Origin of the sequence: Dyadobacter sp. CY326 (genome assembly GCF_021390515.1) — a bacterium.
Lineage (GTDB): Bacteria > Bacteroidota > Bacteroidia > Cytophagales > Spirosomataceae > Dyadobacter.
This window is the reverse complement of record NZ_JAJUXI010000011.1, coordinates 114,746-172,416: the sequence shown is the minus strand read 5'-3', so window position 1 is coordinate 172,416 and position 57,671 is coordinate 114,746. Positions and strand designations below refer to the sequence as shown.

Annotated in this window: 55 protein-coding genes (2 of these 55 running past the window's edge); 22 read left to right on the top strand and 33 right to left on the bottom strand. The window is 44.3% G+C overall.

Translation table 11 applies throughout. The features are described 5' to 3' along the window. The 5 genes from LZG73_RS25600 to mutY all read right to left on the bottom strand — a co-directional run. Window positions 1–556, bottom strand: partial view of a transporter associated domain-containing protein gene (locus tag LZG73_RS25600; protein ID WP_233854436.1) — the 5' portion only. 761 nt of this gene lie to the left of the window's left edge; the window shows 556 of its 1,317 coding nt (coding positions 1–556); the start codon lies at window positions 554–556; its stop codon lies off the left edge, out of view. A gap of 138 nt (window positions 557–694) precedes the next feature. Beyond that, on the bottom strand, window positions 695–1,174 hold the full coding sequence (locus tag LZG73_RS21530) for a single-stranded DNA-binding protein (RefSeq protein WP_233854435.1): 480 nt from the start codon (window positions 1,172–1,174) through the stop codon (window positions 695–697). Window positions 1,175–1,231: 57 nt separating this feature from the next. Next, complete coding sequence (locus LZG73_RS21525; protein ID WP_233854434.1) at window positions 1,232–2,437, bottom strand: Gfo/Idh/MocA family protein; 1,206 nt, start codon at window positions 2,435–2,437, stop codon at window positions 1,232–1,234. 48 nt (window positions 2,438–2,485) lie between these two features. Continuing rightward, window positions 2,486–3,343 carry a phytanoyl-CoA dioxygenase family protein gene (locus tag LZG73_RS21520; RefSeq protein WP_233854433.1) on the bottom strand — a complete coding sequence of 286 codons (858 nt, stop codon included), beginning with the start codon at window positions 3,341–3,343 and terminating at the stop codon, window positions 2,486–2,488. Between the two features lie 104 nt (window positions 3,344–3,447). Continuing rightward, on the bottom strand, window positions 3,448–4,527 hold the full coding sequence (gene mutY / locus LZG73_RS21515) for an A/G-specific adenine glycosylase (RefSeq protein ID WP_233854432.1): 1,080 nt from the start codon (window positions 4,525–4,527) through the stop codon (window positions 3,448–3,450). Window positions 4,528–4,686: 159 nt separating this feature from the next. Between mutY and LZG73_RS21510 the strand changes: the two genes are divergently transcribed. From LZG73_RS21510 to LZG73_RS21500, 3 genes are all read left to right on the top strand, one after another. Further along, on the top strand, window positions 4,687–4,992 hold the full coding sequence (locus tag LZG73_RS21510) for an HU family DNA-binding protein (protein WP_026631310.1): 306 nt from the start codon (window positions 4,687–4,689) through the stop codon (window positions 4,990–4,992). 33 nt (window positions 4,993–5,025) lie between these two features. Further along, window positions 5,026–5,874 carry a tetratricopeptide repeat protein gene (locus tag LZG73_RS21505; protein ID WP_233854431.1) on the top strand — a complete coding sequence of 283 codons (849 nt, stop codon included), beginning with the start codon at window positions 5,026–5,028 and terminating at the stop codon, window positions 5,872–5,874. A 260-nt stretch (window positions 5,875–6,134) separates the two neighbouring features. Continuing rightward, window positions 6,135–7,697, top strand: a complete 1,563-nt coding sequence (locus LZG73_RS21500; RefSeq protein ID WP_233854430.1) for an Rne/Rng family ribonuclease — start codon at window positions 6,135–6,137, stop codon at window positions 7,695–7,697. Window positions 7,698–7,722: 25 nt separating this feature from the next. On the opposite strand, the gene LZG73_RS21495 is transcribed toward LZG73_RS21500, so the two are convergent. From LZG73_RS21495 to aat, 5 genes are all read right to left on the bottom strand, one after another. Next, a complete protein-coding gene (locus tag LZG73_RS21495; protein WP_233854429.1) occupies window positions 7,723–8,550 on the bottom strand; it encodes an enoyl-CoA hydratase-related protein in 828 nt (275 codons plus the stop codon). Between the two features lie 42 nt (window positions 8,551–8,592). Continuing rightward, entirely contained in the window at window positions 8,593–9,678 is a 1,086-nt protein-coding gene (locus tag LZG73_RS21490; RefSeq protein WP_233854428.1) for a M20 family metallo-hydrolase, read from the bottom strand. Then, window positions 9,672–10,922, bottom strand: a complete 1,251-nt coding sequence (locus LZG73_RS21485; protein WP_233854427.1) for a glutamate-5-semialdehyde dehydrogenase — start codon at window positions 10,920–10,922, stop codon at window positions 9,672–9,674. The genes LZG73_RS21490 and LZG73_RS21485 overlap by 7 nt, the downstream gene beginning before the upstream one ends. Further along, window positions 10,922–11,953 (bottom strand): glutamate 5-kinase, encoded by a 1,032-nt coding sequence (gene proB, locus LZG73_RS21480; protein ID WP_233854426.1) that lies wholly within the window; start codon window positions 11,951–11,953, stop codon window positions 10,922–10,924. The genes LZG73_RS21485 and proB overlap by 1 nt, the downstream gene beginning before the upstream one ends. A 113-nt stretch (window positions 11,954–12,066) precedes the next feature. After that, window positions 12,067–12,678, bottom strand: coding sequence for a leucyl/phenylalanyl-tRNA--protein transferase (gene aat / locus LZG73_RS21475; RefSeq protein WP_233854425.1), 612 nt, complete (start codon window positions 12,676–12,678; stop codon window positions 12,067–12,069). Between the two features lie 372 nt (window positions 12,679–13,050). On the opposite strand from aat, the gene LZG73_RS21470 reads away from it, so the two are divergent. The 10 genes from LZG73_RS21470 (at window position 13,051) to hemH (ending at window position 20,592) form a co-directional block, all read left to right on the top strand. Continuing rightward, entirely contained in the window at window positions 13,051–13,776 is a 726-nt protein-coding gene (locus LZG73_RS21470; protein WP_233854423.1) for a GNAT family N-acetyltransferase, read from the top strand. A 132-nt stretch (window positions 13,777–13,908) separates the two neighbouring features. Then, on the top strand, window positions 13,909–15,111 hold the full coding sequence (gene argG, locus LZG73_RS21465; protein ID WP_233854422.1) for an argininosuccinate synthase: 1,203 nt from the start codon (window positions 13,909–13,911) through the stop codon (window positions 15,109–15,111). A gap of 26 nt (window positions 15,112–15,137) precedes the next feature. Then, window positions 15,138–15,374 (top strand): DUF2281 domain-containing protein, encoded by a 237-nt coding sequence (locus LZG73_RS21460; RefSeq protein ID WP_233854420.1) that lies wholly within the window; start codon window positions 15,138–15,140, stop codon window positions 15,372–15,374. After that, window positions 15,371–15,775 carry a type II toxin-antitoxin system VapC family toxin gene (locus LZG73_RS21455; protein ID WP_233854418.1) on the top strand — a complete coding sequence of 135 codons (405 nt, stop codon included), beginning with the start codon at window positions 15,371–15,373 and terminating at the stop codon, window positions 15,773–15,775. The genes LZG73_RS21460 and LZG73_RS21455 overlap by 4 nt, the downstream gene beginning before the upstream one ends. Then, the gene (gene argC, locus LZG73_RS21450) at window positions 15,772–16,755 is read left to right on the top strand and encodes an N-acetyl-gamma-glutamyl-phosphate reductase (RefSeq protein WP_233854416.1); all 984 of its coding nucleotides are present in this window, start codon (window positions 15,772–15,774) and stop codon (window positions 16,753–16,755) included. The genes LZG73_RS21455 and argC overlap by 4 nt, the downstream gene beginning before the upstream one ends. A 33-nt stretch (window positions 16,756–16,788) precedes the next feature. After that, window positions 16,789–17,016: a hypothetical protein gene (locus LZG73_RS21445; RefSeq protein WP_233854414.1), complete on the top strand. Its 228-nt coding sequence runs from the start codon at window positions 16,789–16,791 to the stop codon at window positions 17,014–17,016. After that, on the top strand, window positions 16,995–17,381 hold the full coding sequence (locus tag LZG73_RS21440; protein WP_233854412.1) for a type II toxin-antitoxin system VapC family toxin: 387 nt from the start codon (window positions 16,995–16,997) through the stop codon (window positions 17,379–17,381). The genes LZG73_RS21445 and LZG73_RS21440 overlap by 22 nt, the downstream gene beginning before the upstream one ends. 15 nt (window positions 17,382–17,396) lie before the next feature. After that, window positions 17,397–18,533 carry an aspartate aminotransferase family protein gene (locus LZG73_RS21435; protein WP_233854410.1) on the top strand — a complete coding sequence of 379 codons (1,137 nt, stop codon included), beginning with the start codon at window positions 17,397–17,399 and terminating at the stop codon, window positions 18,531–18,533. Between the two features lie 33 nt (window positions 18,534–18,566). Continuing rightward, complete coding sequence (locus tag LZG73_RS21430; RefSeq protein WP_233854408.1) at window positions 18,567–19,514, top strand: N-acetylornithine carbamoyltransferase; 948 nt, start codon at window positions 18,567–18,569, stop codon at window positions 19,512–19,514. A gap of 10 nt (window positions 19,515–19,524) precedes the next feature. Then, window positions 19,525–20,592: a ferrochelatase gene (gene hemH, locus LZG73_RS21425; protein ID WP_233854406.1), complete on the top strand. Its 1,068-nt coding sequence runs from the start codon at window positions 19,525–19,527 to the stop codon at window positions 20,590–20,592. An 11-nt stretch (window positions 20,593–20,603) separates the two neighbouring features. Here hemH and LZG73_RS21420 read toward each other — a convergent pair whose 3' ends face one another. The 4 genes from LZG73_RS21420 to LZG73_RS21405 all read right to left on the bottom strand — a co-directional run bounded on the left by LZG73_RS21420 (window position 20,604) and on the right by LZG73_RS21405 (window position 25,231). Further along, the gene (locus LZG73_RS21420) at window positions 20,604–21,755 is read right to left on the bottom strand and encodes a cysteine desulfurase family protein (protein WP_233854405.1); all 1,152 of its coding nucleotides are present in this window, start codon (window positions 21,753–21,755) and stop codon (window positions 20,604–20,606) included. Further along, window positions 21,752–23,164 (bottom strand): phosphoglucosamine mutase, encoded by a 1,413-nt coding sequence (gene glmM, locus LZG73_RS21415; protein ID WP_233854404.1) that lies wholly within the window; start codon window positions 23,162–23,164, stop codon window positions 21,752–21,754. The genes LZG73_RS21420 and glmM overlap by 4 nt, the downstream gene beginning before the upstream one ends. A gap of 102 nt (window positions 23,165–23,266) precedes the next feature. After that, window positions 23,267–24,115, bottom strand: a complete 849-nt coding sequence (locus tag LZG73_RS21410) for a transglutaminase family protein (protein ID WP_233854403.1) — start codon at window positions 24,113–24,115, stop codon at window positions 23,267–23,269. A gap of 75 nt (window positions 24,116–24,190) precedes the next feature. Beyond that, entirely contained in the window at window positions 24,191–25,231 is a 1,041-nt protein-coding gene (locus LZG73_RS21405; protein ID WP_233854402.1) for an alpha-E domain-containing protein, read from the bottom strand. Between the two features lie 220 nt (window positions 25,232–25,451). Between LZG73_RS21405 and LZG73_RS21400 the strand changes: the two genes are divergently transcribed. After that, window positions 25,452–27,008, top strand: coding sequence for a helicase HerA-like domain-containing protein (locus LZG73_RS21400; RefSeq protein WP_233854401.1), 1,557 nt, complete (start codon window positions 25,452–25,454; stop codon window positions 27,006–27,008). Here LZG73_RS21400 and LZG73_RS21395 read toward each other — a convergent pair. The 5 genes from LZG73_RS21395 to LZG73_RS21375 form a co-directional block, all read right to left on the bottom strand. After that, on the bottom strand, window positions 27,005–27,418 hold the full coding sequence (locus tag LZG73_RS21395) for a DUF2141 domain-containing protein (protein ID WP_233854400.1): 414 nt from the start codon (window positions 27,416–27,418) through the stop codon (window positions 27,005–27,007). The two genes, LZG73_RS21400 and LZG73_RS21395, sit on opposite strands and share 4 nt — an antisense overlap. 5 nt (window positions 27,419–27,423) lie before the next feature. Then, window positions 27,424–27,981, bottom strand: a complete 558-nt coding sequence (locus tag LZG73_RS21390) for an acyl-CoA thioesterase (protein WP_233854544.1) — start codon at window positions 27,979–27,981, stop codon at window positions 27,424–27,426. Window positions 27,982–28,002: 21 nt separating this feature from the next. Beyond that, window positions 28,003–29,088 carry a Gfo/Idh/MocA family protein gene (locus LZG73_RS21385; RefSeq protein WP_233854398.1) on the bottom strand — a complete coding sequence of 362 codons (1,086 nt, stop codon included), beginning with the start codon at window positions 29,086–29,088 and terminating at the stop codon, window positions 28,003–28,005. A 13-nt stretch (window positions 29,089–29,101) separates the two neighbouring features. After that, window positions 29,102–30,454 (bottom strand): neutral/alkaline non-lysosomal ceramidase N-terminal domain-containing protein, encoded by a 1,353-nt coding sequence (locus tag LZG73_RS21380; protein ID WP_233854397.1) that lies wholly within the window; start codon window positions 30,452–30,454, stop codon window positions 29,102–29,104. A gap of 140 nt (window positions 30,455–30,594) precedes the next feature. Further along, window positions 30,595–31,128, bottom strand: coding sequence for a YceI family protein (locus LZG73_RS21375; RefSeq protein WP_233854395.1), 534 nt, complete (start codon window positions 31,126–31,128; stop codon window positions 30,595–30,597). Window positions 31,129–31,316: 188 nt separating this feature from the next. On the opposite strand from LZG73_RS21375, the gene LZG73_RS21370 reads away from it, so the two are divergent. Further along, window positions 31,317–32,123 carry a transglutaminase family protein gene (locus tag LZG73_RS21370; protein WP_233854394.1) on the top strand — a complete coding sequence of 269 codons (807 nt, stop codon included), beginning with the start codon at window positions 31,317–31,319 and terminating at the stop codon, window positions 32,121–32,123. 92 nt (window positions 32,124–32,215) lie between these two features. Here the strand turns inward: LZG73_RS21370 and kbl are convergent, their stop codons facing one another. Further along, window positions 32,216–33,400: a glycine C-acetyltransferase gene (gene kbl / locus LZG73_RS21365; RefSeq protein WP_233854393.1), complete on the bottom strand. Its 1,185-nt coding sequence runs from the start codon at window positions 33,398–33,400 to the stop codon at window positions 32,216–32,218. 36 nt (window positions 33,401–33,436) lie between these two features. Next, window positions 33,437–34,390: an NAD-dependent epimerase/dehydratase family protein gene (locus LZG73_RS21360; RefSeq protein ID WP_233854392.1), complete on the bottom strand. Its 954-nt coding sequence runs from the start codon at window positions 34,388–34,390 to the stop codon at window positions 33,437–33,439. Window positions 34,391–34,562: 172 nt separating this feature from the next. On the opposite strand from LZG73_RS21360, the gene LZG73_RS21355 reads away from it, so the two are divergent. Continuing rightward, entirely contained in the window at window positions 34,563–35,024 is a 462-nt protein-coding gene (locus LZG73_RS21355; protein WP_233854391.1) for an Lrp/AsnC family transcriptional regulator, read from the top strand. On the opposite strand, the gene LZG73_RS21350 is transcribed toward LZG73_RS21355, so the two are convergent. The 4 genes from LZG73_RS21350 to LZG73_RS21335 are packed head-to-tail and all read right to left on the bottom strand — an operon-like array spanning window position 35,025 to window position 42,067. Continuing rightward, window positions 35,025–37,424: a hypothetical protein gene (locus tag LZG73_RS21350; RefSeq protein WP_233854390.1), complete on the bottom strand. Its 2,400-nt coding sequence runs from the start codon at window positions 37,422–37,424 to the stop codon at window positions 35,025–35,027. 24 nt (window positions 37,425–37,448) lie between these two features. Then, window positions 37,449–38,567: a DUF4249 domain-containing protein gene (locus LZG73_RS21345; protein ID WP_233854389.1), complete on the bottom strand. Its 1,119-nt coding sequence runs from the start codon at window positions 38,565–38,567 to the stop codon at window positions 37,449–37,451. Between the two features lie 12 nt (window positions 38,568–38,579). Then, window positions 38,580–41,348 carry a TonB-dependent receptor domain-containing protein gene (locus LZG73_RS21340; protein ID WP_233854387.1) on the bottom strand — a complete coding sequence of 923 codons (2,769 nt, stop codon included), beginning with the start codon at window positions 41,346–41,348 and terminating at the stop codon, window positions 38,580–38,582. Continuing rightward, window positions 41,345–42,067: a hypothetical protein gene (locus tag LZG73_RS21335; protein WP_233854385.1), complete on the bottom strand. Its 723-nt coding sequence runs from the start codon at window positions 42,065–42,067 to the stop codon at window positions 41,345–41,347. The genes LZG73_RS21340 and LZG73_RS21335 overlap by 4 nt, the downstream gene beginning before the upstream one ends. Before the next feature lie 251 nt (window positions 42,068–42,318). Here LZG73_RS21335 and LZG73_RS21330 point away from each other — a divergent pair, with 251 nt between their 5' ends. Both LZG73_RS21330 and LZG73_RS21325 read left to right on the top strand, forming a co-directional pair. Then, window positions 42,319–43,380, top strand: coding sequence for an NAD-dependent epimerase/dehydratase family protein (locus LZG73_RS21330; protein ID WP_233854383.1), 1,062 nt, complete (start codon window positions 42,319–42,321; stop codon window positions 43,378–43,380). Between the two features lie 236 nt (window positions 43,381–43,616). Continuing rightward, window positions 43,617–44,459, top strand: coding sequence for a hydroxymethylglutaryl-CoA lyase (locus LZG73_RS21325; RefSeq protein ID WP_233854382.1), 843 nt, complete (start codon window positions 43,617–43,619; stop codon window positions 44,457–44,459). A gap of 9 nt (window positions 44,460–44,468) precedes the next feature. On the opposite strand, the gene LZG73_RS21320 is transcribed toward LZG73_RS21325, so the two are convergent. Beyond that, complete coding sequence (locus LZG73_RS21320; protein WP_233854381.1) at window positions 44,469–45,587, bottom strand: hypothetical protein; 1,119 nt, start codon at window positions 45,585–45,587, stop codon at window positions 44,469–44,471. Window positions 45,588–45,688: 101 nt separating this feature from the next. Here LZG73_RS21320 and LZG73_RS21315 point away from each other — a divergent pair, with 101 nt between their 5' ends. Both LZG73_RS21315 and LZG73_RS21310 read left to right on the top strand, forming a co-directional pair. Next, entirely contained in the window at window positions 45,689–46,276 is a 588-nt protein-coding gene (locus LZG73_RS21315; RefSeq protein ID WP_233854380.1) for a thymidine kinase, read from the top strand. Beyond that, on the top strand, window positions 46,273–46,914 hold the full coding sequence (locus LZG73_RS21310; protein ID WP_233854379.1) for a GDSL-type esterase/lipase family protein: 642 nt from the start codon (window positions 46,273–46,275) through the stop codon (window positions 46,912–46,914). The genes LZG73_RS21315 and LZG73_RS21310 overlap by 4 nt, the downstream gene beginning before the upstream one ends. 68 nt (window positions 46,915–46,982) lie before the next feature. On the opposite strand, the gene LZG73_RS21305 is transcribed toward LZG73_RS21310, so the two are convergent. After that, on the bottom strand, window positions 46,983–48,077 hold the full coding sequence (locus tag LZG73_RS21305) for a chorismate mutase (RefSeq protein ID WP_233854378.1): 1,095 nt from the start codon (window positions 48,075–48,077) through the stop codon (window positions 46,983–46,985). 185 nt (window positions 48,078–48,262) lie between these two features. On the opposite strand from LZG73_RS21305, the gene LZG73_RS21300 reads away from it, so the two are divergent. Together LZG73_RS21300 and LZG73_RS21295 are read left to right on the top strand one after the other, a co-directional pair. Next, a complete protein-coding gene (locus LZG73_RS21300; RefSeq protein WP_233854377.1) occupies window positions 48,263–49,465 on the top strand; it encodes a proline dehydrogenase family protein in 1,203 nt (400 codons plus the stop codon). Window positions 49,466–49,516: 51 nt separating this feature from the next. After that, window positions 49,517–50,254, top strand: a complete 738-nt coding sequence (locus LZG73_RS21295; protein WP_233854376.1) for a lipoprotein signal peptidase — start codon at window positions 49,517–49,519, stop codon at window positions 50,252–50,254. Window positions 50,255–50,287: 33 nt separating this feature from the next. Here LZG73_RS21295 and LZG73_RS21290 read toward each other — a convergent pair whose 3' ends face one another. The 6 genes from LZG73_RS21290 to LZG73_RS21265 all read right to left on the bottom strand — a co-directional run. Beyond that, window positions 50,288–51,886, bottom strand: coding sequence for a hypothetical protein (locus tag LZG73_RS21290; RefSeq protein WP_233854375.1), 1,599 nt, complete (start codon window positions 51,884–51,886; stop codon window positions 50,288–50,290). Window positions 51,887–52,148: 262 nt separating this feature from the next. Continuing rightward, entirely contained in the window at window positions 52,149–52,799 is a 651-nt protein-coding gene (locus LZG73_RS21285; RefSeq protein ID WP_233854373.1) for an OmpH family outer membrane protein, read from the bottom strand. A 7-nt stretch (window positions 52,800–52,806) separates the two neighbouring features. Further along, window positions 52,807–53,430 (bottom strand): OmpH family outer membrane protein, encoded by a 624-nt coding sequence (locus LZG73_RS21280; RefSeq protein ID WP_233854371.1) that lies wholly within the window; start codon window positions 53,428–53,430, stop codon window positions 52,807–52,809. 52 nt (window positions 53,431–53,482) lie between these two features. Then, a complete protein-coding gene (gene bamA / locus LZG73_RS21275) occupies window positions 53,483–56,017 on the bottom strand; it encodes an outer membrane protein assembly factor BamA (protein WP_409014349.1) in 2,535 nt (844 codons plus the stop codon). Between the two features lie 66 nt (window positions 56,018–56,083). Next, entirely contained in the window at window positions 56,084–56,836 is a 753-nt protein-coding gene (locus tag LZG73_RS21270; RefSeq protein WP_233854367.1) for an isoprenyl transferase, read from the bottom strand. Between the two features lie 320 nt (window positions 56,837–57,156). Then, window positions 57,157–57,671 carry the 3' portion of a LytTR family DNA-binding domain-containing protein gene (locus LZG73_RS21265; RefSeq protein ID WP_233854365.1) on the bottom strand. 268 nt of this gene lie beyond the right edge of the window, so 515 of the gene's 783 nt are visible here — the last part of the coding sequence; its start codon lies off the right edge, out of view — the gene reads right to left on this strand; the stop codon is at window positions 57,157–57,159.

The following is a 57,671-nucleotide window of genomic DNA, read 5'->3' as shown; positions in this document are numbered from 1 at the left end:
TAAGCACGCCAAAAGAATAACCCAGCTTCATAATGGGCTGCGCAAGCGGCTGGCATATTTTGATCAGAAAATTGGTAACACCCGAAATTCTTGGTATGAATTCTAGCGCGCGACGGGCACTATTGTAACGCACCATTGCATCCAGCCAGATCCATAATGCGAGACAAAGAATTGCAATCCATCTGTAAATGTTGTTGGGATCGTCCTGAATGTGAATCCACGCGATTCTTGCCGCTAGCAACAATGCTAGCATGGTTATCCCACGCTGGATGAGCGAGAGGGCAAGCTGCTGAATGCGGTTAGGAAGGGTGCTTTCGGTGTCACTTTTGCGTTCCCAGGGATTTTCCATAGCACCGGAAGCGGCATATGCGGCACGGACACCGGACAGGAACAGGGAAATCAGAAAAAGAAAAATTACGAGGATCAGGTCGTAAGGAGCCAGGAAATCAGTGGGTATGATGACTCCTGCAAATATGGTTTGCGTACATCTTTGGGGGATGGAAATCCCCGTACGCGTTCGGACAAGGGGATCGTCGCTGTCAGCTGTTTCTTTCACAAATGGTCTGGAAAAGTCTGTAATAAACTTTCGTCTAAATAAATGTAGCAATTCTGCTCACAAATATTATTCCAAAACGGGCTTAACCCTGAAATAAATAGCGCTGAACAGAAATGCTACGGAATTAATAAGAAGTCATCAGAATGGCAGATCGTCATCGTCGCTTCCTGCTGCGAGCGACGGCGGAATGGGATCATTGGATCGTGGAGCCTGATTTCTTGCAGGAGCTTGCTGCGCGTAACCGCCTCCATTGCCGCCGCCATCACCGCCGGAACCAGATCCGGAAGGACCGCCCAATAATGTCATGCTGTTTGCCCGAATAGTTACACCCGTTTTTTGCTGACCTTCTTTATCCGTCCAGCTATCCGTGCGAATGCGGCCTTCAATGTAAACCTGATTGCCTTTTTTCAGATATTTTTCGGCCACTTTCGCCAAACCTTCCCAAAGTTCAATGCGGTGCCATTCCGTGTTATCGACGCGTTCGCCGCTTTTGTTGGTGTAAGACTCTGTTGTTGCAATGTTAAACTTGGCCACCGCCGAGCCGCTTTCCAGATATCTGACTTCCGGATCGCTTCCCAGGTTACCGATCAATATTACTTTGTTAACACTTCCTGCCATGATTTCTATTTGTGATGATTGAAAACTTAATTTAAAGATACAGATGTAAAAGCTTATTTAAATGTCCTGTTCGCTGATTTTGCCCGTTATTTTGTGTTTTAAAATCAGCTTATTGCGGCCATCGTGCGTCATTTCCTGTTTGATCAAATAATACTCTTCATTGTAAGACGTGTAATTGGATGGCTTGGTCACGCCTTCTTTGCCTCGCCAAACAGGAAGCTCGACTTTTTCCCAAAGTTTCGTTTTCGCTGACTTATAAGCTGCGTCGATGACCGCGTTCACAATATAACCGTCATAAAATGTTTCGGCAGGCTCAATGCCATTTTCCACGGCATTGAACATGTCCGTAAACATGTGATTGTAACCCAGATCATTCACTTCATCGCCCACGGGAAACAGCCAACCGGTGTTGCTTTCGGCTTTTTCTGCCACATAATCCTCTCCTTTTCCTTCCGCATTCTGTCCGGTTGTAAACATTTCAAAACCCGTTCTCAGGAAATTATTGATCCAGATTGTTCCCTCAGTGCCCATAACTTCGTCGCGCAGATCCATGCCGCCGCGGAAGGTCCAGCTAACTTCAAATTGCCCGATTGCGCCGTTTTCGTATTTTACCAATGCAATGGCATGATCCTCAGCATCAATGGGTTTTACTTGCGTGTCCGCCCAGCACATTACTTCAACGGGCTTAATGTCTTTGCCAATAAAGTTGCGTGAAATTTCAATGCAATGGCATCCCAGATCGAGAATGCAGCCGCCTCCGGCCTGCTCAATGTCCCAGAACCATTCGCTATGCGGCCCGGGATGCGCTTCGCGCGATTTTGCCCAGATAATTCTTCCTAGCGAGCCATTTTTGACGCTTTCTATTGATTTTAAAAACTTGGGCGTGTAGCACAGGTCTTCCAGATAACCTGCAAAAATCCCTGCTTCCTCCGCTGCCTTCATCATGCGCAATGCTTCTGCGCCGTTTCGACCAAGCGGTTTTGTGGAAACCACTGCTTTTTTATGCTTTGCACACAGCATAACAGCTTCTTCATGAATGTTGTTAGGCAATGCAATGCAAACCATATTCACATCGGGATGCGCAATGACTTCTTCCATATTTGAAGACCAAAAATCGCATCCGTAATCATTCGCGAACTTTTGGGCACTTTCTTCACGCCGCGCATAAATTGCAACAACCTTATCCCGGCCTCGCTGACCATGAATCGACTCAGCGTAAAAACGTCCGATAAAACCGGAACCCAACATGGCAATTTTTTGCATAAAATGATATTTCAGTTAGCGTTATAGGATAGTCGTAAAAAGGCATTATTAACTTGTTTTCACTTCACTTTCCCACCCGGTTGTTTTGAGCGCCGGATCATTTTCCTTTTTCAGAAAATCGGCATTTCCAAAAGAAGAAGCTTCCCATTCCAGCAAAGCGCGATCCGGAACAATGGAAACCGGCACGCGCCAGGAAGTGGAAGTTTCGGCGTAAGCGATGTTGGACTGCGAATTATAACATGAAATCAGCGACCATCTCGGATGATCCGACAAATTGGCTTCCGACCTGTGCAAGAGGTTACTATGGAAAAACAATGCATCGCCTGGCTCAATTTCGCAATAAACCAGTTCCATTGTTTTCAAAGCATGATTTACCATTTCCATATCAGCACCCACTTGCTCCCCTGCAAAGCCGTGATTGACCCGGCCCATTTTATGCGAACCCTTAATGACTTGCAAACAGCCGTTTTCTTTATTTGCGGGCGTTAGGGCAATCATCACGCTCATTAACTGGTCAGGATAAATGAACTGATTTTTATACCAATATCCATAATCCTGATGCCATTCCCATGCACCGCCCACTTTCGGTTCTTTCTGCATAAGCTTGGTGTGAAAATGGCAGACAGCGCTTTCCACGCCCAATAATTGCCAAACCGAATTGACCATTCTTTCGCTCCGGATCAAATAACCAAAAACATCGTCACCAGGCGTGAACCAGAGTGAAAGTTTCGTTTTTTTTCCGGACTGGTCGTTCAGGTCCATCGCATTCTTTTGCATAACTGAATTTTCCAATGCAGTGTGATACAATTTATCTGTTTCTTCCTGCGAAAAAAGCCCTTTTGCGACCAGATAACCATCTTCTTCAAATGCCTTGATCTGATTTGTAGTTAAATTAAAACCCGTCATAGCTCATCAGTTTACATGTTAAGTACAAAAATATATTACTTAAAATACAATTCCTTGCACATCATGCATATAAAAGTGATTTAGACGGCGACGTTTTCAATTGGTCACAAATATTTTTCTTCTTTTAATAAAGTGTCAATCAGAATGGGTTTCGGAAGCGTTTCGATTTCGTTTTTTGAGAAGAATTTCAAACCGATGGGCAAATCAACGGATTCCTCATCCCGGATTTTTATCCACCAAAATTGCACGTGCAGCTTTTGATGTGTCAATAAATGAATGTAGGATTTCGGCACTTCACGAAGGTTGCCTTTCATCAAGAAGGTTTGCAAAGTTTGGTTTTCCGGCAATTCGTCCGGCGACTCAACCGGGCCAGCAGATTCGATAAGATAAAAATCATAAAGGCCTTTCCAAATGTCCTTTGTTTTGCGCTCCTGCATTGCCAGATCCTGACCCTGCTGAATAACGAAATAATTGAGAAACCGCTTTTTTACAGCCATTTTCTTAGATTTAACCGGAAGCGCATTTTGCACATTAAATGCGAAGGCGTAGCAAATGTCATTGAAAGGACAAATGGCACAATTGGGCGAAACAGGCACACATTGAATCGCACCAAACTCGATCATTGCCTGGTTATAAGTGGCAGGATCTTCGTGCGAAACCAGTTCTTTCGCAATAGCCGCAAATTCCTTTTTCCCCTCATTACTAAGCATATCCGACTTAATTCCGAAGATCCGCGCCATCACACGATACACATTCCCGTCAATGGCTGCAACAGCTTCGCCGAAAGCAAAGGAGGCAATGGCAGCGGCCGTGTAATGACCAAGGCCTTTCAACTTTGATAATGCTGCAGCGGTTTCAGGAAATTTTCCACCGAAGTCATTTACGATCTGTCGGGCAGTGAAGTGCATGTTCCTGGCGCGGGAATAATAACCCAATCCCTGCCAAAGCCGCAGCACATCGCGTTCGTCCGCATTGGCAAGGTCAAAAACGGTTGGATAATTATCCAGAAACTTCTGATAATAAGGCGTTCCCTGCGCCACACGTGTTTGTTGCAAAATGATTTCGGATAACCATATTTTATACGGGTCCGTCGTTTGTCTCCAAAGTAGAGGTCTGTGGTTTTTAAGATACCAGGATTTAAGTTTTTTATTAAAATCAATTGCCCGTAAATGCTCGGATATCATATAATTTGTCCTTATGTACGCTGTTATTTAACCAATTAGAAAAAAAATGAAAACGCTTTACTTTTAAATCTTGGTAAAATTAGCGTACCTTTGTGTTCCCAAAATTTAGAGGAGTAAGTAAATAAATGAAATAATATCCACTTAAAGTAAACAATCAAAGTGACTAAGGCAGACGTAATCGCACAGATTTCTGAGAAAACAGGTGTAGACAAGGGCGATGTTCAGCAAACGCTAGAATCGTTTTTCACCGTGGTAAAGGACTCTCTTTCTGAGGGTGAGAATCTTTATGTAAGAGGTTTTGGTAGTTTCATCAATAAAAAACGTGCGCGTAAAGTTGCCCGTAATATCTCGAAGGGAACTTCGATGATCATTGACGAGCACTTTGTACCAAGCTTCAAACCTGCAAAAGTATTTGTAGAGCAGGTTAAAGAAAGTGACAAATTGAAAGCTGTCGCTGAAAAGTAATTTACCTGAAAAGGTCTGGGTTATACGATTATTATGAAAAAGTCTATTCTTCTTTCTTGTGTGCTTGCAGTTGCGCTTGTTGGAACGCTTTTTAGCCTACCAAAAGTTGTTGTAAACACAAAAGGCAAGGAAGTAGGCAAGGAACGAAGCCAATCCGAAGCAGCTGCTACAACGACTGCTGCTCCGGAAGCTTCTCCAAAATCGCAGCATGACGCAGCCACGCTCTCACCTGATCAGCAAAAAATTGTAGATCAGCTCAGAAATGGTTTCAATAATGCCAGCGAAAAAGAAAAAGCAGTCGCAGGTTTGAAATTATCCGACGAGTTCGCGAAACTTCAAAAATTCGACAGCTCAGCGTTTTACGCTGAAAAAGTGGCACTTTTATCTCCAAGCATTGAAAATCTTGTCAGAACTGGGGATCGTTATTACGAAGCTTATGGTTTTGCAATAGATGAGGCGAAAGCGAAGAACCTTGGAGTTAAAACCCGCGAATATTACCAAAAAGCACTTGACCAGAATCCTGGATTGTTGGCTGTCAAGGCTAATATGGCAATGACTTACGTTAACACAGAAAACCCGATGCAGGGAATTTTGATGTTGCGCGAAGTGATTGACACCGATCCTACCAATGAGTTGGCATTGTTCAACCTGGGGATTTTATCCATGAGGTCTAACCAATATTCAAAAGCTGCCGACAGGTTCAGACAAATTTTGACCAATAATCCGGCTAACACAAAAGCTAAGTTCTATTTGGGATTGACGCTGGTGGAGCTGGGAAACAAGGAAGAGGCCCGCAAGGTACTCGCCGAAGTTAAAAAGGAAGAAAAAGACCCGGTTATCCAACAAGCTATAGGTGAATTGGAAGACCGTCTGACCAACTAAGCGGAAATTAAGAAAATCAATTTTTTATTACAAAACGACATAAACATGCCTTGCGGAAAAAAAAGAAAGAGACATAAGATTTCCACTCACAAGAGAAAGAAAAGACTTAGAAAGAACAGACATAAGAAGAAATAATATACCATGACCGGATTTTGTAAAAAAGTCCGGTCATGCCTTCTTCCCCTCGTATGTATTGCCCCTTTCAATCTGAAAGCGGAGGTTAAGTATCAACATTATATAGCCATTTAGTTGGTTGAACATTGAGTAACGAATTATTAATCAATTCTACTCAAAAGGGAGAACGTATAGCCCTTTTGCAGGATAAACGTCTTTTAGAATACCACGTCGAAACACCGGATCAAAGCTTTACCGTAGGCGACATTTACCTCGGGACGGTCAGAAAGCTGGTAGCGGGGCTTAATGCTGCGTTTGTTGATGTCGGTTTTGAAAAGGATGCGTTCCTGCATTATCTTGATTTGGGGCCAAATATCAATTCTCTCAACAAATTAACGAAAGACGTTATATCCAAGCGTCAGACTTCCGGGAAGTTGAACAACTTCAAAATGGAGCCTGAAATTGAAAAGCTTGGTAAAATTGATAAGGTTCTTTCGAAAAACCAGCCAATCCTTGTTCAGATCGTTAAGGAGCCTATTTCTACAAAAGGCCCGCGATTGTCCTGCGACATTTCTATTGCCGGACGTTACATTGTTCTGGTTCCGTTTTCCAATTCTGTAAACCTTTCTAAAAAGATTACGGACAAGCAGGAGAGAAATCGTCTGCAACGTCTGATGTCGTCCATTAAGCCTGCCAATTTTGGTGTAATTATTCGCACCGTTGCCACGGGTAAAGATGTGGATGAGCTTAATAAAGATTTGCAGGATTGCCTTGATAAGTGGGAAAATGGCATCAAGATGCTGCGTGACGCCAAACCACGTGACCGCGTTATTGGTGAAATGAACCGCGCTTCTTCGATCATCCGGGATATGCTGAATGAATCATTTGACAGCATTACGGTTGATTCCAAGGAAGTTTACGACGACATTAAGGCTTACATTCACAACATTGCGCCGGACAGGGAGAACATCCTTAAACTGCATAATGGGAAAAATAAGCTGTTTGAACAATTTGGTTTAGAAAAACAGATCAAATCATTGTTCGGTCGATCTGTTAGTTTGCCAAATGGCGGTTATCTGATCATTGAACACACTGAGGCGTTGCACGTTATTGATGTAAATAGCGGTAATAAGTCCAATTCCGAAGAAGATCAGGAAGCCACTGCACTAAGCGTTAACCTCGAAGCAGCGAAGGAAATTGCCCGTCAATTACGCCTACGCGATATGGGCGGAATCATCGTCGTCGATTTTATCGACATGAAGAAAGCGGACAACAAACGCGTTCTCTTCGATACAATGCGCGATGAAATGAAAGGCGACCGTTCAAAATACACGATCCTGCCCCTTTCGAAATTTGGTCTACTGCAAATCACCCGTCAGCGTGTAAGACCTGAAATGAACATTGTGACCCGCGAAACATGCCCTACTTGCGGCGGAACGGGGACCATTCAGGCGAGTATTCTGGTTTCAGATGTGATTGCTAATAATCTCGATTACATTCTTACCAAGCAAAATGAACGTGGAATCACCATTTCACTTCATCCATTCCTGCATTCTTATTTTACCAAAGGATTAATTTCCGAGCAGGTCAAATGGCTTTTCCATTATAAAACTTGGGTAAAACTCATTAAAGACACTTCACTAGGCGTTGTAGATTTTAAATTCCACAACCGTTACGGAGAAGAAATCGAGATCGTTCCCGGAAATTAATTGATTGTTTGCTGGATTAAACTGCTTACTTGGCTTTCCAGTTAGGGCTTCTTTTTTCTTTGAAAGCCTGCATTCCTTCTTTTGCGTCCTCCGATTCCAATAACAGATCCAATTGCTGTTTCAGGAAAGCGTGCCTTTCATTCTCCGAAATCGCATTCAATTGATGCAATGCGCTCATTCCAGATTGTATGGCAAGCGGGGCGTTCGCGGAAATTTTCTTAGCGAATTGATTTACATCATTTGCAATGTCTTCTTTTTTAGAAACGTGGGTCACAAGTCCAAGTTCGAGCGCCTCGCCGGCATTGTAAGTATCCCCGGTTATACACATTTCCAATATTTTTCTGGGAGGGATCATTGAACTTAGTGAGGCCATAACCTGCATCGGCCAAATGCCGCGTTTCACTTCGGGGAGACTGAATGTGGCCTCACTGACACTGAATACAAATGTGCAGCCGCAAATGATCAGAAAGCCTCCTGCCAAAACTGGCCCCTCAACCTGGGCAATGCTGGGTTTCAAAAGATCAGCAAATGCATCCCCCAGTCTGACTTCTTCGCGGATAACCGGCAATGCTGGATTTCTTCGGTCAGCAGAGGCGTCATGAAACGCATTCAAATCTGCACCAGCACAAAAAACAGGCCCTTCTGCATTGATCACCACACATCTAATTTCATGATTAAAATGTGCATATGCCAGTGCAAAAGTGATTTCTTCGGCCATGGTCGGGGTAAAAGCATTGCGCTTTTCAGGCCGATTCAGGGTGATTGTAAAAGTGTGCGCTGACAAGGAAGTTTTGATAAACAAAAACTCCACCGATCGAAAGGCCTGCACATCTTCAACTGTATAAAACCGCATGGGCAAGCTCGATTTACATTTGGCTGAGACTAGGAAGACAGATCAAGACTTGGTGACCACAGTTTCCAGCATCTTGATATATTGTTTAATTCCTGCCTCAATTTCGTATAAATAAATGAATTCATCAGCACTATGCGAGCGCGCAGAATGCCCGGGGCCCATTTTCAGCGAGGGACAATCCAGCAAAGCCTGATCCGAAGTCGTCGGCGAGCCATATGCAGTGCGGCCCAATTTCAACCCTTCTAAAACGATTGGATGATCCATTGGAATGCTCGAAGGCCTTAACCTGATCGAACGAGCGGAAACCTCGGAGTTAATATTGGTCTGAATCACCTCAATGACCTCTTCCAAAGAATATTGATCCGTCACCCGAACGTCAATTGTAAAATGACAGGCATCCGGAACCACATTATGCTGCGTGCCCGCACTGATCATTGTGACCGACATTTTAATCGGACCCAATGTGGGTGAAACCTTGGGAAACTTGTATTCCCGAATCCAGGCAATGTCCTTTAATGCTTTGTAGATTGCATTATCACCTTCTTCCCTGGCTGCATGACCGGAAATTCCCTTCGCTGTGCAGTCCAGGACAAGCAAGCCTTTTTCTGCGACTGCGAGTTGCATTTCAGTTGGTTCACCGACAATGGCAAATGCGATTTCGGGCAATTCGGGAACAACGATTTCAAGACCTTCTTTTCCTGAAATTTCTTCCTCCGCGGTTGTGGCAATGACAATGTTATAAGCAAGATCCTGTCTGTCAAAAAAATGGCAGAATGTTGCAATTAATGACACCAAACATCCGCCGGCATCATTGCTGCCTAGTCCAAATAATTTATTTCCATCAACAATGGCCTTAAAAGGATCCAACGTCCAGGATTTGTTTGGCTTGACCGTATCGTGGTGTGAGTTTAAAAGTAAAGTCGGTTTACTTTTATCGAAATGACGGTTATATGCCCACAGATTATTCTTTTTTTGCTGAAAAGGAATATTTCGTTCATCAAAATAGTTAGCGATCAACTTCGCTGTATTAGCCTCTTCCTTACTGAACGACGGCGTTTCAATCAGACTTTTCAGCAATTCAATCGCTCCGCTTGTAAGCACTTGAATATTTTCGCTTGTGTTTACCATCTTACTTGTCCGTCACCTTTCACAATCCACTTTTCAGTCACAAGTTTTTCCAATGCAAAAGGTCCGCGCGCATGTAGTTTTTGCGTTGATATGCCAATTTCTGCACCCAAAGCAAAGACAGCACCATCCGTAAAACGCGTTGACGCATTGGCATAAACGGCAGCAGCGTCCACTTCTCGCAGGAAACGCTCAATTTGCGCTTCATCTTTTGAAATAATCGCTTCCGAATGTCTTGACGAATGTGCTCTGATATGCTCCAAAGCTTCGTCCAACCCATTTACGACTTTCACAGAACACTTATAATCTAAAAATTCTCGACCAAAATCTTCTTCCTGAGCATGCTGTAAAAACGGATAACCGGCATTTTCTAAGATCGCATATGAGTCATCATCAGCGAAAACCTCTACATTCCATTTGATGAAATCTTCTTTTAATTTCGGTAAAAGCGCACTCGCCACTTCCTTGTCCACCAAAACCGTATCCAATGAATTGCAGACCGATGGCCGCGAAACCTTGGCATTAACCACTATTTGAGCAGCCTTTTCCAAGTCGCCTGTCTTTTCGATGTAAGTGTGACAAACGCCCGCTCCCGTTTCAATGGTTGGAACCAAAGAATTTTCACGAACAAACTTGATCAAACCTTCCGAACCTCTCGGAATGATGATGTCCACAAATCTCGTCGCAGTAAGCAGTTCCGAAACAAACTTACGGTCTGTGGGCAAGAGCATTACAGCAGCAGGATCAATGTTGAATTTGCGCAGGCTTTCATGGATTAATCTCACCAAAAACAGATTTGAAAAATTTGCTTCCTTCCCTCCTTTCAACACACACGCATTTCCCGAGCGCAGGCATAGCGAAGCCACATCCAATGTAACATTGGGCCTTGATTCATAAATAACACCCACAACGCCCAACGGAACCGCGATTTTGGTCAGCGATAATCCTTGCTCAATCGTGCGCTCCAACAACACTTCACCGCTCGGATCGGGCAATGCAGCCACATCGCGTAGACTTTGCGCCAGGTCTTTTATTCTTTTTTCATTTAACAGTAACCGGTCCTTTTTTGGATCGGCATCGTCCATTGCATCAAGATCTTTCTGATTTTCTGCAATAATGTTTGCCGAGTTTTCCAGCACTTTATTGGCTAAATCGAGCAAAAGATCGGCGCGCTGCTTGTCGGACAAGTTGCGGACAGACGCGGAGGCCTTTTGTGTTTTTTCTAAAAGAGGTAAAATGGATTCCATTATAATAATACGATATCGTTGGCATGCGCCACTTCAAAATTCACTGTTTTCAGGTTTTCACGAATGGCTGACGACGTTTCCCGCGCCCTAGCAACCGCGATCATTTGTTCGGAGGAATCATATATTTCAATAATTTCACCCGATTCGAATTCCCCGGTTACTTCGACGACGCCCACGGCCAGCAAGCTTTTTCGTTTCAATAAAGCTTTGGAAGCGCCTTCGTCAATTTGCAAGCTTCCTGAAACCAGCCCGCCGCTTCCAAGCCATCTGTTTCTTGCTGAAAGTGTGCTTTTTCCTGCATTAATCACGGTTCCTGCCTTTCCTTCAAGCGCTTCGAGCAACTCATCCTGACCATTCATTCCAAAAATCACTACGCGTATTGCCATGCGTGCGGCCAGTTTGGCGAAAGTCAGCTTAGAAGCCATTCCACCGAGACCGAGAAATGATTTGTCCGTTCTTACGAATTTAAAAACCTCATTGACATTGGATACGTTCCGAAGAATGTTGCCGCTTTCGTCGAGCAGTCCACCGACGGATGTACAGAACATCAAAGTTTCAGCGCCAAATCCAACAGCCAGCAATGTCGCGAGCTCATCATTATCCGAAAATTTCAGCTCACGGTCACTAACAACGTCATTTTCATTTACAATGGGAATGATGTTGTTTTCCCAAAGTTCTTCAAACGTCTCTTTCAGTTGCAAAAACTTGTTACGATTTGCAAAATGCTGCCTTTCACAAAGACTTTGGGCAATGTATATTTTATTAGGAGCAAAATGAGCGGCATAAAGTCCAACCAGCAGCGGATTCCCAACCGAGGCTGCGGCCTTGCGCTGCGTCATCGTGCCCTTATAATCCTGAATATATGCCTTTCCAGCACCCACCGCGCCAGATGAAACAATGATAATCCGATATTGATCGTGAATGACCGAAACCTGCCGCGCTATTTCGGAAATGATCCTGATGTCAGGCTCACCCGATGGCAAGGTTATGGATGCAGTTCCAAATTTAATTACAAGAATAGGTTTCGACACTTTGAATTGGCTTGAAAAGAACGGCGACCAGATTGCCCGTTCGCGGGTTCTGATTTGAGGCTAAAAGTAGAAAATTATTGCGTCTGATAAACCGGTTGGCACAAAACCAATGCTTAAAGAATGTCTTCGAGGACACTTGCATTAAACCGCCTTTTCAATTTTAATGCGCCTTTCAAGCGATCTAGATAATCTTCCCGCGGAATTTCAATAGCGCCATAACGCAGCACATTGTCATTGATAAACTGTGTGTCCAGCAATGCAAACCGATTCAGACGCAATAGTTGGATCAAATAATGAAACGCGACCTTGGATGCATTGCTTTCCCTTGAAAACATCGATTCGCCAAAGAAAACGCCATTGATAGACACGCCATATAATCCGCCCACCAGCTTATCGGAACGATAAGCTTCGACGCTATGCGCATAACCAAGCTCGTGCAATGCTGTATAAGAGGCGATTATTTCCTCCGAAATCCAGGTTCCCTGCTCCGTCGTCCGAGGCCCTGAGCAGCCACGCATTACGCCTTCAAAGTCCGCATTGACCTTTATCTCAAAGTATTTTTTGTTCAGAACAGGCCGCAGCGATTTGGACGGTTTGTATGTTTCAATGGGAATGATCGCCCTTGGATTAGGTGAATACCAGTAAATTGAACCATCTGCCTCTGCCATGGGAAATATCCCATTTATATATCCGTTAAGAATATCATCTGTGCTGATTACTGACATAAAAGCCATAATTTAACAATAGCGCTAATTGGAGAAGTCCGGAATATTACAAATCTCGATCTTTCGAATCAATAAAAACATCTTACAAACCGAACCATAAAAATATATCTTCTGTTTCTTTGGAGTGACAATTTTTTTTTCAAAATTTGCACCCTATTAGACGCATTAGCAAGTCAATGAACGACAACGGAATACATACTGTTCTTCATACTACGCCTTTCCGATTCAGGTCCCCCCGGACCGCATAATTTCTTTTTACCTACGTGGTAAAACTCTTATACCCCAATCTTCTTACAAGTTTCAAAACGTCCCATCGTTTTATCTGGGTATAATTAATTATTGTTTCGAACATTTTTGTCAGCATAGTCATCAATGAAAAATACCGAAGTAGTGGGCAGTAAGTTTATAGTTCAGACTGCCAATGAAAATCATCTTCACTTTGCCGATACAATTTGCGCAGAGATGGAAGAGAGCGCCAAAAAGCGTGGTACTGGCATAGCCAAACGTTCTCCTGTATATATAATGGAAAAAATGGTGGAAGGGAAAGCGATTATCGCAACCACTGACAGCGGCGAATGGGTAGGTTTTTGTTACATTGAAACGTGGGAACACGGCAAATTTGTGGCGAACTCAGGGCTGATCGTTCATCCTGATTTTCGTAACAGCGGAATGGCAAAAGCAATTAAACAAAAGGCTTTTGAGTTATCACGCAAAAAATATCCTGATGCAAAAATCATAGGCATAACCACCAGTTTGCCTGTAATGAAAATCAATTCGGATTTGGGTTACGAGCCTGTAACTTTCAGCGAGTTGCCTGCTGACGATGCATTCTGGAAAGGTTGTGCGAGCTGCGTAAATTACGATGTTTTGACGCGGACAGGCAGAAAACATTGCCTATGCACGGGCATGATGTATAATCCGGAAGAAAAGAAAAAAGAAGAAATTGCTGTTGTAGGCGTTGAGCCCGAAAAACATTCCTGGGATTTTCTGAAAGAGTCTAGCCTTTACGAGCGTTGGATGCGCATTAAACAGCGCATTTTATTGCGAAGGGAAGAACGCGCGAGAAAGAAAAACGCCGGGACGGTGCTGGTACATTAAAGTACAGCCTTATTTACAGATTCATATATCTTAAAATACCTCGCCCGGCAGCCATTTTTGGCCCGAAGCGAGGTATTTTTTTGTTACTTTGTACTCCAATTTAAGCAATTTGTCAGATTCAGATTTAATATAATGTCACAACCCAAAGTAGTATTAGCGTTTAGCGGAGGATTAGACACCTCTTTTTGTGTAAAATATTTAGCCGAAGACAAAGGTTACGAAGTCCATTCCGTTTTGGTGGACACAGGCGGTTTTTCTGATGAAGAGCTGAAAACAATCGAAGCCAATGCTTATGCTTTGGGCGTGAAAAAACATGCGACGATTTCCAAAACGAGCGACTATTACAACGATTGCATTAAATATCTGATTTTTGGGAATATCTTAAAAAACAACACATATCCCCTTTCAGTAAGCGCAGAACGTGTTTTTCAGGCGGTTGCTGTTGCGGAATATGCCAAGGAAATCGGCGCGAATGCCATTGCGCACGGGAGCACAGGAGCAGGAAATGATCAGGTGCGTTTTGATATGGCTTTCCGGATTATCATTCCGGAAGCAGAAATCATTACACCGATCCGTGATCTGAAACTTTCGCGCGAAGCGGAAATTGAATATTTGACCAAGAAGGGCGTGGGCCGTGAATGGGCAAAAGCTGCTTACAGCATTAATAAAGGGCTTTGGGGAACATCGGTTGGTGGAAAAGAGACATTGACATCAAATCAATATCTTCCAGAATCTGCCTGGCCAACTCAAATTTCCAAGACAGAACCTGAGACAATAACCCTGGAATTTGACAAAGGTGAATTGAAAAGCGTTGCTGGCGAAACTTTTGATAATCCGGTCCATGCGATTCAAAAGCTGGCTGCAATTGCACAGCCCTTCGGCATCGGCCGTGATATCCATGTTGGCGACACCATTATTGGGATTAAGGGCCGCGTTGGTTTTGAAGCCGCAGCTCCGCTGATCATCATTAAGGCGCACCATACATTGGAAAAACACGTGCTGAGCGAGCAGCAGCTTTACTGGAAAGAACAACTTTCAAATTGGTATGGCAGCTTGCTTCACAAAGGTCAGTTTGTTGAGCCTGTCATGCGGAACATTGAAACGTTCTTAGCTGATACACAGACACATGTTACGGGAAAAGTACACGTCCATTTAGCTCCTTATCGCTTTCACGTGGAAGGAATCGAATCACCGTTTGACCTGATGTCTTCCAAATTCGGAAGCTACGGCGAAATGAACAACGCCTGGACCGGCGACGACGTAAGAGGATTTTCAAAAGTGGCTTCTAACCAGGTGATGATTTATCAGAAGGTTAGCGAGTCGGCTGAGTCTTAAAATAAAGACAATTTTAAATTCGTATCATGACTAAGATAGAACTACAAAGTCAAATCCAGCGAAAGGCACAGGAACTGCCTCTTGATTTACTTCAAGAAGTGTATGACTACATGGAGTTCATTTTAGAAAAGCGAAAAAGAAGGCCTTATTCGAAAGATCAGGATTTGGAAAACTGGTGGCATAACATTTCAAATTTCTCTGGTGATTATATGATACAACGTAATCAGCCTCCTCTTGATACAACTGACAATTTGTTCGAATGAAATATCTGCTGGACACTAACATTGTAGCATACATTATCAAGAAACGGCCGGTCGAAGTTTTTAACAAGTTGCTATCTGTTCAATGGGAAGAAGTGGGAATTTCGTCAATTGTCTTAGCAGAGCTTTGGTTTGGTGTTGCAAAAAGCCAGCACAAGGAACAGAATAGAATGGCATTGGAGCATTTTTTAGCGCCTTTTACCATTATTGATTTTGATACAAAAGCAGCCGAAACATACGCATTGATTCGGGCTGATCTTGAAGCAAAAGGGAATATTATCGGAGCAAATGATCTGCTGATTGCTGCGCATGCGCTCAGCCACGAACTCATTCTCGTGACAAACAACATGAAAGAGTTCGAACGGGTTGAAAATCTTAAAATTGAAAATTGGGTTTTGGAATGATACAAATTAACATAGGGATAATCGGTGCGGCGGGTTATACGGGTGGGGAATTGATCAGAATATTGATTAATCACCCTAATGCTGTGATTGCTTTTGCGCATAGTAAAAGTCAGGCAGGGAAACCGGTTTATGCGACGCATACAGATTTGTTGGGAGATACGGATCTGACTTTTTCCGGGGAGGAGGCTCAAACGCTTTTGAACCAGGAAAATCTGAATGTTATTTTTCTTTGTTCGGGGCATGGTGAATCGCAGAAATTTCTTGCTGAAAATGCTGTCCCGGATAATGTTAAGATCATTGACCTAAGCACGGACTTCCGAAATGAGTCAAATGGTTTTGTTTACGGCCTGCCGGAATTGCAACGCGATAAGATTAAAACAGCAACTAAAATTGCCAATCCGGGTTGCTTTGCCACAAGCATTGAACTCGCGATTTTGCCGCTGGCCCAGGCTGGATTGATTAAGGATGACATTCACGTGAGCGCAGTTACTGGCAGCACGGGTGCGGGGCAATCGTTAAGCGCGACGACGCATTTTAGTTGGAGAAGTAATAACATATCGATTTATAAAGCATTCACACATCAGCATTTGACGGAAATAAAAATGAGCCTGAGCAAGTTGCAGGCCGGTTTTGACAAAGCCGTCAACTTTGTGCCTTATCGCGGCGATTACACGCGTGGCATTATGGCAAATGTTTATACAGCATTTAAAGGAACTTTGGAAGAAGCAAAAGGCATTTACAAAAACTTTTACGCCTCACACCCATTCACGCACATTAGCGACGCGCCGATTGATTTGAAACAGGTTATCAACACCAACAAATGCTTCATCAACCTTGAAGTTCATGACGGACAACTGCTGATAACAAGCATTATCGACAATCTGACAAAAGGTGCGTCAGGACAAGCGGTGCAGAATATGAACCTCCTTTTTGACTTACCAGAAGACGCTGGATTAAGGTTGAAAGCACCGGCGTTTTAAAGTGGGGTTTTCAAAACTATAAATTTCGTTGCTATGAACGACTTGCTGCAAACATACAATCAACTTAGTGCATCTCAGCAAAAACAATTGCTGGCATTCGCTGATGGACTTCTGCTACAACAAAAAGCGAAAAGAAGCGATGGAGATCTCCGAAATTGGAAAGAAAAAATCAAGAGTGTGTCGATGTGGAATGAGACGGATATTGCAACGCTTGAAGAGCACATAAAAAACATGGATAATTGGAAAATCCCGCAATGGTAATTGATACAGGACTTTTCATCAAACATTTACGGAAGCCAGATAAATCGAAAACGACATTGGCATTATTGCCTGATGATGCTTCGCTATTTGTTTCAGCTGTAACAGTTTATGAATTGATGATGGGAGCCACCGACATTCAGAAAAAGGCGGACGTAGAAATCTTGCTAAGTGGACTGCCCGTCTTGCCGTTTAGTGAAGAGGTCTCTTTGAAGGCTGCTGAAATTTATCATAACCTGCGAAGGCGTAACTCGCTGATTGAATTCCGAGATATTTTTATTGCCGCAACGGCCATACCATTCCAATTACCAATCAAAACATTGAACCAGGGACATTTTCAAAGAGTCGAAAACCTTGAAATGGCCTGATAACAAATTCCAAACATGTCACACTTATTTGATGTTTACCCCATTTACGATATAGAGCCGGTTAAGGCGGAGGGAAGTTATTTGTGGGACCAGCATGGGACCAAATATCTGGATCTTTATGGCGGTCATGCGGTTATTTCTGTTGGCCATTGCCACCCTTATTATGTGGATAAACTCACAAAACAGCTGAATGCAATTAGCTTTTATTCCAATTCGGTTAAAATTTCGTTGCAGGAAGAGCTTGCGGAGAAGCTGGGCGAACTTTCGGGTTATCCTGACTATAAATTATTTCTCTGCAATTCGGGAGCGGAAGCGAATGAGAATGCATTGAAGCTCGCGTCTTTCCACAATGGAAGAAAAAAGGTTATTTCCTTTACCAAATCGTTCCACGGCCGCACAGCCGGCGCGGTTGCGGCAACTGATAATGCTTCAATTGTTGCGCCTGTCAATTACAAAGAGCATGTTACATTTTTGCCATTCAACGATGTTCAGGCTGCTGAAAACGGCATTACGGATGAAGTTTGTGCTGTGATCGTGGAAGGAATTCAGGGCGTTGGCGGGATCAATGTTGCATCCGGTGAGTTCTTGCAAACATTAAGACGCAAATGTGACGAAACGGGCGCGATTCTGATCCTCGACAGCGTGCAATGCGGTTACGGACGGACGGGAAAATTCTTCTCGCACCAATTTAGCGGCATCGATCCGGATATTATTTCGATGGCCAAAGGAATGGGCAATGGTTTTCCAATCGGCGGAATCCTGATTTCTCCTAAATTTAAAGCCACTTATGGCATGTTGGGAACGACATTTGGAGGAAATCACCTGGCTTGTGCTGCGGCTGTCGCTGTGCTCGACATTATGAAAAACGAGAATCTGATCAATAATGCTGCTGAAATCGGTGATTATCTTTTGAACGGAATTCGGGAAATTGGTGGTTACAAAGAACTGAGAGGCAGAGGACTAATGATTGGAATTGAATATGATTTTCCAGTTAAAGACCTTCGTAATAAACTTTTGTTTGAATATAAAATGTTCACTGGAGTAGCCGGAGCGAACACAATCCGTTTGCTTCCGTCATTGGCTTTGGGAAAAACAGAAGCTGACCTTTTCCTGGAAGCATTGAAAAAAGAAATATCCGTCGCTTCATTATAATTGATCTTTACGCCGCCGATTTATAAAACCTGAATGAAACACTTTCTTTCCATTAACGATGTTACGGACCTTAATCAATTGATCACCAGCGGGATAGCTGCAAAACGGAATCCGTTTAGTGACATTGAGTTGGGTAAGAACAAAACCATCGGATTGCTTTTTTTTAACTCAAGTCTGAGAACCAGGATCAGCACGCAGAAAGCCGCGCAAAATCTTGGTCTTAACGTCATTACAATGAATGTGGGGCAAGATGGCTGGGGATTGGAAATGGAAGAAGGCGTGGTGATGAACGGCGACAAGGCCGAGCATGTGAAGGAAGCCGCGGCTGTTATCGGCAGTTATTGCGATATCATTGGAATACGTTCCTTTGCAGACCTCCAAGATCGAGATAAAGACTATTCGGAAATTGTTTTTCAACAATTTAAAAAATACGCGGACGTCCCGATCATTAACCTGGAATCCGCAACACGGCATCCGCTGCAATCACTGGCAGACTGCATCACCATTGAAGAATTCAAGGTAAAACAGCGCCCTAAGGTCGTTTTGACCTGGCTGCCACATTTTAAAGCATTGCCGCAGGCTGTGGCTAATTCGTTTTGCGAATGGATGAATCCCATGGATGTTGAGCTCGTTATTACGCACCCGGAAGGCTACGATCTGGCACCTGAATTTGTCGGAAAAGGGCAGGTTATTTATGACCAGGATAAGGCATTGGAAGGTGCGGATTTTGTTTATGGAAAAAACTGGTCCTCCTATCAGAGTTACGGACAAGTGCTTACGAGCGATCCTTCGTGGATGATTACGGAAGCGAAAATGTCTCTGACTGATAATGGAAAATTCATGCATTGCCTGCCATTACGCAGAAATATGAAGGTTGCTGACGAAGTGCTGGACGGACCAAGATCACTTGTTATCGAACAGGCTGCCAATCGTGAATGGTCTGCGCAGGCGGCTTTGCGAGAGGTTTTGCTAAATATTTGAACCAAATAGAATGAATACGGAAACGTTGGCTAGGCCACAAACTTTATCAGAAAAATCCGTTCGTAAAACCGGTGTGCTCATCGTCAATCTGGGAACCCCTGACAGCCCGTCGGTGCCGGATGTGCGTAAATATTTGCGCGAATTCCTTATGGATGAACGTGTTATCGACATTCCTTATCTGAATCGATGGATGCTCATTAACCTGATCATCGCTCCGTTCAGAGCTCCGAAATCGGCAAAGGTTTATAAGCAATTGTGGAGGCCGGATGGTTCACCTTTGAAGATTTACGGATATTCTGTTAAGGAAAAATTGCAACGCGTGTTGGGTGATGATTACGTTGTCGAGCTGGCAATGCGTTACCAAAGTCCAAGCATTGAAAACGGCTTAAAGGCATTGAGAAAACAAACATTATCTGAGATCATCGTTGTTCCGTTTTTCCCGCAATACGCCTCTGCGTCAACAGGCTCTGTTTATAAAGAAGTGATGCGCGTGGTGCAGGATTGGGAAGTTTTGCCCGAAATTAAGTTTGTCAACCGCTTCCTCGATCACCCAAAATTTGTTGAAGGTTTTGTTAATCTTGGTAAAAAATACATGGCTGAGCGGCAGTTTGATCATGTAGTTTTCAGTTACCATGGTTTGCCGGAAAGACAAATTACAAAAGGAGACGTGACCGGAAGTTTTTGCCAATTCGGGTCGTGCTGCGACCAGTTGGATGCCCGAAATCAGCATTGTTATCGTGCTCAATGTTTCGAAACAACACGTTTGTTAGTCAAAGGGCTGGGTCTCGCGGAAGGCACATACACAACATGCTTTCAGTCGAGATTAGGAAAAAATCCCTGGATTAAGCCTTACACGGATGAAGTGATTCCCGAGCTGACGAAAAAAGGCGTGAAGAGCGTGCTTGCGTTTTCACCTGCATTCGTTGCCGATTGTCTGGAAACGACCATTGAAGTCGGTGAGGAATATAAAGAGCTTTTCGAAAAGGAAGGTGGCGTTCACTGGCAGCTTGTGGAAAGCCTTAATGACAGTGAAATCTGGATTGAAGCATTGGAAGATATCATAAAAAAAGCGGTCTAAGACCGCTTTTTTTATGATATGATAACGCTTTCCTTTTTGTATAAATCGGCCAGCGTTTGCGCTGCGTAGTCAATGTCTTCTTCTGTATTGTATTTGCCAAACGAGAAGCGGACGTTAGCCCTGTTTTCATCAATTTTAAGCTCGTTCAGCACGTGGGAGCCAATCTCGGTTCCGCTTGCACAAGCACTACCTCCTGAAACCGCAATTCCTGCAATGTCCAGATTGAAAAGCAGCATATCACTGATGTCCGACGGCGGCAAGCTGACATTCAGCACGGTGTAAAGACTTTTATCCAAATCGCCAGAGTTACCATTGAATGAAATGCCTTCGATGCTGCTGCTCAGCTTGTTAATTATTCGCACCTTCAAGCCTTCGATATGCTTGCGATGCGCATCCATGTCACGATAAGCAATTTCCAATGCTTTCGCAAGGCCTACAATGCCATAAATATTTTCGGTTCCGCCACGCATGTTACGCTCCTGCGCGCCGCCATGCACAAACGGCGCAATCTTAATTCCCGGACGCATATAAAGAAATCCAATGCCTTTTGGTCCGTTGAATTTATGCGCTGCACCGACAATGAAATTCGTTTTTATTTGCTGCAAATCATGCTTGTAATGACCCATGGTTTGTACGGTGTCGCTATGGAAAACCGCATCATACTTTTCGCAAATATGTCCCACAACATTGAGATCCAGCAAATTGCCAATTTCATTGTTGCCATGCATTAACGAAACTAAGGAACGCGAATTGGATTGCAGCAATGTTTCCAAATGTTGCAGATCAACTTCTCCTTTTTCGTTAGTATTGACATAACTCAATTGAATATAACCCGCTTTTTTAAGATGTTCGAGCGTGTGCAAAACGGCATGGTGCTCGATTCGGGAAGTTATGGCGTGTTTCAGGCCAAGCGTTTCAATGCTTGATCTGATAGCAGTGTTATCAGCTTCGGTGCCGCCTGATGTGAAGAATATTTCAGCGGGCGCGGCATTCAGAATTCCGGCAATCGTTTTTCTAGCTCTCTCAATAGACGAGCGCACTGCTCGGCCGTAAGAATGTATGGATGATGGATTGCCAAATTGCTCAGTCATGAGCGGCAGCATCACTTCCAAAACTTCCGGATCAAGACGCGTTGTAGCCGCGTTGTCCAAGTAAACTTTCATTGTTGCCTATTTTTTGGCTCCGAGATGATTTCTTTAATATCCGAAATGATCTTGTTTGCCAGATTGATAGCCGTTGTCTGCGTTTCAGATTCGGAATAAATCCTGATAATCGGCTCCGTATTGGATTTGCGCAAATGCACCCATTCCCGGTCAAATTCAATGCGAACGCCGTCAATTGTGTTTAATGGCTGCTTCGAATATCTTGTTTGAATGCGGCTAAGAATGTTGTCAACATTAATATCCGGCGTCAGCTCTATCTTATTTTTTGAAATATAATAACCCGGATATGACCTGCGCAGCACGGAAGCAGTTTTACCAAATTTGGCTAGATGCGTTAAGAACAATGCAATGCCAACCAAAGCATCTCTTCCGTAATGGCTTTCAGGATAAATGACTCCGCCATTTCCTTCACCGCCAATAACCGCATGATTTGCCTTCATCATATTCACCACATTCACCTCGCCAACGGCTGATGCGAAATATTGACCTCCCGCTTTAACCGTCACATCACGCAATGCGGCGGTGGATGAAAGATTGGAAACGGTGTTGCCAGGTGTGTTTTTCAAAACATAATCTGCAACGGCAACCAATGTATATTCTTCACCAAATGGCGTTCCGTCTTCGCACATCAGCGCAAGACGATCCACGTCCGGATCAACGACAATTCCTAAATTAAATGAGCCATCATTCAATGCTTTACTGATTTCACGCAAATGCTCTGGAAGCGGCTCTGGATTGTGTGCGAAATTGCCCGTAGGCTCGCAGTTCAATTTTTTGATATTTTTCGAATCGACACCAAGTGCTTCAAGGAGCATTGGAACCACGATGCCGCCAGTAGAATTTACTGCATCAACAACGATTCGGAAATTGGCATTTGTAATTGCTTCAACATCCACCAACGGCAATGCAAGCACTTGATCTATATGCTTTTGTAAATAAGAATCATCTGAAACGTAGCTTCCCAGTTTTTTAACATCAACAAAAACGAAATCCTCCTGATCAGCAATTCGCAGCACTTCTGCACCGTCTTCTTCTGAAATAAACTCTCCGTTATGGTTCAAAAGTTTGAGCGCATTCCATTGAATTGGGTTATGGCTTGCAGTTAGGATAATTCCGCCTGCTGCATTTTCGGCTGTGACGGCTATTTCAACAGTGGGTGTAGTGGAAAGGCCAAGATCTGTTACGTGAAGACCGACTCCCTGCAACGTTCCGGCCACAAGGCGACTCACCATCTCACCTGAAAGACGCGCATCTCTACCAATAATAACCTTAAAATTTTGTGGATTTGTACGCCTCAGCCAGGTTCCGTACGCTGCTGCAAATTTGACAACATCAATCGGAGTCAGCGCCTCTCCCGATTTCCCACCCACAATACCTCTGATTCCTGAGATAGATTTAATTAACGTCACGATCTAGAATTCCTCTTTTTGTTTGGTTGCAAAAATACTAAATTTCCCTCTCTACTGTCCGATTTTTCTTGAAACAAAAGCAAGATTTGACTTACCGCCCGGTCAGGCTTCCAGTAATTCAATGTCTACATTGGTTGTCAGCAAAGAGCTTGTGAAACCAAGAAACGATCCCATTACAGGCGCCAACTGATCATAATCCGCAGATGTTCCCATACTGATATGGTTGTTAATCACAGCCTTACCTTCTGTCGGATCAAAACCTCTCCAACCAGCTCCCGGAAGAAAAACTTCTGCCCAAGCATGCAGTTCGTGTTCTTGCTGCGGGTTGCCGTACAAGTAACCGCTCACGAATCGTGCTGCTATTCCTAGACTCCGGCAAGCGCCGATAAACAGCCTTGCAAACTCCCTGCATGAACCACTTTGAGCACGCAGCGTGTCGTCTGGCGGATAAGCGTTTCCGTATTGATGGTGTTGGTAAACGAAGTTTTGACTGATATATTGACTCATTTCAACCAAAAAAGGAATGGTTGCATAGTCGACTTGCGCGGCAAGTTTTCGCGCAAACTGCTCGACCTGATAAGTGGAGTCTGTTTTATCAAGATAAGGGATCAGATATTTGTAAATCCGGTTATCGTATAAAAAAGGAATCTTGCTCGTTTCGTAGGGATAAAAAACAAAGTCGAACACATTGACTGGATCGGAGCTGACGGTCATTTCGGCTTCTACAAAAAGTCGCTGATATTGTTGATTGTAGAAATAAATCAAATGCTGCACATTGCCTTCCGCATCCACGTTTTTCACAATTTTCGAAGGCTGCGGATCAATGGTCAGCTTGTAGTCAAGCAGGCGCTGGTGCGGATAGGATCTGGGATACAGATACAAGGTTTGCATTTCGAGCATAACCGGCGCGTTATACTGATATTCAAGCGAATGCCGCACTTTGAGCTTCATGAAAATTCCTGCATTTTACCAGTGTTTCGTGAACAATATATTATCGTAACGATTGGTAAGTTATAAATGTTCGGCTCAATTCATCCATTGGGTTTTAAACTGCCCGGACGATTGGCTTTGCGACTGACTTTGAGAATGTCCCTGAGACTGACTTTGCGAGTGCCCCGTTTCCAAACCGAAATACATGTCAAAAATAGCGTTATCCACCTCGTTATTGGAAGTCTGAAACCTGTCCAGATATTGATGAAGGCCCATTTTAAAGACATCTTCTACATCCGTGAATTCCAGCTCCGACCTTATTTTACTCAATGTCCGCTCAGCCACATTCGTATGTCCGCGCTCAGGAATGGACCCCGCAATGGCGTAAAGGGAAAGCTCGGCCTGTCTCACACAATAAGCTATGGACCTTGGAAATAATTTATCCAAAATCAAGAACGCAACAATGTTCATCGGCGTCAATGCGCGATGCGTTTGTCTATACATATTGTAAGCGCTCACAGACTTCAAAACGGCTGTCCATAACATTAAATCCAATGTTGACCCGGAAGGACCTGAATCCTGCAAAAGCGTAAAATATTTGACATCCAGAAAGCGCGAACATTTGTCGGCCCGCTCAATATGCCGTCCCAGACGACCAAAATGCCAGGCCTCGTTCCGCGTAATGGAAGAATCCACCACGCCATGAAAAAGCTGGCAGCTTTTGCGAATTTCCGTAAAATAGGACTGCATATGGTCCATATTTCGGAAATTATCCGGATTTGTGCTGCGTATGGAAAGATAAAATGTGTTTATGCTCTCCCACATTTCCTTTGAAATCGTTTCCCGGATCGTCCGCGCATTTTCACGCGCTTCGTAAAGACAACTGATGATAGAATTCGGATTACGCTTATCAAAAGTCATGAAATGTATCACGTCTTCCTTCGTCGGCTTTTCATAGTATTTATAAAACAAATAATGATCGGCAGTTGCAATCAGAAGCGGTTCCCACTGCTCATCCACGTCGGGCGGCAGATCCAATGCCAGGTTAAAATTAACTCCCACAAACCGGGCGTAGTTTTCTACCCGTTCTATGTAACGATTCATCCAGTAAATTGAATTGGCAACTCGGCTAAGCATAAAATAAGAGTGTTGTCCTTAAATTGTATAATCAGAATAATTAATAAGCAGTATCACCAAAATACCTAATAAAATTTTGCAATTACAAGAACCTGCAAAAAGTAATATAACTTCTCAAAAGATTATTATTCCTGTAAGTTTTGGAGTTATAACGCGAAAAAACCCCAAAATGCGCAATTTTTGTAAATTAACACGTCATAAACTATAACCCTTGATTACTGTGTCAAAAAAAGAACAATTTATTGCGGCCATTCAAAAATCCTATAAAACTGACAAGCCTGTAATTCATTTGGGTTCCGCTATTCTGGACGGGGAGATCATCGGTGAAGCACGTGTAAATCTGCCGTTGCGCATGATGAACCGCCACGGACTGGTGGCCGGCGCAACCGGATCGGGGAAAACGCGCACCTTGCAAGTGCTTGCAGAACAGCTTTCTGCGGCTGGCGTTCCCGTTTTTATGTCTGATATCAAAGGTGATTTATCTGGAATTGCACAGCCGGGGCAAACCAATGCTGCATTGCAGGAACGCTCTTTGGCATTAGGGACCGTTTTTGAGGCGAAGGGATATCCTGTTGAGCTGTATTCATTGAGTGGACAAAAAGGCGCTCAAATGCGTGCAACGATCCTTGAATTCGGGCCGATTTTACTTTCTAAGATTTTTGAACTCAATGACACGCAATCGGGCGTTTTGGCAATCCTTTTCAAATATGCCGATGATAAAGATCTGCCTATGGTGGATTTGAATGACCTGAAAAAAGTGCTCAATTTCCTTTCGGAAGGACCCGGCGCGGCCGAAATAAAAGCGGATTATGGCAGCATTTCAACCTCAACGGCGGGAACAATTTTGCGAAAAATCGTCGCATTGGAACAGCAAGGAGTTGGGTCTATTTTTGGTGAAAAGTCGTTTGACATTAGTGACCTTATCAACCGGGTTGATGGGCAGGGCGTGATCAGCTTGCTGAATATTTCGGATGTTCAGGACAAGCCAGCATTGTTTTCTACATTCATGCTGAGCCTCTTAGCAGAACTTTATACAAAACTTCCGGAAGCTGGTGATTTGGACAAACCCAAACTCGTCTTCTTCCTCGATGAAGCGCATTTGTTGTTTAAAGATGCGCCAAAAGCATTTCTGGATCAAATTGAGCAGGTCGTAAGGCTTATCCGTTCGAAAGGCGTGGGGATTTTCTTTTGCACACAAATGGCGCAGGACGTTCCTGTTTCAGTACTTTCGCAATTGGGAAACCGCGTGCAGCATGTGCTGAGGGCATTTACACCGCAGGATGCAGACGCTTTGAAACAAACGGTTAAGACATATCCGAGATCAGAATTCTATGCCATTGATCAGATCCTGACAACACTCGGAATTGGACAAGCGTTGATCACGGTTCTGAATGAAAAGGGAATTCCGACAGAAGTTGCGGCGACGCACTTATTGCCACCCAATTCCATTATGGGCCCGATGACGCAGGCGGATTATGACAATCACGTCAGACAATCAGACGTTTACCTGAAATACAAAGATCCAATTGACCCGGAAAGCGCTTACGAAATGCTGACCAAACGCATGGAAGCGCAGGCGCAGGTTGAAGCAAAAGCGCAGGAAGAAGTCGCGGAAGTGAAGAAAGAAAAAGAGGAGAAAGGAATGTTCTCAGAAGCACTTTCGTCGCCACTGGCCAAGCAAATCGGACGAGAAGTGGTCAGGGGTGTGTTTGGGATGCTTTTTGGTAAAAAAACAACAACCACCCGCAAAAAAACCGGCGGCTTATTCGGTTTTTAGTCCGTTAGTTTTATACTGATTTTCTGTCCCGGATCTTTGAGTTCAAACGCGCAATCATCGAATTTCGGGGCAGAAAATTTAGGCCGGAAGTTTTTACTAAAACCATAAGGCTCCTTCGGAATGCCGATAAAGTTCTTGTCGAGCTCATCATTGCTGTTGAGATCGTGGTAAACGGCCAGTGCGTAACGGCCTGGTGCGAGGTCAAACTGCGCATTTTGGGGCGTCGCTTCTTTTACGTCGATGATTTTATAATTAGCGGGTTTTTCCTTCCCTCCAAACTTATCGCCCGGCTTATAAACCGCAATCCAAAGCTTCCCTTTGCCTTTTTTCACATTCGTGAATTCCACATTCAGCGTCATCGCTGGTTCAGCGTTCCAAAACAAGAGCGCGCCTAAGATCAGAGCATACATATTTTCTATTTTTCAGTTTCCCATCCGATAACACAACGCTGTTTTGCCAGTTTGTGCAGATTGTCCGCAACGTCCAGCTTGGTTTTAGCATTGTCAAATGCATCGCGATAATTGTCCTTCAATTCCCGCCGTTTGATTGCTTCCAGAAAACGGCGTGCATCGTCTTCATTTTCAAGCAGTAATTCCGGCACCACAGTCGGCTTGTCATCGTCTCCTTTCGCAACCATGGTTACATATGAAGTATTTGTGTGCCTTTGCAAGCCATTCCGCACATTCTCCGCAATAACCCTGATTCCTATGACCAGCGATGTGCGGCCTACATAATTTACCGATGCATGCAAAGACACCAGATCGCCGACTTCAACGGGCTCTAAAAAATCCACGCCATCAACCGAGACGGTCACACAATATGTTCCTGCGTGACGCGCCGCACAGGAATATGCAACCTTGTCAATCAACGATAAAAGAATGCCTCCGTGTATTTTTCCACCGAAATTGGCATAGGAAGGGATCATTAATTCTGTCAGTGTGGTTTGTGAAAATTTAACGGAGCGCGGTTCCATAGGCATGCGAAACTTGTTTGCTTATTGTTTTAAAAAGATCGTTTTCCCTGACTTGGCAGATTCCTTGGCAGTTTCGAGAATTTCGACAACAGTGACATTGACGGGTAAGCCATATAAATCATTCTTTTCCAACTTCAAACGGCCCTGAATTACGTCAGCCAAGACCGAAAACGGGTCTGTGAACGGAGCGGGACGCGGGTCGAGCTTGATGGTTTCTTCGGGTGTTTTTTCTGCGAAACGTTGTCTTACGGTTGTTGGATTTACGGCCACAGCGTAGCCCTTGTTTCCAAACACTTCCATGTCTTTTCTTGCAAAAGACCAGTTCCAGGAGCCCTGAATGATGCATTGCGCTTTTGGATATTGCAGTATAATGGACGCTTCATCGTCAACTTGCTTGTAAATCTCCGGCTTGTTCTGCTGCGTAACGGCGGTAACCGAAAGTGGGCGTTCGCCTTTCAAAAGCCAGGTCATGAGATTTGCACCATAGCAACCAAAGTCGATCAAGGCACCTGCGCCGTTCTTAACCGGGTCCGTCAGGATTTCCAGAAACTCCTTGCTTACGCCGATTTCCTTCGGGCCCTGATGTCCGTCATTCACCATCACTTTTCTGATTTCTCCAAGCTTGCCCTGCTCCACCAGATCGCGCACATATTGGTTGCTTGCATACCACGAAGTTTCATAATTTGTCAGCACCTGAATGCTGTTTTGCTCGGCAAGTTTTTGTATTTCCTTTGCATCTGCAAAAGTCGTTGCTAGCGGCTTTTCCACCATAACGTGGATTTTCCTCGGCGCACATGCCCGCACAATGGCAATGTGTTCATTTATTGCCCCAAAAGCAGAAACTGCTTCTGGCTTTGCTTCATCGAGCATCTTGTTAAGATCAGTGAAAAACAGCTTTTTGTCGAGCTTGTATTTGCTGGCAAACTCATTGACCAGATCCTGATTTGTTTCGTAGATCCCAACGAGCTCCACGTCCTTCTTATCCGAGCGATTGAAAACCCAGCCGACGTGACCGTGGGTAAGGCCGGCAACTGCCAGACGAACAGGTTTTTGTGCCATAGTTTGAATGCTAAAAAGGCAAATTAATGCAAGCAGCAGTGTTTTCATTGGTTTCGGTCGTTTAGGATAATTTATCAATAATGTCTTTTATAACTTCCTGTAAGTAAGCGCCATTGTAGGGTCCATACCAGCTCATTGTTTTGGTCTCATACAAATCCCTGTCGAAATGCTTGTCGTGTGTAATGTAGCCAATGTATCCGCCATTAAAACTGGTTACCAACAGGTTAAGTCCTTTTGTTTTTGCATATGCGTCCAGGCCGGCCACCAATTCACCCGAAAAATCACAAGGCATGCCGACCATCAAAATATTGCCGATCCGTAATGCTTTGATAAACACGGGATATTCTCCGAATGCTTTTTTGAATACCCAGGGACGCAGGTTAATGTTCATCGTCAGTCGGGGCGTGGGGTCGCGCAAGGGCAATGGCAATGTGATGGCCTGTAAAATGGCGCCTTTCGACACTTCCTTCACAGCCGAGTCCGAGAGCAATGCTTTTTGGACGCCATATGCCTGATTTTTTACCTCATCAAAATCGTCCGAACCCTTTTCGATCGGACCCATGCTGCCCACTGCGCCTGCCATATACATGGCGAAGTCATATCTTCCCTTTTCCAATGAGTCGACGAGCATTCCAGGATAATCTCTTGACAGCACAATGTTTGATGAATTTAAAATCGTCGAATGCGCGGCATAAGAGGCCAAAATTGCTTTTTGACCTGTTTTCGTAACAAAAGCTGCGGAGCGAATTTCCGGATCAATTCCGCCTTCCTCACCCACCAGCCTGTTGCGAATGTCGACGCTGTCAATGGATTCCATGTAAGTCATTTCCACCGGTTCGAGCTTGGCTTTTGCCTGCACAATGGCCTGAAAGATGGCGTCCGAGATGCGTTCAACCGTTGCAGGATCGTATTTCCCTGAAAAGAATAGTGAAGAAATGCCTGTTCCCCATCCGCCTACACTGTTATGGCTATGTGTAGCGCCGAAATACACCTTATTGAAAGGAATTTCTTTATCCGTAAGTCGCGATTGAAGCAGTTTAATGACAGTTGGCGGAACAATCAGCAGGTCGCAAGCGACGATTGCAGCTTTGGTAACACCATTGTCTATCACCATTGCACGGACATAAACGGAGTCGTGGACGGATGTGTATAATTTCCCTTTGCGCTTTCCATAACCGGCTGTGGGCGTGGGTGATGGCGGAGTAATGTTGACTTTTGACCAGCCCGCCTGCAACTGATCGGCAGCGCCCGATGTGTCTTTCTGGATTGTGCTGGCCAGCTTTTTCCACTGCATGTAATATGGCATTTGCTTATAAGGCGTCTTGTCCATCGTTGTGATCATTGTGGCTATCACAAGCACCAGGAGCAGGAGAATGGCCCCAATTGTACGCAGGAAAATTCGAAGAAATCTCATTAAAACTAACTTTATGGGAGGTGATATTGCTAATATGCAAAGGAATAAACTATTGTTTTATCCTCATCATAAAAAAGCCCGACATTCCATAACTGGCTGCTGTCGGGCATATTCCGGAAAAACCGGCTGAAAAACTTATATCAGGATTGCTTTACCAATTGAATATTTGCGATCAGTTTAACATCTTCACCAATCACCAGACCGCCGGAATCGGTTAATTGCATGTAATTCAGTCCATATTCCTGTCTGCTAATCCGACCTTCCACTTCAAAACCAATCCTGACATTTCCTTCTGCGTCACGCTCTGTTCCGCCATATTCGGCGTCGAGCTCGATGGGTTTTGTAACGCCTTTCAAGGTCAGCAAGCCTGAAAGCTTGTAATTGTCGCCCTTCACTTTGTGAAAATAGTTGGATTGGAAGGTAATGTGCGGATATTGCTCGGCGTCAAAAAAATCGGCCGAACGCAAATGCGCATCACGCATATCGACATTGGTGTCTATACTATTCACATCCAAGGAAAAGTGAATTTCGGCATTCTCGAAGTTGTTCAGGTCCGACGTGGCGCCTCCTTCAAAATTGTTGAATGAGCCCGTAATCGATGATATGACCAAATGTTTGATTTTAAACTTTACTTCGGAGTGCAATGGGTCTACAATCCATTTTGTAACTGACATAGATGAGGAAATTTAGGTTCAAGAAAAACCGGGCGTTCTAATGGCCCTAAAATTAATATTCTTGCATTACAAACGTCCATTAAAATGTTTTAATTCAGACCCTATTGCATGTTTTATTCGAAATAATGGCACGTAATTTTTAACTAACTCGTTGTCATATCATTCCAAAGAAATTAAATCGACTCATAATGAAAATGAAGGGAAGAAGCATATTCACGTATGACGTGTATGCGCCCACCACCGTAACAACCATGTTACGCCCTCGCCGCCAGGAAGGCCAGTCTATCATTCAGGAAGGTTTCAATATTGAGCCGTCTGTTCCTTTTTCAGAATACACCGATATATACGGTAACCCCTGCCAGCGCACGATTTTGCCGGTTGGAAAGGTTACCATTACGACAGAAGTGCAGGCTCAGGTCAGCGCTACGAAAGCAATTCCAAATCCACCGCCTGCATATATACTTGTGGGTGACTTGCCTGATGAGGTAATGCATTACATTCTGCCAAGCCGTTATTGTGAGTCAGATTTGCATGAAATCAACATGCTTGCTATGAACATTGCTGGCAACCTTACACCTGGTTATGCGCAGGTGGAAGCCATCCGGACCTGGATTCATCAGAATGTTAAATATCAATATGGCGTAACGGATTCGAGCACAACTGCATTGGATGTGGCGCGTAACCGCATTGGCGTTTGCCGCGACTTTACGCATTTGGCCATTGCCCTTTGCCGGAACCTGTGCATCCCGACAAGAATGACCGTTGGATATCTGGACCGACTGAAAGTGATGGACTTACACGCCTGGTTTGATGTTTATATCGGCGATCAATGGTATACATTTGACGCCGTGCAGGAAAAAACGGACGGTTACCGCATTGAAATTGCGCACGGAAGAGATGCTGCTGATGTGGCAATGGTGACGCAATATGGCAATGCAACATTGCAATCACTGCATGTAGAGACTGAACTTTTGGAGCCCGAACCGGCTAATTGACGAGAATAGAGTAAAAAGTTTAGAGTTTAGAGTTTAGGGTCTATGTTTGATTTCTAAACTTTGAACTTTAAACTCTAAAACTTTTTACTCCTTTATATAACGCTGAGCTCTTTTCCAACTTTTGTAAACGCGGCAACAGCCTTTTCCAGGTGCTCCTGCTCATGACCTGCCGAAATTTGGACCCGAATGCGCGCTTTCCCTTGCGGCACAACCGGATAGAAAAAGCCAATCACATAAATGCCTTCATCCAGTAACTTTGCTGCAAACTCTTGCGCAAGCTTGGCATCATAAAGCATAATGGGCACGATCGGGTGCTCGCCCGGCAAAATATCAAATCCCGCCTCCGTCATTGCTTTGCGGAAATATGCCGTATTCTTTTCAAGCTTATCGCGCAATGCCGTGGATGACGAAAGCAGATCCAGCACTTTAATGGATGCGCCGACAATGGACGGAGCAAGTGTGTTGGAGAACAAATAAGGCCGCGAACGCTGGCGTAAGATTTCGACAACCTCTTTTTTCGCAGCCGTAAATCCACCCGAAGCACCGCCCAACGCTTTTCCGTAAGTTCCGGTAATGATATCAATCCGGCCCATCACATTGCGGAATTCATGTGAGCCTCGGCCTGTTTTGCCCATAAATCCGGATGCATGACATTCGTCGATCATGACCATTGCATTGTAAGCATCGGCCAGGTCGCAGATTTTATCGAGCTGCGCAATCGTGCCGTCCATGGAGAAAACACCGTCAGTAACAATGAGAATGCGACGGCTTCCAGAGGCATCTTTCAGTTGCTGTTCCAGATCCGCCATGTCATTGTGCTTGTAACGAAAACGCTTCGCTTTGCACAACCTGATCCCATCAATTAAGGACGCGTGATTCAGCTCGTCTGAAATAATGGCGTCTTTTTCATTCAATAATGGTTCAAAAACACCGCCGTTTGCATCGAATGCTGCTGCGTAAAGAATGCAATCTTCCATGCCCAAAAACGCGGCCGTTTTGCTTTCCAGCTCTTTATGAATATCCTGTGTTCCGCATATAAAACGGACGGAGGACATGCCGAATCCGTGCGTGTTAATTGCCTCAATGCCAGCTGCAATCACATCCGCATGCGATGATAATCCGAGATAATTGTTGGCGCAAAAATTAAGCACATTCTTTCCGTCTGTGGCAATATTTGCAGATTGTGGCGTGGTGATGACCCGTTCTTTTTTATATAAACCTGCGGCTTTGATGGCTTCTAATTCCGCTTGCAGTTCTTCCTGGATGCTTGCATTCATGGTTTTCGATTTTAGTGTTGGTAAAGTAAACCGCTCTTAGCTTTTCACCGATTGATATTTCGTCTTCAATGCGGCAATCATTTCCTCTGTCATCTTATCCAAAGAATATGCTGGACGCCATCCCCAGTCCTTTCTTGCCTCAGCATCGTCTATTTGCTGGGGCCAGGAATCGGCGATTTGCTGCCTGAAATCAGGCTTGTAGTTGATCTGGAAATCGGGAATAAATTTCCGGATGCTGGCGGCAACCTCTTCGGGTGAAAAGCTGATCCCGGCCAGATTATAACCCGTTCGAATGGTAATCTTGTCTATTGGCGCCTCCATTAACCGGACGGTTGCGTCCATTGCATCGCTGATGTAAATCATGGGAAGCGTTGTAGCGGCTTTTAAAAAACAATCGAATGCTTCTCCTTTTACGGCCTTGTGGTAAATGTCAACGGCATAATCCGTCGTTCCGCCGCCGGGCATGGATTGATAACCAATGATGCCGGGATATCGCAGCGAACGGATGTCCATTCCATATCTTTTATAATAGTAATTGGACCAATTTTCGCCTGCCGTTTTGCTGATGCCATAAACCGTTGCCGGGTCCAGATACGACCATTGCTCTGCTTTTGTATCGACATGATCACCGAAAACCGCAATCGAGCTTGGATAAAAAACCTTGGCAACATTGTTTTCCCTTGCCGCTTCCAGCACATTAAAATACGTTTGCATGTTGATATGCCACGTTTTCAGGGGCTCCTGCTCGCCTTTTGCAGACAGGATTGCGGCGAGGTGATAAATCTGCGTGATCCTGTATTTTTTCACCAAAGCCGCTAGTGCGTTTGCATCTGTTGCATCCAGTTGTTCAAAAAGTCCTGTCTCATGATCCGGTTGCCTCAGATCGGAAGCGACCACCTGGCCTACGCCATATAGTTCTCTTAAATATTCCACCAGAACAGAGCCAATCTGCCCATTTGCCCCGATCACCAATATGCATTCTGATTTCATGACGAGCTCGTTTTCTTAAAGCATTAATCACTTGCAATTTCCCGCATTTGGATAATAATTTCAATATTTACGCCGATCAGCAGTAAATATTACTGCACTATTGTATTTTTTTGCCAAAATTTACTTCCTAAGTGAACTTGCTATTGCACATTTCAGTAAATATTATTGCCTCATGGAACAGCTTGACAAAATTGACACCAAAATCCTGCGCATTTTGCAAAAGGACGCAAAGAAAACGACCAAGGAAATCGCGACGATGCTAAACCTCACGGTGTCGCCGATTTATGAAAGAATAAGGCGGTTGGAAAGCCTTGGTTACATTAAACAATATGTGGCCATACTCGATAAAAAACTCATTAACAGACAGATAACGACCATTTGTCAGGTTTCAATGCGCTATCACAATGAGGCTTTTATCGAGAAGTTTGAACAGGAAATTCAGAATTTGGAAGAAGTGCAGGAATGTTATCACATGGCCGGTCAAGTTGATTTTTTATTAAAAATCAATGTGGCTAGTCTGGACGATTATCATGATTTTGTCAAATACAAACTTTCCAAAATCGATAACATCGGCGTGCTTAACAGCACTTTTGTGCTCAAAGAGATCAAGCACACTTCCGAGTTTTATATTTGATCAAAGGCTGCTTTTACCCACCGAAAACGAAACCGTTTTGCTTCCCGAAATTCCGGATGGTGTAATGCCCTGGATCACAACCTGATAATTGCCGGTTTGGTCCGAAGTGTAAAAGTCTATCTTGGCTTTTCCAGAGGCGTCTGTCGTAACATTGGGCGACCAATGCAGCAGATTCCTGAAATCCGGAATTCGGCTGTTTGCATTGCCGTTGTCGTATCTTGGCGCGTAAAATTCACGCTCGGCCTGGACGCCTTCATAGGGCAAAACGGTTACTTTCGAGTCGAGTTCATAACCCGCCAGATCGCCGGCATAAGTGACGAAACTTGCAATCCCGGTGAAGGTCATCGGGCCAAGGAAATAGCGCGAACTGAGCGTTTCAATTTTCTTGACCTTCAATGGATCCAGTTCCATGAATTTGTTGGTGTCGAAAATAGGAATGCCGTCCAGCAGCACCAGCGGATCTGTGGAGTAAAATGTGTTCGGAAGCAGCTTGTCAATCATCCGGAAATGAAACTCTTTTTGTTTTTTCCTGACAATAACGCCGCGCACATATTCGCGCAAAACCTCTTCCATTGTTGGAAAACGCGTAAAATCATCCAGGAAATATTTCTCATCCGGCATTCCGAAGAATGCGATGGAATCGGTTAATGATGCTGGTTGCTGGGTAGGGATTGCCGGCGTGAACGCATTGCCCGTTTGCATGTTGATAGAGCGGGTCAGGAGCTGGTTTTCCCACGTTTTGCTAAACGTAAATGGCGGGACCGGTCTGACGGCAAATTGCTTGGAGAAAGGGCTGGCAATTTCAAAGCGATAGACGGTGTCCTGATTCAGGTTGGTCTGCAATGTGATTTCTTTGGGCCCGATGAATTTTCGAACCTCATACATGACATTGCCTTTCTGATCACTTTGGGCAACATACAACCGCGCCTGCACGTCCAGGGGCGCCAGATAAGTGTCGATCCCTTTAGCAGGTTCTCCGTTAGTTTTATTAATTAATTTTCCGGTGATGAAATGACCGTCATATTCCGGAAGATATTCAAATGGCGTCGCCTGACTTACGAAAACATTTTCCCACTTGAACCTGCGCCAGCCGTGGGTTAGCATCAGGTTATCCAACTGCCGGTCGGTGTCGGGATTCGCATTGGCAAAGTAATATTCAGGAGCTTCCACATTGCCTTTCAGATCGGAAGAAAGCCACAAATAAGTCGAAATATCCGTTTCTGGCTGCGATTGAATCGAATCCGAAAGATAAATTGCAACGGACATATTGGCCAGATCGGAAGCATTTGAAACTGCCGCAGACACGTCCATAGTCGCTTTTTCACGTGTCACAAACGCATTCTTAATAGTCGCTTCAATGGCCAGCTGCTTGGTTGGCCGTTTGAAATAAAGCCTTTCACAAAGCGGTTTCAGCTTTTCATTCAATATCGTAATATGCGAAATCCCCTCGCCCAGTTTCGACTTGTCCAGCACAAAAACCGCCTTCTTGTTTTTCAGATACTTTCTGTCGGCCTGTGCATTAAGCTGCCTTGTGTGACTCATTAAATAAACAGCAACAGGTTCATCACTCACGACCTCGCCGGTTACGGTGATTTTCAAGAGATTGCTTGTGGAATCTTTCAGTTGCATGACATAGCCTTGCTCCTCAGTTTTGGGCAAAGCAAATGTGTATGGCTGTCCTTTGCTATCCTTGATAACCGCTTTGTATTCTTTTCCAGATTCCGGTTTCAATGTAAAATAACCAATTCCATTTTTTTCAGGCTGAAACTTTTGGATCGTATCATTTTGATTGTCAATGATTGCCCCTGAGAAAGCAATGCCGTTGCCATCCTTGCCAATGGCCCGGAATGCAACTTTGCTTTCAATGTTTTTGACCAAATATCCGCCTTCGGGAAAAAACTGCACATCATATTTCTCAGGCTCCTTGGCCAAACGATCGGGATCGAAGCGCACAAACGGGTTAACGATGGAAATGGAAGATTCAAAATAATATTCCGGACTGAAATTCTTCATCCAGTTTGTATAGCAGCGCACTTTGTATTTTCCGCTTCCAATTGATGATGGGATCAGCAGCGAGCCGTTTCCTTTGCCATCGGCCAATAAAAATTTTGTTTGGATCAATGGATTATTGTCCGCATCCAGCACTTCCAGATAAGCCACTTTGCTCAAATCCAGAAACTGGTGAGAAGCCGCATTGAGATTGTAAGCCTTAAACCAGATCGTCTCGCCGATCAAATACAATGGCCGGTCGAGATGAACATACATTTTCTCCTGCACGGCCCGTTCCGTGTACAACCCGAAGCGCTGCTGAATTGATTTTACCATGGCATCGTCCTGTCCGTAACCCGATAAGGCGGCGCAGAGCAACACACAGCAATAAATAAAAGTCCTCCGTTTCATAAAGTTTTTATCATCAATGATAGATCATTTCCAAAAAGACGGGCGCTTATTCGTTCCGCCCTGCGCGCGGCAATCCGCACAAAGTTCGGATGAGCCTAATATCCAGTTTACGCCCTGCGGGTCCATATAACTATTCAGCAACACACTATAAGAATCGTATGCCTCTTGTGGTGTGAGTGTATCGGGCGCATTGCAGGTTGGAAAACGCCCCAGCAATGGCGCTATAAAAATCCGCTGCTTCTCTTCAGTTGACGCGCTGAAATAGCCAAAAACCAACTCTTTCGCATCGGCTACATTCCTGATGTTGCCTGTAACCTGCGAAGGCTGGGGATCAAATAAGCTCCCCGTTCCCTGTGTGGTTTTGGCAAGATCCGTCCAATATTCAAATGCTTCCTGCGACAATGCATATTGCCTTACCAATATGCTGTATTTGAAATACAATTTGTTGGTTGCAATGTCGATCACATTGATTGGTAAATCCTTGATAATGTCTTGATTAAGCTTGATTGTCGAGCCTAACTTAATATCCTTGGATTCCAGCGTTGTCCAGCATGTGTTGATGTCATCCCTTCTTGCAATGATGGTTTCCGTTTCGGGATCACGCACGAGTCCGGAGAAGAATGCCGATTTGTATTCGTAAGTTTCCTCAAATCGCCAGCGATAAAACCGCGTATTGTTGGTCGCATCGTGCGCATTGACATAAACAAGCATGGCATTTCTGTTCCGATCCACGCGATAAGTTAGGCTGTCGATGGGCGGCGTTTTACTCGCTACAACATAACCAGACAAATATTCGCGACCATTGGATCGTTTGATACGCAAGCGATATTTTGTCGACATATTGAAATTGACTGGCGGCAGAACATATATTCCATTGTCCAGTTCTTCAAAATTGTAGGTTTCGCCGCTTTCTGCTTCGGCCACGAGCTTCGCGCCGCCTTCGTTTAGCGGTTTTACCTCGTCGTTCGTGTTTTGGGTGTTTCGCAAAATGATTTTGCTGGTGTCACCGCCCACATTCAGGAAACCGTCCACAACCAGAAAGCTCTCCGGATTATTCACTTCCGGTGGATTAAATGGCTCAATGCAGCTGTAAATCACCAAAACCAGCATCATCAAAAGCAGTGCAGACCAATGTTTTTTCATATGCCGCTTTTGTTAAAATCTAAAATTGTAAGTGATCGTAGGAATCGGCTGCCCAAAAATGGAAAGCTGATAACCATTAACCCTGCCGCCAACAGTCTGGAAGTAAACCGAAGTCGGGTTTTTTCTTCCCAAAACATTGTAAACAGCCAATGTCCATGAACTGTGCGCGAGCTTTTTAATCCTGTGATTGCCTTCAATGTTCAATGAAAGGTCTGTGCGATAATAATCCGGGATCCTGAACTGGTTTCTGTCAGCATAATAAACACGCTGTGCTCCATCAATGATGTATTTTCCAATGGGAGGCGTGTAAGGCCGTCCTGTGCTGTAAGTGAAGTTGAAGGACAAGCTCAGCCGGTGCGAAAAGCGGTAATTGGAGATCATTGTAAAATCGTGCGGCTTGTCATAATTGCTTGGATAAAAATTCCCGTCATTCGGCGCATCCGGCGATTCTCTATCAATAGCTCTAAGCAATGTTCGCGCGTAAGTATATCCGATCCAGCCGTTTAGCTTTCCGGTCATCTTTTTGATCATGAACTCAATTCCGTATGCTTTCGCTTTTGTATTCAGCACCGCAGCTTCAATGTTATGATTCATAATCAGTGAGTCGCCGCCTTTGTAATCAAGGAAATTCTGAATGTTCTTATAATATCCTTCCAGTGAAACCTCTATTTTATTGCCCCTGAAATTGCGATACAAGCCGACTGAAAGCTGATCGCCGATTTGTGGCTTGATATAATTGTCGCTGAGCTTCCAGATATCCGTTGGAGAAACGGTCATGGTGTTGGTTAGCAGGTGAATATATTGGCGTAATGTGTTGTAACTGACCTTCAAAGACAGGTTATCAAAAACACTGTAACGCACCGAGGCGCGATATTCCGGACCGCCATAAGATTGGATTTTCTTGCCTGAGCCATATTCTTTTACACCATTCTGATAAATGTATTCAATGGGTAACCCTGGCACATAAGTGTTCACATTTCTCGGTCCCAAATATTGGTAAAATGAATAACGAATGCCCGCTGTGATGGACAGACGCGGATTTACCTCAAATTTGTCCTCAATGTACAATGCGCTTTCGGAAGCCTGCTCCGGTTCCAGCTCATCCGGAATAATGAGTGACTCCGTGCCCTTCGGCTGGAATGAGCCTGGATGCAGTTTGTAATAAATCGTGCTCAAACCAAAATCCAGCGTGTGTTTTGGATGCAGCACATAACTGAGATCGGCCTTGAAGTTGGATTGGTTAATGTCAAAATTGAGATCGAACGAATTCAGCGGCAAACCTGCCGCTCCCATTGAATATTGATATTTGGTATGGGCAGCCGTGAAAACACTGTAAAGCCTGTTGTTAAATGTGTGTTTCCACTTCAATGATCCGAGTTGGTTTTGATAGGTGTAAAGCGTGTCTCCATATAACCGGAAACGGTCATCACTGATGTAACCCGTTAGAAATAAGCTGTTTTTCTCATTAATCTCGTGGCTAATGTGCAGGTTCACATCATAAAACGAAGCAGAACTTTTGTTGTAATTCTCATTGTCCAATGTCTTGATCAGCCAGCTCGAATAAGTCGAACGCCCGCCAAGCAGGAATGAAGTTTTGTCTTTCACCAACGGTCCTTCCAATGTCAACCTCCCGGTTATCAAGCCGATTCCGCCTGATGCAACAAACTTTTTCTTGTTCCCGTCGCGGCTGTTAATATCCAGAACAGAAGCCAATCTTCCTCCGAATTTGGCTGGAATGGTGCTTTTATAAAGTTCGACATCCTTCAAAACATCCGGATTGAATGCAGAGAAAAACCCGAAAAGGTGAGACGGATTGTAGATAACGGCATCATTATACTGGATCAAATTTTGATCGGTAGAGCCGCCACGCACATTCAATCCCGTGCTGTTTTCTCCTACTGACTTTATCCCAGGCAACGTGAGCACGGTTCGCAAAAGATCTGTTTCACCAAAAACCGTAGGCACTTGTTTGAGGTTTTTGATCGTCAGTTTCACCGTTCCCATCTGCGTTCCGACGACATTTTTATCCATGCCCGCTTTTACCGAAACCTCCTTCAATGCAATCACGCTTTCGCGCATTTCCACATCCAGTTTGCCATCCGAATAAAGCATAACCTGACGCTGCGTTTCGCGCATTCCGGTGCTTTTGAATCTTACAATCTGCTTCCCACGCGGGATCGTGAGCGCATACAGCCCGAGCGCGTCCGTGGTTACACCAATGGACGGCGACGTGATGAAAACGGCCGCCCCAATGACCGGTTCGCCTGTTACTGCATTTCTGACATAACCCGTGATGGTGGAATTACCGGGGGTTATGCGATGCCTTTTAATCCCAATGTCATGCAATTTGCTTTCGGCAGTGGAGAGCAATTTTTCTTTCGCATCATCTTCCGGACCGGCATATGCGACGGTGCCATTGTCCCCTGCCAAATCGGGCTCAAAAATGCCAGGCGTGAGCTGGGTGATGATTTTTTGTCCTTGCGTAATGTAAATTCTCCTTTGTGAATCAATTGAATATTCAAACTCCGAGCCTTTGAAGACCTGGTCCAGCACTTCGCGAATGGTGAGATCCTGCACATTGAGGTCCAATGCGAGGCTGTCAAAACGTGATGCGTCGTAATAGAAATAGTAACCAGTCTGGCTTTCAACCTGCTTCACAAAATCGCCGAACCTGGCCGAATCGAGGCGCATGGTAATTTTCTTCTCAGGTGCGTTTTGAGCATAAGATTCCCGAGAAAACAGAAGCACACAGAATAAAAGAAGGGGTAAAAGTATCTTCATGGTTTGGCTAGTTTGTCGTAAGCTTCGACAATTTTAACAATGGCAAGTTCGCGGTTCTTTTTAAACTTAATCCGCTCGTCTTTAAGCACTTTGCGCAGTTCGCGCTTGTATTCAGGGAACAAGTTGAAAGCCGATTTTTTAGAATGTACGCTGAAATATCGGTCACCTTTTCTGACGAAATAGGAATTTTTTTGAGGATAAAGCGCAATGACGCGTTTGTCGACGATCTTTTCCTGTCTTTGTTTAATCCTGCGGGCAATTGTGCGGGATCTGCCATTATAGAGCACGTCATAAAAGCCGGTCCGCATTTCTGCATCAATGTCTTTCCCTGCTTCAAGCCGTTCAAATGTATGGTTATCAACATAGAAATAGTCAATCTTCTCTGATTGGAGCAAGAGGTGATCTCCATAGAAATGCTTGATAATCACCTCATCCTTGAAGATATCATACAACATCGGAATGCTGTCGAAACGCTGGTTATCGTACATCAGCACGCCATTGTGCCATTTTCTGAATTCGAAAAACTGATGTTCTTCCGACCTGTTGTCGTAAACATAATATTGGCGCCCGTTGTAGAGGTTTTGTGATTGACTGGTCGCATCCTTGTAAGCGGAGACCGCATAAGCAATTTCCTTTGGTCGCTCACTGACAGCGGTTGTTTGGCCAAAAGACCGGGATGCAAGAAATAAAAAGAAGACACCAATAGTAAAAATGCGCATGCAGTGCGAAGTTTTTAATTAAATAGGATGTTTTGAGATGTCGAGTCGTTGCAGTAGGGGCTATGTACTTAAAGATGTGGACATAAGTTACATACTTCAATTCAAAAATATTTAATTTTTCCTGAATATCTAATTGAAACATTATAAGTTTTAAATATAAATATTCCTCGCATCCTGAACCGTTCTTACGGAATCTTCTAACTTTGGAACGTTTATACATCCACACTTTCTGTTACATATAAATTCGATTTATGAAAATCTTAATTACTGGAGGCGCCGGTTTCGTTGGCTCTGCATTGGCCATTTCTCTGAAAGTAAATTACCCTGATTATCAAGTCTATGCGTTAGACAATCTCAAACGCAGAGGTTCGGAGCTGAATTTAAGCAGGCTTAAAACGCATGGCGTTGAGTTTGTTCACGGCGACATTCGAAATAAGGAAGATTTTGATTCCGTTCCTGCTGTTGACGTGGTTATAGAAGCGTCGGCCGAGCCTTCGGTGCTTGCCGGTTTGGATGGAACACCTGATTATCTGATCAATACAAATCTGGTTGGGACCATTAACTGTCTCAATTATGCATTGAAACACAAGGCTGGCTTCATATTCTTGTCTACAAGCCGCGTGTATCCGATCAAGACCATTGAAACATTGAATTTTATTGAAGAACCAACGCGTTTTGCGCTTTCCGATGATCAGCCTGTGGCAGGCGTTTCTTCAAAAGGAATTGCGGAAGATTTCCCGTTGAATGGCGCGCGTTCTTTATATGGAACCACAAAGCTGGCTTCCGAGCTGATTATTCAGGAATACAATGAATTTTATAACCTGAAAACGGTGATTAACCGTTGCGGCGTGATCACTGGCCCATGGCAAATGGGAAAAGTGGATCAAGGCGTGATGGTGCTTTGGATTGCAAAACATTATTTTGAGCAGCAACTGGGTTATTTCGGTTATGGAGGCACTGGAAAACAAATCAGGGACATGCTGCACGTCGCTGACCTTTACCACTTGATTGACTGGCAATTGCACAATCTTGATAAAGTTAATGGAGAGATATTGAATGCTGGCGGCGGACTGGAAAGCAGTGCTTCCTTGCAGGAATTGACAAAAATTTGTCAGGAAGTTACCGGCAAAACGATCCCGATTAAAGTTGTCCCAGAAAATCGCACGGCGGACATCAGACTTTACGTCACGGACAACACCAAAGTAACTGCGCTCACCGGCTGGAAACCAGAAATCGGCATCCGCCAAATTGTAGAAGACATCACCGCCTGGCTAGCTGAAAACGAAAAAGACCTTGCGCCGATATTGAAATGAATGAGTGAATGACTGAATGATTGAATGACTGAATATTTTTTTAAAAACATTCGCTCGTTTATGACACTGGCAGTCCAGTCATTCAATGACTTATTGATTAATAATTCACTCATTGTGTCTTTCACTCATTGAGCGCGGCGTCGTCCGTCCGTTCATTCATTCAGTCATTCAGCGCAGCGGCGCCCGCTCATTCAATCATTCACTCATTCACTCATTCACTCATTCAAAATTGAGCCATGAAAATCGTCGAATGTCCCCGTGATGCCTGGCAGGGTTTTCATCGTTTTATTCCTACTGAGAAAAAAGCTGCTTACATTAATCAGTTGCTGAAAGTCGGCTTTGACACCATTGATTTTGGGAGTTTTGTTTCCGCCAAAGCAATGCCGCAGGTCAGTGACACGGCGCAGTTGATTGATCAGCTTGACCTTGCTGACACTGCAACCAAATTACTTGCAATCGTTGCCAATGAGCGCGGGGCAATGGATGCGTGCCAATTTCCGCAAATAAGTGACATCGGTTATCCCTTCTCCATCTCAGAAACTTTCCAGCTCCGTAATGCGAACTCGACCATTGCAGCGTCCCTGGAACGGGTCCGGCGCATTGCTTCACTGGCTATGGAGAATGATAAAGAGCTCGTTATTTACATTTCAATGGGCTTTGGAAATCCATATGGCGATCCTTGGAATGCAGAAATCGTTTTTAATTATATGGAAGAATTGGCCAAATATGGCATTAACACTTTTTCACTGGCGGACACGGTCGGCGTAGCGAAAACAGAGGATATCAAGGCAGTTCTCTCGCAATTGCTTGCATCACGGCCGGATCTGGAATTCGGCGCACATTTTCACACATCGCCTGCTAATTGGGAAGAGAAAATTGCTGCCGCCTATGAAGCTGGCTGCCGCAGGTTCGATGGTGCCGTGCTGGGTTACGGAGGCTGTCCCATGGCGCAAGATGAACTGGTTGGAAACATGCCGACAGAGAATCTGGTGGCTTTTGCAAAACAAAAAAAGGAACTTCTCAACCTGGATCTGCAAGCTTTGCAAACCTCCCGCGAGATGTTCCTTCAATTGATATAATGCGCGTCTTTACGACGTAAACTTTCTTTTTACAATGGCTAGCAGCGTTTTAACCGCCTCTCCGTTCACATCCCACGCATATTTCGAAGCATAGCGATGCCAAATCAGGTTTTGCGCCTCTTCATAGCTTTTCACCATATCCAGTTCGTATACAGCCTTGTCGAAATGCTCGCTATTTTTATCAAAAAGCTGATTAACAAACATAAAGCGCTGTCCCAATGGAATGGATCCTGCAATGCTTTCCACCTTCACCGGAACGCTTCCGTAAGACTTATCATCATCATGTTTTGGAAGCTCAACTTTGAAACGGTTATTCAAAGAATCTTTTTCCGAAGCATTGGCATTGGTTTTGGCAATAATTTCGCCGATAACCGCAGATGCTGGCTCAGCGCGGGGGGCGGTTGGCCGAGCAACAGCCGGCTCTAATTCTGAAAATGCCGAATCAAAGAATGATTTTGATTCCTGCTTGCCCACAACTTGCGTTGGTTTGACCGGCTCGGCAATGCGCAGCTCTGACACATTAATCGGAAAGACGTCCGAGAATTGCGCAAGATAAATTTCCGTATCATCAAGCAAGTCAGGATTGCCTTTTAATTCATATAACCAGCTCACAGCCTGCGTCTGGTAAACGGAATTTGACCCGCTGTCGGTGAGCCGGCCTAGCATTGCTTCTGCAATCCCCTTGTGAATGTGCGTGTATTTGACGAGCTGCTCCGCCTTGTCGTGCGTAAATTCAGCATCCTGTTTCTCCCTGATTTTTTCCTCAAAATAGCTTTCAGGAGCGAGTAGCAGTTTCAATGCATCCTTAACAGAATCAGAGAGCAGGGGTTCCAGATCTGGCCGCTTCACGGCAATGTGCTGCGAAGCTGTGTTCATGAAATCTTCGAGCGCCTGCTTCACTTCGTCATTTCCAAAATCGAAATACGGACTGCGAAATTCCTGCGCATTTCTTTTCCAGGCGTCAAATAACCTGTTTAAAATTCCCAAATTCACCTGTCTCACGGGCGTGAGTTTCAGTAATCCGGCTCCTGTTATGGCGTCCTGCTCCTTGTAAACGTCGTTTAAGATCGTCGTAGTGAACCTGGCAGCGTATTGGTTGAGTGCAATTAAATTCAAATTATCCGGCATAACGAATAAGAGCTTTTGGTAACGTCAGTGTTTAAAAAAAATGTGCTTGATTTGTAAAGATAAAGAAATTTGCTCGCTCAGCCGTTCAGTAATACGCCAACATGTTCATAGAACCGTCGCATAAGAAAGAAAACCAGCAACCAAGAACCGGGTGGATCGAAGTCATCTGCGGATCCATGTTTTCCGGAAAAACAGAAGAACTGATCCGCAGGCTGAACCGCGCAAAAATTGCGCGTCAAAGAATCCAGATCTTCAAACCTGCGTTGGATAAACGCTATCATGACGAGAACATTGTTTCGCACAACGACAATTCGATCCGCTCCATTCCCGTGCAGTCATCATTAGAGATCCCGGACCTGGCCCATGACTGCGAAGTTGTGGGACTGGACGAAGCGCAGTTTTTTGATGAAAAGATTGTTGAAGTATGCACATTATTGGCCGATTCGGGCAAGCGCGTCATCATTGCCGGACTGGATATGGATTACATGGGCAAACCGTTCGGTTGCATGCCGCAACTGATGGCTGTTGCAGAATTTGTGACCAAAGTTCACGCAATTTGCATGGTTTGCGGCGAAGTGGCTTCACATTCTTACCGCCTTTCGTCGTCCAATGAAAGGGTGTTATTGGGCGAAACGGACCTTTATGAAGCCAGATGTCGCCGCTGTTTCAATCTGGGTGAAAAGGCATGAAAACGCAGCGATTACTTGCCGCTTCGCTTGGGTTAAATGTGATATTGATCCTCGCGATTGGCATTTTTTCTTTTGTTTATCGGGATAAAATCATGCAAAGGTTCGTGTCTGTGAAAGGCAACCCAACGATTGTCATGTATGGCAATTCCATCACAGCACAAGGCAAATGGACTGCATTGCTTGATCGGACGGATGTGCTGAATAGTGGCTTGCCCGGCATGAGCACTTATCATTTTCTGCAATTGCTCCAATCGCATGTCATTGATCTGCATCCGAAGATTTGTTTTGTAAAAGGCGGCATCAATGACATTACAGTTGGTGTGTCACAGGATAAAATGCAGGGTTTTTACAAAGCCATTCTCGATAAACTTTTGGCAAAAAAAATCATCCCGGTTGTGACATTAACAGTTTACGAACAAAACGATCCGATCAGCAAAAAGGAAGTGGACACATTGAACAGTTTCCTGATTAAATATTGCCAGCAACATCAAATCGAGCACATCGATCTCAATCAATTCATATCCGACTCAACGGGTTTAAAAGCAGAATTTGCAGTGGATAAGACACATTTGAATGAAAAAGCCTATGAAATTTGGGCTGGGGAGATTAAGAGGGTTTTGAAGGAGAAAGGGATTTGAATTCAATGCATAAACAAAAAAGGCTGTTTCTTTCGAAACAGCCCTTTTTGTTTAAATTCCAATGTCAACTAAACATTAACCTGGTTCATCACCTCGGTCTGTTTGCGGATTGACTCCATGTGAACGAGTTTGAAAAGTTCGTCAACAAGGTTTGGATATAAATTCATGCTTTTGCCCCATCCTGCGCGTGTTTCCAAAACTTCGCGGAAACGGTCAACCTGGTAAGCAGCAACATTGTTATCACGTTTATATTCGGCAAGTTTTTCAACCAAAGCCATGCGATTTGCCAATGTTTCAAGCATTTCACGGTCAAGGTTGTCAATTTTGCTACGAATGATCTCCAATTGAGATTGATAATCACTTCCGTAAGATTCTTTACGAACATGCAGATCGTGAAGCATTTGTCCAAGCGCCGCTGGCGTCAACTGCTGTGCAGCATCTGACCAAGCTTTATCCGGCTCGCGATGTGATTCAATGATCAAACCGTCATAATGCAAATCCAATGCACGTTGTGCCAATTCATACAAATAAGCACGTTTTCCGGCCATATGGCTTGGGTCACCAATGACAGGCAACTCAGGGAAAAGTGTTTTAAGCTCGATTGCGATATTCCACATTGGAGAGTTACGGAACTTTGTTTCCTGCGCATTAGAAAATCCGCGGTGAATAGCACCCAATTTCTTAACGCCAGCCTGATTCAAACGCTCCAAAGCACCAATCCACAATTGTAAATCGGGGTTAACAGGGTTTTTAACAAGCACAGGAACATCAATTCCTTTTAATGCATCGGCAAGTTCCTGAACATTGAATGGGTTCACTGTTGTACGAGCGCCTATCCAAAGGATATCAACTCCATATTTCAATGCCAGTTCAATGTGCTGCGGGTTCGCGACTTCCACTGCAACAGGCATTCCGGTTTGTTTTTTAACTTCCTGCAACCATGGCAAAGCAGCCTCTCCCATGCCTTCAAAACTTCCAGGACGCGTCCGTGGCTTCCAAATTCCCGCACGGATCACGTGAGCAAATCCTTCTTCCTTAATCTGGATTGCGGTTTCTAACATTTGTTCCTCGGTCTCTGCGCTGCAAGGTCCGGCGATAACCAAAGGCTTACCTTCGGTGTTGATCCAACTGCTTAGTGGAAGGATATCTAAAGAAGCATTCATATTCAAAAACTTGTCCTTAATAAAAATGATAATTGTAATATTTTGATCCGGTGTTATGCGTATTTCTGGGATTGACGTACATTTGATATAACAAAAGTCAATCAACTTCTTAATGCGTATTACTTTATTCCAGTGATTTTAAGTAAACAGATTAAATTCACTAAGGGAAAACGTAAAATTACAAAATGGCATATTCTTCCCCAAAAGACGAAATTCCTGTATTTTTTGAAGACACTTCCGTAGCATTTGCCTCAAAAACCGACGCTAAACTGCGGAAAACCTACTGGTTATTTAGCCTCATGAATCAGGCTCGAGTGGTAAATTTAGGCACTTTTTTTATAAAGCTCGCACTAAAACTCAACTTACCCATAAAAAATGTTATCCGTCTCACCATTTTTGAACAATTCTGTGGCGGTGAGACAATTAACGATTGTAATGCGACAATTTCCTTGCTCGGCCAGTCTGATATAGGAACGATTCTGGATTATTCTGTCGAAGGTGAGGATGATGAGGCAAGCTTTGATGCGACCGCAGCTGAAATACGTAAAACAATCGACAAGGCCGCCGGTTCCAAGACAATTCCATTTTCTGTGTTCAAAGTCACAGGCGTTGCTTCGGCTGATCTGCTTGAAAAAATTCAGCGAAACGAGGAGCTTAATCCTGTTGAACAAGCGTCATTCGAGCGTGTACAAGCGCGTGTGGAACAGTTGTGTCAACACGCGTACGACAAGGATGTGCGCATATTCATAGATGCTGAAGAAAGCTGGATTCAGGGCGTTATTGACGATCTGACTTACCAAATGATGCAGAAGTTTAACCGGGAACGCGCGATTGTTTACAACACTTACCAACTTTACCGGCACGAAACGCTTGATGCATTGAAGACGGCTTATCTCATTGCGCGTCAAAGAGGTTACCTTCTTGGTTGTAAGCTCGTTCGGGGCGCATATATGGAAAAGGAGCGGCTGCGTGCGCGCGAAAACGAATATTTTAATCCGATCCATGCGTCAAAGGAAGCGACGGACAGTGATTACAATTTTGCGATCGATTTTTGCATTGAACACATTGAGCATATTTCCTTTTGTCTGGGCACGCACAATGAGTTTAGCTCTCAATATTGCGCTTGCAAGATGAAGAAACACGGCATTAGTCGTGATGACGACCGCATTTGGTTTGCGCAATTGCTTGGCATGAGCGATAATATTTCTTTCAATCTTGCCAAAGCTGGATATAATGTTGCGAAATATGTTCCTTATGGGCCAATTGACGCTGTGCTCCCCTATTTGATCCGCCGCGCAGAGGAAAATACTTCCATTGCGGGCCAGAGCAGTCGGGAGTTTTTGCTGGTAAAAAGTGAATTGAAGAGAAGGGGAATCGGTTCTTTATAAGTAACTTATTACTTTCGCAGTCTTAAAATTTGTCAATTGCTTTAAAAACGAATGAATCAATCCCGAAATCCAGCCCCATATTTAGTTTTCAGTTTGCTGCTTATCATTGTCGACCAGGTGTCAAAACTTCTGGTTTACAAATATATGGAGCCAGGCTTTTCGGGGCAGATTGCGCTGATTGGGAGCTGGCTGAAACTACATTATGTGCTCAATCCAGGGATGGCGTTTGGAATGCAGCTGGGCCACGAATATGGCAAGTTGTTTCTGACATTGTTCCGCTTGGTGGCGATGGGCGCAATTGGTTGGTATTTGATTCACTTAGCTCGGTCCGGGGCATCAAAAGGACTTCTTTGGGCGCTGGCAATGATCTTGGCAGGCGCAGTCGGGAATGTAATCGACAGCACATTTTACGGCGTTTTCCTGAAAAACGCTCCTTATGGCTCCCCTACGCCCTGGTTTCACGGGCAGGTTATTGACATGATCTTCGTGGATTTTTGGGAAGGCTTTATTCCTGATTGGGTTCCGGTTTGGGGCGGACAATATTATTCCACACCGATTTTTAACATTGCCGATTCCTGCATTTTTATCGGCGTTTGCAGCATATTAATATTCCAGGGAAGTTTTCATTCATCGGATCACCAGCCTGAACATCGCGATGAGAATAGCGATCCCGTTGTGCCATTAAGTGATCACATTGAAAACGAGCATTTAACAGACGAGCCGCATTCGGCTCCTATCCCATCCAGCGCTCCTGAGCTGAGAGATGACGAAACGAAAAAAGAGAGCTAGGCTCTCTTTTTTCGTTTTATAAGACAATGCTTGTTAGTTTTCCTCTTTCGTAAGCGGCACAAAATCTTTAAATGTCTTTTTAAGAGCGGCGTCCGTCGCTTCTTTTTTGTTCTCCCAATTCGCGTCCAATTCAAGTGCAACCAGCCCGCTCAGGTTCATCAGACCTTTAAACTCATCGAGCCTTTTGATAAAGTCGGGTTGCCGGCGGGCGGATTTTTGAACATACTCCCTGGCAAACACGTCTCCTTTGTTTTGCAGTTCGTTTTTCTTTTGCATTACATAATTAAAGCGATCCAGCAAGCCGTTTACGGATTTCCCTATGACTTCTGTTGCTTCAAGCGTTCCGACCGTTGCCACAGTCGTGCCGCCAATGGTAGTAATGTAACCGCGTGTCTCCTGACTGCTTTGCGCAATCACCGGCGCAAGACCCGTGGTCGCTCCTAACGATGCGTTTAATAGGGAACGGCTGCGTTTGCCTTTTTTCGCTCTTGAATATTGCTTCTTCAGTTGCCCTTCTTTCTCGGTCATTTGTTCCAACAAACCCCAGGCATTTACAAGCGCACTTCTGTAGAGGTTATAAACATAATTGTCTTTCAAGCTCTCATCAACCGTATTTTGAATGACGAAACGAACTGTACGTTCTTTCTTATTTTGCGCTTTGTCTAAAACATAAAAAGTAATGTCAAAAGCGAGCGTATCGTAAGGGTCCTTAACAAACTCATAACCTGGCTCCCAAATAAATTCATAATTGGTAGGTGCATTCTTAACCAGTGCTTCTTTCGGCACGCGCTTGTTGTCAGAAATAAAATTGAATGTAGAAATGTCGTCTTCACCATTCGGGTCAGAAAGCGTAAACCGAAGGTTAATGCGGTTATTCTCCGGGCTTCTAATGACATTGTTTTGGGGAATGATCGTAAAGTCAGGTGCCAGATCCATTTGCGTGATTTCCAGCTTCAAACGTCCCTTAACACGCGCTTTCGACGGCTGATCTTCCAAATAAAACTCCATGTATCGCGGTTCCTTTTTCAGAATGTTAAATTGACTGAATGAAGGCTCCCAAACAATTTCTCCGGCTGCATTGAGCTTCATCCCTTCCGGCATTTCTTCAAGGATCGGAACAAAAACAACAGGGTCACCATCAGGGTCCCGCACAGATCCCATATCTATTTTATAAACATTTTGCGTTTTATATTGAACGTAAAACGGTTTAAGCTCGTCGACTTGCGGAGGTTGATTTACGTGATTTACCTTGAAAATGACTTCTCGCGAGGCACTTTCTCCAGATGTATTCTGGGCTTCAAAAACAATGGGGAAGGACTTAGAAGTGTTAATCCGGTCGGCAATGTCATAACTCGGGACCCAAACGAAATGACCTAGGGAATCGAATTTCATTTCCTTTAAATAGCCGGCGGAAATGCTGTATCGCACAGAATCGTTTTTACCGCCCTTGGTTTGAAGATGGAAGTTAATCTCCTTTCCTTCGCTCAACACATTCCATTCTGATTCAATCGGGAATACAATCTGCAACGGGCCAGTTGCAGCACTCTTCATATTATCCTGTCCCTGCACCTTTGTAATAAAAAAAACGGCTGTCAGTAAGATCAGTATTTTATGAATATGTTTTGTAATCATAACTTCTAAAATATAATTAATTCGATGTGTTGCGAAACACTTTGACTCTAACGCAAAACTAGCAAATACTGTATAGAAAAAGCCCTTTGAATACTTTTAAAAATAAAAATTGAAAGAATACATGGCCTTTGCAGCAGGACCATTTGCACTTTTCAAACAATGCGTGTATAATTTACTGACCGGCCTTGCTAAAATACAAATACCGGAAGAGAGCCATTTTAAAGACTTTCCTCCGGTATTTAAAGTTCAATTACTGACGCTATTATTTTTTCTTAGGCGCCCCAGTCGCGGGTGTTGTAGCTGCTGGCGTGGTTACCGGCGCTGCTGGTTTGGCTGCCGCAGGAGCTGCTGCTGCTTCGATTTTGTCTGGGTCAACACCCAATTTACGCAAGATCAAGTTTGTAGCATTGTTCTCTTCGGAAGCTGCGAACAAAATGATAGGCGTTGTGCCTGCACCTGCATCCATGTTCAAGATGTAAAGGAATCCGCTTTCTTTTCCAATTTCCTGGATTGCGTTGTTAACCTTCGTCAAGATCGGCTCCAGCAATTGCTGTTGCTTGGTCTGCAAAGATGTCTGCGCGTTGTTCTGCATTTCCTGAATTCTTGTTTGCAGGTTTTGCAACTCTTTTTCTTTATCTGCACGGATTACATCCGTCATGTTAGCACCGTTCTTCTGGTAAGCCTCGTATTTTTCCTGCGCTTCCTTGTAAGTTTCTCCCAATGCTTTGTCCAGCTGTGCTTTTGTAACTTCAAGCTGGTTTTGCATTACTTTGCTTTCAGGTAATTTGCCAATTATATAATCAACATTGGTATAACCTATTTTGGTAAGTCCGCTTGCAGGGGTGGTTTGTGCTAACAGGGGGGTTGTAATAATGGTCATCACGACCAAAAAAGCTATCAATTTTTGTTTCATTGCTTTGTTACTTAAGTTTACTGTTTGTACTTTTTTGTTTTGGTGAGTTTTCTGTCGGAGCCTGTGCGGGCGGATCCAGTTTGCCAACTTTATCGCCGGCAGCTGCTTTTATCGTTTTGGGATCAATGCCCAGTTCTTCCATCACATAGTCCGAATAATCGTGCTTGGGATTTGTATAAAGCATGCCGACGTCGCTGGATTTGTCAAACATAAAATCTAACCTGCGCTGACTGCAAACTTTGGTGACTGCTCTCTGAACCTTTTCAAGAACCGGTTTCATCAGTTCTTTCTTTTTCTGGAACAGCAATCCTTCCATTCCAAAGATCTTGCTATTGTATTCTCCGGCTTCAAGCTCCTTTTCCTTAATCTCACTTTGCCGCTTTCTTTTCAGATCTTCTGTCAGAAGTATTTCCTCAGCCATATATGCACGTTGCATGCGGTCAATTTCTGAGAACTTATCCTGAATCTCCTTAGCCCATTTTTCAGAGAATTTTTTCATCTCCGTTTGCGCCAATTGATATTCAGGCATTTTACTGGCAATGAATTCCATGTCGGTGTAACCTATTTTCTGCGCCCATGACGCTGACCCACATAGAATTGACAAAACTAGTAAAATAAAAAACTTCTTCATGCCAGGGAGCTAATAATTTGCAAACTTCTTAACGAAACATTAGCCTATAATATTATCTGATTTGCTGACCAATCGTAAAATGGAACTGCGGTCCGCTTCGTTTGGATTCACCCTGTATTTTGTCAAATCCATATCCCCAGTCGATCCCGAGAAGTCCAAATGCTGGCATAAATATACGCGCACCAACTCCGGCCGAGCGTTTCAGGTCGAATGGATTGAATTCCTTGTATGTTCCCCAGTTGTTTCCGCCTTCTGCAAAACCAAGAATAAAGATTGTTGCCTGCGGATTTAACGAAACCGGGTAACGAAGCTCCATCACATATTTGTTGTAAACGATCCCACCTCCCGATGCCGGATAACCCTGTTCGTTCTGCGGTCCAACTTTCTGATCCTGATATCCGCGCAAACCAATGATGTCCTGATCTGCCAGCGAGAATGATCCTTGACCGGCTAATCCCGATCCACCCACAATAAAGCGGCCAAATGGACTGTAACCCACTTTGTCGCCATATGCACCCAGGAAACCCATGTGCGTGCGGGCGCTTAGCACCAGCTTGCCTGTGATGGTTGCATAATAACTTGCGTCAAACATCCACTTGTGATATTCAACCCAGCGATATGTGTCCGTTTTGTCTGTGAAATCCTTTTTCCTCAAAAGTGAATAAGGAGGCGTGAATGTTCCGCTTAATGAAATGTTGCTTCCGCTTCTTGGAAATTGGAAATCACTCAGCGTATTCCGAGAAATGGTTGTGTTAAAAGAAATATTGTTTGAAGCTCCCGTGCTGTAACCAATTCGGAAAATGTCCAGGCTGTCCAAACGATAACGCTGGTAAGACAATGAATGCGTCATGACCAGGTTGCGATCCGGCTCTTTCAAACGACGTCCCAGTGAAACCGTGATCCCATTGTTGAAGTAACCGCCACGATATCCGATTTTTCCGGTTGAGCTTCCGCCGTAGATTGAACTGTAATCGGTCATGCGGTAAACTGTGCGCTGCAAAGACACCCCAAAGTTGATCGGCTTTTTGCCGCCAAGCCAAGGTTCGCTGAATGAAAGCGAGTAAGTCTGATATTGCTTTCCGTTTGCCTGGAAACGCAATGACAATTTTTGTCCGTCTCCCGAAGGCAATGGTCTCCAAGTTTCGCGGTTAGGAATGTTTTTTAGCGAGAAGTTATTGAATACAAGTCCAAGCGTTCCCACGAACCCGATGTAACCGCCCCATCCACCTGACAATTCGATCTGATCGGAAGGCTTTTCTTCCACCGTATATTCAATGTCCACCGTCCCGTCAGCCTGATTTGGAATCGGGTTGATCTGGATTTTTTCTGGGTCAAAATAGCCCATTTGGGATAATTGACGTTGTGTGTTGATAATCTCTGTCTTGCTGAACTTTTGTCCTGGCAATGTAAAAAGCTCCCTCAAAACTACGCGGTCACTGGTTTTGGTGTTTCCGTTAAGCAAGATCCTGTTAATGGTGGCCTGCTTTCCTTCAAACATTCTTAATTCCACGTCAATCGAATCGCCTTCAACGGCTTTCTCCGTCGGCTCAATGCGGAAATAAAGATAACCGTCGTCCATATAAATGGAACTTACGTCCGCTCCCGGGATGCCATTGATCTTTTTATCAAGTTCTTCCGGATTGTAAACATCGCCCTTCTTCACGCCCAGGCGATCGCTCAAATACTGAGATGTGTAAAGGTAATTTCCGGACCAGGTGATGTCGCGATAATAATATTTTGTCCCTTCGTCAATCTTCATCACGATGCTGATGGTTTCATCACCGTTTTTGATCGAATCAAACTCGATTGTGGCATCGCGATAACCGTTCTTGCGATAATATGCAACCAGTTTTTCCTTGTCTTCGTCGTATTTTTTAGGAATGTATTTGGAAGGATTGAAAAGACGACCGATTCTTTTTTGTTTGGTGCCTTTCATTTTCCGTTTCAGGATTTTGTCGCTAATCGCTGTGTTTCCCTGAATGTCAATGGTTTCTATCTTAACCTTCTTGCCTTTTGTAATGGTAAAATTAAGCGTTGCCTGTCCGCGCGTTGAGTCCGGGATTTGCAACACCTTTACTTTGGTGTTGTAAAATCCTTTGTCCATGTAATATTTCTTAATAACAAGCTGCGTGTTCTTAATGACCGTAGGCGTAATAACGCGTCCTTTGATCAATTTCACCTTATCATTCAATGTCTCGCGCTCTCCTTTACGGATGCCTGAAAAGGAAACTTTGTAAAGTCTCGGACGCTCTTTGATGTGAATGTTAAGCCAGATTTTTTCGCCTTCCACTTTGGTGGCCACGATCTCAACATCGTTCAATGTTCCGAAATCCATCATTTTACGGATTGAAGACGGAATTGCAGGTCCCGGAACGCGTATTTTGTCGCCCGGCTTCAAACCTGAAATGGAAATCATTGAATTGGGATCCAGAAATTGGGTTCCTGAAACGGTTACTTCCGCAATGGTAAATTCTTTGGGATTAGCAGGGTCAATGCCGAGACCGGCGGCTGCGGAAGCTGGCTGAGCTCCCGGGGCGCCTAACCCCACACGCTGCGCTTCTGCGGAAAAACACCAGCAAACCAACATTAAAGCAAAAATACTTTTCAGATGTGCTAGTGATGTATTCAAATTTTTCAAAAGGTTCATATTGTTTTACTTAGCACTATTGGCTTTAATTTGTTCACCGGTTTTGCCAAAGCGGCGTTCCCTGTTTTGAAAGGCAATGATTGCCTCATATAAATGCTGCCGTCTGAAATCGGGCCAGTAAAGATCTTCGTAAAAATACAACTCGGCGTACGCCAGTTGCCATAAAAGGAAATTGCTAATCCGGTGATCGCCCCCTGTCCGTAACATTAAATCCACTTCCGGACGGTGCTTCGTTGCAAGGTTTGCAGCCAACAATTCTTCATTAATGTCCGCAGGCGATAGCAATCCGTTTCTCACATCCTCAGCCATCTTCTTTGCCGCCTGCGTAATGTCCCACTTTCCGCTGTATCCCAATGCAAGGATCAGGTTAAGCCCTGTGTTTTGACTGGTTGCCTCGATGGCTTCTGCCAATGTGTTGCGACAGCTCCGCGGTAAACTTTCAGTGTCCCCGATTGTATCCAGCTTCACATTATTTTTGAGCATTGTAGGAAGCTCATTGCTAATGGACTGGACCAACAACTCCATTAAAGCCCTGACTTCAAACTCGGGACGCGCCCAGTTTTCAGTCGAAAATGCGTAAAGTGTCAAAAATCCGACACCCAGTTCTGCGCAACCTTCGGTAACCTCTCTAACAGCCTTAATCGCATTGCGGTGGCCGAAAATGCGCGCTGCTCCCTGGTTTTGGGCCCACCTTCCGTTACCGTCCATGATAACGGCGATGTGCTTTGGCAGATTGCCCGTATCAATGAGCTCCTTCATTATTCTTGACCCCTTTAACCTTTTTTAACAAACTAATAAACTTCGAACAAGGATCTTATCAATTCAGACCGAATTTTAAATCGCCGCGCTTTTTTTAAAAAGGGATCACTTTGTACATCAGGTTACGCAGGATTGGAGGATTGTGTGCCGCAAACTGTAAAATATTTAGTCATAAGGCAACATTGAAATGCTACAAACCTACTGATGAACAGCTGATTAACCTCGAAAATAGTTATGGAATTTAAAATCAGGGCGCAATTTAGGAATAAGTATGGCCTCTTCAAAATCATTATTCTGGCACATTGGGCGAAGTAACCCAATTAATTATCAAGAAGATGACGAATCGCATCGCCGTAAGTGCTGCCGCTGGTGAGCTGAGAAGCTTTGCGGTCGCGCATGATAATGACATACTTGCCGTTGAAATGCTTTTGGATTTCTTTGATGTGGTGCGAATTAACGATCCCGGCGCGACTGATGCGCAAATATTGCTTGGGAAGCTTTTCTTCGAGGGACGTGAGGGTGTAATTGAGCAGATATTTTTTTCCGTCCAATGTATTTAAAAACACATATTTTTCTTCCGCTTCAAAATGCGTGATTTCGGTCAGCGGAATCAGCAGAATGCGATCTCCCGATTTTACTGACAGGGAAAAAATTTCCTTTTTAGGCTTCATCTCCTCCAATAATTTCAGGAGATTTTCCGAATATGGATTGACCCCCAACACCGCATTGGAGCCCGCTTTGATAATGTTCCTGATTTTATCAATGGTTTTGACCAGCCTCTCGTTTTCGACGGGTTTTAATAAATAGTCCACCGAATTCTCCTCAAAAGCGCGGA

What these genes read in the sequence shown, in the direction of transcription:
- LZG73_RS21470 (WP_233854423.1), top strand. Translation starts at nt 13,051, where the DNA reads ATGAAAAATACCGAAGTAGTGGGCAGTAAGTTTATAGTTCAGACTGCC.
- LZG73_RS21350 (WP_233854390.1), bottom strand. Translation starts at nt 37,424, where the DNA reads ATGAAACGGAGGACTTTTATTTATTGCTGTGTGTTGCTCTGCGCCGCC.
- LZG73_RS21430 (WP_233854408.1), top strand. Translation starts at nt 18,567, where the DNA reads ATGAAACACTTTCTTTCCATTAACGATGTTACGGACCTTAATCAATTG.
- LZG73_RS21290 (WP_233854375.1), bottom strand. Translation starts at nt 51,886, where the DNA reads ATGATTACAAAACATATTCATAAAATACTGATCTTACTGACAGCCGTT.
- kbl (WP_233854393.1), bottom strand. Translation starts at nt 33,400, where the DNA reads ATGAATGCAAGCATCCAGGAAGAACTGCAAGCGGAATTAGAAGCCATC.
- mutY (WP_233854432.1), bottom strand. Translation starts at nt 4,527, where the DNA reads ATGATATCCGAGCATTTACGGGCAATTGATTTTAATAAAAAACTTAAA.
- LZG73_RS21375 (WP_233854395.1), bottom strand. Translation starts at nt 31,128, where the DNA reads ATGTCAGTTACAAAATGGATTGTAGACCCATTGCACTCCGAAGTAAAG.
- LZG73_RS21410 (WP_233854403.1), bottom strand. Translation starts at nt 24,115, where the DNA reads ATGAAGCTCAAAGTGCGGCATTCGCTTGAATATCAGTATAACGCGCCG.
- LZG73_RS21485 (WP_233854427.1), bottom strand. Translation starts at nt 10,922, where the DNA reads ATGGAATCCATTTTACCTCTTTTAGAAAAAACACAAAAGGCCTCCGCG.
- LZG73_RS21435 (WP_233854410.1), top strand. Translation starts at nt 17,397, where the DNA reads ATGTCACACTTATTTGATGTTTACCCCATTTACGATATAGAGCCGGTT.
- LZG73_RS21315 (WP_233854380.1), top strand. Translation starts at nt 45,689, where the DNA reads ATGTTCATAGAACCGTCGCATAAGAAAGAAAACCAGCAACCAAGAACC.
- LZG73_RS21360 (WP_233854392.1), bottom strand. Translation starts at nt 34,390, where the DNA reads ATGAAATCAGAATGCATATTGGTGATCGGGGCAAATGGGCAGATTGGC.
- LZG73_RS21305 (WP_233854378.1), bottom strand. Translation starts at nt 48,077, where the DNA reads ATGAATGCTTCTTTAGATATCCTTCCACTAAGCAGTTGGATCAACACC.
- LZG73_RS21345 (WP_233854389.1), bottom strand. Translation starts at nt 38,567, where the DNA reads ATGAAAAAACATTGGTCTGCACTGCTTTTGATGATGCTGGTTTTGGTG.
- LZG73_RS21445 (WP_233854414.1), top strand. Translation starts at nt 16,789, where the DNA reads ATGAACGACTTGCTGCAAACATACAATCAACTTAGTGCATCTCAGCAA.
- LZG73_RS21405 (WP_233854402.1), bottom strand. Translation starts at nt 25,231, where the DNA reads ATGCTTAGCCGAGTTGCCAATTCAATTTACTGGATGAATCGTTACATA.
- LZG73_RS21280 (WP_233854371.1), bottom strand. Translation starts at nt 53,430, where the DNA reads ATGAAGAAGTTTTTTATTTTACTAGTTTTGTCAATTCTATGTGGGTCA.
- aat (WP_233854425.1), bottom strand. Translation starts at nt 12,678, where the DNA reads ATGTCAGTAATCAGCACAGATGATATTCTTAACGGATATATAAATGGG.
- LZG73_RS21395 (WP_233854400.1), bottom strand. Translation starts at nt 27,418, where the DNA reads ATGTATGCTCTGATCTTAGGCGCGCTCTTGTTTTGGAACGCTGAACCA.
- LZG73_RS21330 (WP_233854383.1), top strand. Translation starts at nt 42,319, where the DNA reads ATGAAAATCTTAATTACTGGAGGCGCCGGTTTCGTTGGCTCTGCATTG.
- LZG73_RS21340 (WP_233854387.1), bottom strand. Translation starts at nt 41,348, where the DNA reads ATGAAGATACTTTTACCCCTTCTTTTATTCTGTGTGCTTCTGTTTTCT.
- LZG73_RS21380 (WP_233854397.1), bottom strand. Translation starts at nt 30,454, where the DNA reads ATGAGATTTCTTCGAATTTTCCTGCGTACAATTGGGGCCATTCTCCTG.
- LZG73_RS21325 (WP_233854382.1), top strand. Translation starts at nt 43,617, where the DNA reads ATGAAAATCGTCGAATGTCCCCGTGATGCCTGGCAGGGTTTTCATCGT.
- LZG73_RS21320 (WP_233854381.1), bottom strand. Translation starts at nt 45,587, where the DNA reads ATGCCGGATAATTTGAATTTAATTGCACTCAACCAATACGCTGCCAGG.
- LZG73_RS21300 (WP_233854377.1), top strand. Translation starts at nt 48,263, where the DNA reads ATGGCATATTCTTCCCCAAAAGACGAAATTCCTGTATTTTTTGAAGAC.
- LZG73_RS21525 (WP_233854434.1), bottom strand. Translation starts at nt 2,437, where the DNA reads ATGCAAAAAATTGCCATGTTGGGTTCCGGTTTTATCGGACGTTTTTAC.
- LZG73_RS21420 (WP_233854405.1), bottom strand. Translation starts at nt 21,755, where the DNA reads ATGAAAGTTTACTTGGACAACGCGGCTACAACGCGTCTTGATCCGGAA.
- LZG73_RS21295 (WP_233854376.1), top strand. Translation starts at nt 49,517, where the DNA reads ATGAATCAATCCCGAAATCCAGCCCCATATTTAGTTTTCAGTTTGCTG.
- LZG73_RS21520 (WP_233854433.1), bottom strand. Translation starts at nt 3,343, where the DNA reads ATGACGGGTTTTAATTTAACTACAAATCAGATCAAGGCATTTGAAGAA.
- LZG73_RS21355 (WP_233854391.1), top strand. Translation starts at nt 34,563, where the DNA reads ATGGAACAGCTTGACAAAATTGACACCAAAATCCTGCGCATTTTGCAA.
- LZG73_RS21390 (WP_233854544.1), bottom strand. Translation starts at nt 27,981, where the DNA reads ATGGAACCGCGCTCCGTTAAATTTTCACAAACCACACTGACAGAATTA.
- LZG73_RS21495 (WP_233854429.1), bottom strand. Translation starts at nt 8,550, where the DNA reads ATGCGGTTTTATACAGTTGAAGATGTGCAGGCCTTTCGATCGGTGGAG.
- hemH (WP_233854406.1), top strand. Translation starts at nt 19,525, where the DNA reads ATGAATACGGAAACGTTGGCTAGGCCACAAACTTTATCAGAAAAATCC.
- LZG73_RS21385 (WP_233854398.1), bottom strand. Translation starts at nt 29,088, where the DNA reads ATGAAAACACTGCTGCTTGCATTAATTTGCCTTTTTAGCATTCAAACT.
- LZG73_RS21460 (WP_233854420.1), top strand. Translation starts at nt 15,138, where the DNA reads ATGACTAAGATAGAACTACAAAGTCAAATCCAGCGAAAGGCACAGGAA.
- LZG73_RS21505 (WP_233854431.1), top strand. Translation starts at nt 5,026, where the DNA reads ATGAAAAAGTCTATTCTTCTTTCTTGTGTGCTTGCAGTTGCGCTTGTT.
- LZG73_RS21310 (WP_233854379.1), top strand. Translation starts at nt 46,273, where the DNA reads ATGAAAACGCAGCGATTACTTGCCGCTTCGCTTGGGTTAAATGTGATA.
- argC (WP_233854416.1), top strand. Translation starts at nt 15,772, where the DNA reads ATGATACAAATTAACATAGGGATAATCGGTGCGGCGGGTTATACGGGT.
- LZG73_RS21270 (WP_233854367.1), bottom strand. Translation starts at nt 56,836, where the DNA reads ATGAAGGAGCTCATTGATACGGGCAATCTGCCAAAGCACATCGCCGTT.
- bamA (WP_409014349.1), bottom strand. Translation starts at nt 56,017, where the DNA reads ATGTTGGTTTGCTGGTGTTTTTCCGCAGAAGCGCAGCGTGTGGGGTTA.
- argG (WP_233854422.1), top strand. Translation starts at nt 13,909, where the DNA reads ATGTCACAACCCAAAGTAGTATTAGCGTTTAGCGGAGGATTAGACACC.
- LZG73_RS21285 (WP_233854373.1), bottom strand. Translation starts at nt 52,799, where the DNA reads ATGAAACAAAAATTGATAGCTTTTTTGGTCGTGATGACCATTATTACA.
- LZG73_RS21490 (WP_233854428.1), bottom strand. Translation starts at nt 9,678, where the DNA reads ATGGTAAACACAAGCGAAAATATTCAAGTGCTTACAAGCGGAGCGATT.
- LZG73_RS21455 (WP_233854418.1), top strand. Translation starts at nt 15,371, where the DNA reads ATGAAATATCTGCTGGACACTAACATTGTAGCATACATTATCAAGAAA.
- LZG73_RS21370 (WP_233854394.1), top strand. Translation starts at nt 31,317, where the DNA reads ATGAAAATGAAGGGAAGAAGCATATTCACGTATGACGTGTATGCGCCC.
- LZG73_RS21335 (WP_233854385.1), bottom strand. Translation starts at nt 42,067, where the DNA reads ATGCGCATTTTTACTATTGGTGTCTTCTTTTTATTTCTTGCATCCCGG.
- LZG73_RS21530 (WP_233854435.1), bottom strand. Translation starts at nt 1,174, where the DNA reads ATGGCAGGAAGTGTTAACAAAGTAATATTGATCGGTAACCTGGGAAGC.